This is a genomic window from Kitasatospora sp. CB02891 (assembly GCF_002803145.1).
In the GTDB taxonomy this organism is placed as follows: domain Bacteria; phylum Actinomycetota; class Actinomycetes; order Streptomycetales; family Streptomycetaceae; genus Kitasatospora; species Kitasatospora griseola.
The window spans coordinates 1-57671 of record NZ_NNBO01000022.1; the positions used below are offsets into that span (position 1 = coordinate 1).

A 57671-nucleotide genomic window follows, 5' to 3' on the forward strand; every position below is an offset into this window, starting at 1 on the left:
CAGACGGTCTTCGAGGACGGGGTCGACGGGTGAGGCGGCGGTGACGGGCTGGCCCAGGCGTGTCCACCACACCCGCCACAGGGCAGTGACTGCCTGCTGGAAGGCGGCTTCCAGCTCTTCCGGATCGTCGCGCTGCCCGTGCAGCAGCAGGCGTCCGGCCTCGTCCTGGCCGTAGGCGGCCCGGAGCAGGGGGGAGACCTCGCCGGGGCCGGGCCTTTCACCGCTGTCGGGCTGGATGCCGCTCATCGTGCCGTAGGGGGTGTAGCCGAGTGCGGTGGTGATGCGGGCCAGCAGTGGTGTGCCGCTGCCGCGCAGCGAGACGACGATCAGCTGGGGCACGGGCATGGGAGGTCTCCCGGAGAAGAGGAGGCGACGGGGTGGTGAAGGGTCAGCGGGCCGGCGAGACGGCCGGGGCGAGGAGGAGGTCCTCGTAGGTGTGGTGGCGGCGGGTGGTGACGCGTTCGTGCAGGAGGGCCGCCGCGCGCGCGTGTTCGCCGGTGTCGATGAGGGCGCGGGCCAGCGTGTCCTGGACGATCTCGCGTTCCACCCGTACGCCGCCGATGCGGTCGATCTGCCCGCGCAGGCGGGTCAGGAGATCGACGGCGGCCCGGGGGCGGTCCGCGGTCACGTGGGCGAGGGCCTGGACCACGGGGGCGAGGACTTCGCTGTAGTCGGGGCGTGTGTCACCGGCCGCCCGGCGGGCCAGGGCCTCAAGGTCGCCGGTGGCCGACTCGACGGCCAGGGCCAGGGCCAGGTTGAAGGTGTGGAAGACCTCCGCCATCCCACCCGGCCCGGTCAGCAGTCCGCGTACATGGTCGAGGTCGCAGCGGCCGGCGGGTTCCTGCCCGGCCAGCAGCAGACGCCAGTTCGTCGCCGACCGCATCCCCACGTCCGCCCGGCCCAGGACATCGTCGGCCCGGCGGCGCGCGTCCGCGAAGTCCCCGCAGGCCAGCGACTGCAGGGCAGCATGCCAGTTCAGGTGCTTGAACTGCGCCGCCTGCGGATCCTCGGCCAGCCACCGGTCTAGGAACGCGGTGGAGGCGGGGCCGGCTCCCCGTTCGTGCTCGGCGTGCGCGCGAGCGTGCGCGGCGAGTCCGGCGCGCGGAAACCGGGCCAGGGTGTGCCCGGCCAGTTCGAGGGCCTCCTCGGCGCGGCCCTGCTCGGCCCGCGTCCAGGCGAGCCTGCCCGTCCACGGCCAGCTGTCTGCACCGGCCAGGGCGTACTGCCGCTCGACCAGCGCATCACCGTCCGCGCGGTAGCCGGCGTCCCCGCAGGCGTGGAAGGCGTCCAGCATCAGCGAGGCCACTTCGTCCCCGGGCCACCGTGCGAAATGCGTCACCAGGTGATCGGCCGTGAGCCGGAACTGTCGGTGGGTGTAGAGGAAGATCCCGTACACCAGGCTCGCCGACCGCGCATCGGCCTCCTGCGCGTCCCGGTGGGCGACCACCAGCTCCTCCCGCAGCGCCTCATCGCTCAGGCCCCCGCCGGTCGCCAGCATCAGGAGGGCCCGCGCCACGCCCAGCCGCGGACACTCGCCGACCCATTCCCGCAACAACGGCACCGCGCGCCCGCTCAGGGCAGCCAACTCCCGTACAGCGGCGTCCTCCAGCGACACACCCGTCACCCCGACACCGGCCACGAGCCCACCCGTCCCGCACAACGTCCGTCCCACCGGATCAGACGCTGGACATGAAGACGGCCGTGCAGACGATCCCGCTGCTCCCGCAGTGGTTGCGGGGCAGGTCCAGTGGCAGACCGAGGTGGTTGCCGCTTGCCGTCCCGCTGTCGGAGACGGTGGTCCCGGTGGCCTGCGCGGCACCGTGGTTCGTACAGGAGTTGCCGAACACGGCGTTGCCCACTCCGACGATGTTGGCCTGGGCCGCGCCGGCCGGGACCACTGCCGCCCCCACGGCCGTACCCAGGACCGCCATCCGCCTGCCCACGGTGCGTGCACTGCTGCCCGCGGCCTGGTGCTCCTCACCCGTCAGCATGTTCATCGTTCCTTCCTCGCACGGGCCCGTCGAAATCCGGTGCCTGTGCAGACCATGCCCCGGGCAACTGCTCGGAGCCACGGCCTGGTCAACGACGGAAGTGCGTTCCGGATACGCACCTTCGAGGCATCAGGCCGGACCCGTGTGAAGCCCGACCTCTCTCCCGTCCGCCGCTTCCCGCCGGGTAGTGGAGTCGACGTCGGGTTCGGGCCCTGCTCCAGAGGCATCGGCCGGACCAGAGCCCGGCGTGCCGCCGTGGCCGCCCGCCCAAGTCGCAACTGCTTTGCACACCCATGCCCGACTGCGAGTCTCGCTGACTGGCAGTCCGTCGTGGAGCAGGCCGCTGCCGCCCTCCCCACCGCCCGGTCGCATAAGCCTGCCTCGCTGCGTACCGGTGCGACGGCGGCACCAGCCGACACCTCGTCCGCCTCGACGTCCCCAACGACAACCACCCGAAATGCCCCACCAACCTCCGTGGTCGGAACACCTCGCGCGCTGCGGTCACGAGCCTCCACCTGATGCCTCAAGAGTGATCGGCCCGTCAGGGATCCACCGTCGACGTAGCCCTCCATCAGGACACCGAGATCCCACGGGAACAGCGGAACCAAACCTGCGCGCAGTTCGGCGATCGGCCACCAGCGCGTCGACGGGATGATCCGTACGGCATCACGCGGGATGCCCAGCCTGAGGATGAACAGACGAAACTCCTCCCGCACGACGACCCTGGCCTCGGACGACTCCACACGGACGCGCCCGGTGACCGTCCAGTAGGGCCTGTTCGGCCAGAGCATCCAGATCGACGAGACCGCCAACGGTGTCACCCGCACGGCCACGATCACCCCCGATGCGGCCGGACGTCCGGTGACCACCACCCTCAGCGGAGGCCTCGGCACCGCTGTTCCGACAGTCACCACCACCTACGACCCGGTCACCGGCAAGGTCACCAAGCAGACCTCCACCGGCGGCGGAACCATCACCAAGGCGTACGACTTACTCGGCCGCCCGACCTCCTACACCGACGCCGACGGGGCCGTCACCACCACCGAGTGCGACGCCCTCGACCGACCCACCAAGGTCACCGACAGCGCCCCCTCCACCACCACTTACACCTACGACCTGGGCGTGTCGAAGCTGGGGTGCCCTGCGGGGGCCGACCGGCTCCGAGGGGGGATTGGATTACGGCCACTTCGTGGACTACTGGTACGACGGCGTCGCCGACCTCGACGTCCACTACTCCTCGGGCCCGGCCAACCACTTCTTCTACCTGCTGGCCGAGGGCAGCGGCCCGAAGACGATCAATGGCTACGCCTGCGACAGCCCCACCGTCGACGGCCGGACCGTCACCGGAATCGGCCGGATGGACGCCGAACTGATCCGGTACCGCGCGCTGACCGTCTACATGACCGCCACCACCGACTACTCCGGCGCCCGCACCGCCACCCTCCAGGCCGCCGCCGACCTCTTCGGACCCGACAGCACGGCCTCCGCCACCGTCGCCGTCACTTGGTCCGCGGTGAACGTCAACAGCTGACACCGCCGGCCTCGGGCGGACCATCCGTGTTGGAGCACGCCGCTCGTCACCGGTGGCCGACGAGCGGGTTGGGGGTCCATCCCCATACGTCGGTTCGGGCGTCGTCGGCCAGTCGCATCGTCGTGTAGGCCTTCAGGGGCAGGGCAGGGGTGAAGAAGAGGGCGCGGTGTTGGCGGTTCCAGCTGTCGGCGGGCAGTTCGGCGTAGGTGGCATCGATGGTGCGGGCCACGTGGTGCCACCGCGTCTCGTCCCCGGTGCGGTGGATGAGTTCCGCCAGGAGCATGACCAGCGAGCCGGCGAGCTTGGTGTGCAGGACGACCGGATCATCGGTCGCCAGACCGCCGCGGAGCGCGGGGCAGTTCCCGAAGCGGCCGGGGCTGATCCGGACGCCACCCAGGTCGCGGTAGAGGAGACGTAGTGGCCGGGCATCCTGGTCCAGGACCAGCAAGGTGTTCTGCCCGTGGGCTTCGAGGGCGACGCCGCGGTCGAGCATCCGCAGCAGCGGCGGCACCGTGACGGTCACCACCGCCGCGACGTCGGGGCCGACGCCGGCGAGGGCGGAGAAGGGGATCGCCACCTCACCGGGACGAAGATGGCGCTCCGGGGGCTCTCTGAGGACGGCGGACAGGTGGGAGTCGATCCCCGCGCTGTGCACCTCGCGCAGGAACGTCAGCCCGGGGAGATCCGGCAGCACTCGCGACAGAGCCGGCCCGTTGTCCACGGCGGCCCGGGACAAGCCGCGGACCGCCGCGGTCAGTTGCACGTCGATGGAGGTCTTGATCTGCCATCGTGCGGTGGCGAGCGATCGCAGCGACATCAGGGGCCGTGCCGGCCATGAGGTCGCGGGGGTCAGACCGTACCGCGGCAGGACATGGTCACGCTGCCAGGGATGGACAGGAAGAAGGAAGGCCTCGCCGTCGACCAGCGGCCAGTCGGGTGTGGCCCGCACGCGCTCGCGTGGAACCGCCACCAGGGGGAGGTCGATGACGGGGCGGTACTCGGGCGCGTACCTGATCAGCTCGGCGATGGAGAGGCCCGGCCGATTGCGACAGCACGGATGGAGCGGATGACTGTCGACGACGCTCTGCTCGTACCAGGAGCTGTCGCGTGTCCCCTCGTCCCCTGCCGGCCTGTGCGCGCGGGCGAGCGCGAGTCCGTCGACACTTCCCGAGACCTCCGAAGCGAGCCGGTCCCCGGCCGGTCCGTGCCACAGGGCGCGGACCAGGGCGGCCGGGTCGGTGACGGTTCGCCGGTCGAGCGTCAGTCCGGGCAGGGCCGGGGAGATGATCCCCGCGGCCGCCGCAGGACCGGTGACCCGGTATCCGTTCTCAAAGGCGACGGTCAGCGCGGAGGCGTCGCCCCTCCGCCACAGGAGCCCTGGCAGCGGCTCGCGGGCCAGCGCACCCCACAGCCGCCCCAGCACCGCCGCCCGCGCGGCCGGCCGGACGGCGTCGAATCGGGTGACGAGCTCGGGCAGAGTCGCCATCAGTTCGGCGCGGTATCCCACATTCGCTCCAACCTCGGTCCGTGCGTCCGTCGAGCAGCTTTCAGGATGACCGCCGCGGGCCCGCGGCCAAGCGCCACGCGGGAGGCACACGCGTGTCCCTCAACTGCCTGGTCACGGGTTCCCGGGGTCAGTGGCGGACGAGGCCGGTGAAGGGCGAGTGCAGGTCGGCGGGGGTGGTGCGGCGGCGGACCAGCTGGGCGGTGTCCTGGTGGCGGCGGCAGATCGTCAACTCCGGTGCGCCTTCGGGTCGGCCGCTTCGGCAGGCGCCGGCGTCGGGGACTTCGCCGGTGCCGGGCCGGGGCGAGCAGTGGTAGGCGGTGTGGAGGTGCTCGGCGGCCTGCCACAGGCGGGTGCGCGCGGCCCTCAGGTGGTCGCCCTCGGCCGGCAGCAGCGGGGCGGTGCGCCGGGTGTGGGCGTCGAGGAGGCCGTGCAGGGAGACGAGGTGGGCGTGCAGGGAGTCCAGCTCGGCGCGGGAGGCGACGAGCGGACCTGCGGGGATGTTGAGGGCGCGGTGGAAGTCGATCGCGGCGGTGGCGTACGGGACGAAGTCCTGCGCGGTGGCGGTGGTGGCCGGCATCGGGTGCTCTTTCGGCAGAGGTGGTGGCCGGCATCAGGCGGCGAGGGCGAACGGCAGGGCGGAGGCGGTGAACGCCTCGGCCTGCTGCCAGGTGAGCGGACGCAGGTCCAACTGGGCGCCGACGGCGGCCGTTTCGATCACCGCGCACGCGGAGCGCAGCTCCGGCTCGGTGTCGGCCGACACGGTGAGCAGGCCGGTCAGCGCGACATCGGCGTGCCCGGCGATCAGCTGCCGCTCGCGGGCCTGAATGTCCTGGTACTCCACCGAGTCCGCCTCACTGGCGACCTGGCCCTTGCGGGCGCGCTCGGCCGAGTCGGCGATCACGCTGGCCTTCTTCCGCTGGACGTCGCGCATCGCGGCGTCGAGGTCCTTCGGCTCGTAGGCCAGAGACGGTGCGGCGCACTCCGGAGGCGAACATCACCTGATGCAGGAAGCCCGGGTTGACCTGGGTACGGGGCCAGTTCTCCACCCAGTACGTGGTGTGGTGCGCGGAGTCGGTGGAGATGTGGTCGGCCTTCTCCAGCACGACCACCGGGCCTGCAGCTGCCGGGTCGGCGGCAGGGCGGCCGTCGGTGGACCATCGGTCCAGCGCGGCAAGGGACTGGGGTCGTACGCGGCCCGGGCGACGGCGGCGATCTCGGTGGCGGACAGCCATCCGGTCGGGTTGAGGCCGGCGGTGCGGGCGGACTGCTCGAAGGCCGAGGTCAGCTGGGCGAGGACCGAGAATCCGCCGGTGAGTCCGCCGCCGGCCTGGTTGATCAGCCGCCGGGCCGCCTTGAGGTCCAGCGCGATGGCGACGTAGGACTCGTGCGGGGCGGCGGCCGGGCCCGCGCCTCGGATCAGCTCGTCGTAGAGTGCGCCGGCCAGCGGGGCGTCGGGCTTGCCGTGCTCCTCCCAGTACCGGCGAAGGGCGTCGCCGGAGTCGGGGACGGTCCGCTCGATAACCTGGATCCGGGCGACGTGCCCGGTGCGGGCCAGCGCCGCCAGCGCGCGGCCCCAGCCGCCCACGTTGGAGTTCTGCGTGCCGGGGTCGAGCAGGGCGTACGCGCGGGAGGAGACCTTGACGATCGCGGTGAGGGTGCCGGCGTGCGGATCGTGGACCGCGCCGTATCGGCGGTCCGGGGCGGTGACCACCCGCAGGCTGGCCGCGCTGCCGGGCAGGTGCAGCAGGCCCTCGCGCACCGGCCTGCGGGACGGGCGGGCGAGCCAGACGAGCTGCCCGCGGAAGCGGCGCAGTGCGTACCGAACGGCGATCGGCGCCCAGTCGGCCAGGGCGCGACCCCGGTAGCGGACGAAGACGATCGCCGCGACGCCGGCCCACAGCGGGACGAGCTGGAGGGCGCCGACGACGCCCCGCGCGAGGAGTACGGCGAACAGGAGCAGACCAGTGGCCGAGGCGGCGACCAGCTGCGGGGCGCTGAGGCCGAGCAGGACACCGCGGCGGCTGCGGTGCGGGAATTTGACCGACGTCGGGGCGTCGGTCTCCGGGGTGGAGGACATCGAGGTTCCAGAGGGGGTGAGCGTGCGGGCGGCGGGCGGGGGCGCGGTGCTCTTCTGGAGGTCATGACCGGGCTCCTTCTCGGTGGTGGGGCCGGGGCGGGCCGAGGGTTTCGGCCCGCCCCGGGTGTGGTTCGGTCAGGAACCGGACGCCGGCGGCTGGTTCGGGTAGACGAACCGGAGCGGATCCGGCGAGGGCGGCCCGGCCGGGGACGGTCCTTCCGGAGCCGGAGCCGGAGCCGGAGCCGGAGCCGGGGCCGGAGCGGGTGCTGACGGGGAAGGTGCGGACGGGCTCGGGGAGGCAGCCGTACCCGCGGTGACGAAGCCCTGGGCGCTTGCAGGGACCGGGGTGTCCGGCATGTCACTGTCGGCCGCCTGCGGCTTCCCGCCGCTGTCGTCAGGAGAGCGGCGCGTGACCAGGGACGGGAGACCGGGCCGGGTGACCAGGGCACGTCCGCGGTCGCCGGGCACGTTCGGGTCCTCGCCGAAGCGGAACTTCGTCGCCTGCTGGGCGGGGCCGGCGTCGATGCCCTCCTTGCTGATGCGCCCGGTCGGGTCGATTCCGTCGGCGCCGTTCGCGCCGGGGACCTGGCCCGGCCCCTGCGGCGACGGGACGCCGGTGCCCGCCTGCATGGCGAGGCTGCCGGCGGTCTTCGCCGCTCCTGCCGCGACCGCCATGCCGGCGACGCCGGTGCGGTGGAGGTCGTCATGGCCGCCGCCGTCGGTCGCCCAGTGGACGAACTTGTAGACGGCGTACGGGCACAGCAGGACCAGCACCATGATCACGATGCCGGCCATGGCGTCGGACAGCGCGCCGAGTCCGTCCTTGGCGTCGGACTTGCCGATCGCCGAGACGCCCATGAGGAAGACCACCGTCATCAGCAGCTTGCTGACGACCAGGGTGGCGGTGGCCTCGATCCAGCCGCGCCGCCAGCGCTTGGCGACCTCCCAGCCGCCGCCGGCACCCGCGAACGCGGCGAGCGCGACCAGCACCAGGACACCGACCTTGCGGGCGACCATGACGCCCCAGTAGAGGAACGCGCCGATCGCACAGCCGACCGCGACGAGGGCGGGGATCGCCCAGCCCAACTGGAACATCGCTCCGAGTTCGCTGACCTTCACCAGCCGCCTGACCGCGTCCTCGACGCTGGTGTTCGCGGCTTTGAACAACCCGGCCGACAGCGCGTCCACGACCGTGACGGCGACGGCGGTGAAGCTGATCGCGCCGAACGAGAACAGGACACCGGTCATGGTGCCCCAGGCGGCCTGGGCGAGAGCGCGTTCGTCCCTGCGCCAGGCGGCCAGGATCAGCTGCGCGCAGAACGTGGCCACCGTCAGGATCAGGCCGATCGGCAGGATGAGCTGGTAGTTGTCCCTGAACCAGGGCGCCGACAGGTCGATCGCGGTGGTCTGGTCGACCGCCCGCGCGGCCAGGTCGGTGGCGCCGGCCGCCAACTCGCCCATGCTCTTGGCGATCCACGCGCCGATGCCGTCGGTGATGGACTTGCCGGGGTTGGCCACGAAGCTGACCGCGTCGACCACGGAGCAGACCTGGCTCATCAGGGGTATGTCGCAGACGCCCACGAAGGGCACCTCCTTCGTGGTGTCAGGGCGCGACGGACGGCATCACGCCGACCAGCGCGCAGGGACGGTCGGGCCGGCACTGCACGGCGAGGGTGGCCGAGCGGTCCTCGGCGCCGCCCTGGGGCGAGCCGGTCCACGAGATCGACTGCTTGCCGGAGACGGTGACGGCGTAGACGTACGCCTGGGCGATCGCCCCCGGATCGGCCTGCAGCGCGCGCGTGAAGGACTCGGGGAAGTGCGCCTCGGCCGCCGTCGCGGTCGCGAACTGTCCGGAGTCGGCCATCCGCCCCCACAGCAGCGGCGAGGGCACCTGGTGCTCGACCGAGTCGGCGTCGACGTACTGCCCCTCGGCGGTCAGCCACCGGTGCAGCGCGGCCACCAGTTCGGGCTGCGAGTACGAGCGGGTGTCGTACGACCAGAGCGCCACCGCCGCCGCCCTGCCGAACGCGATCGGATCGCGGGTGTCCGGCGGGACCGGCAGTGCCGCCGCGTCGCCGTTCGACGCGGGCGCCGTCGCCGCCGGGAAAGCGGCCGAAGGCGAACTCGGCGTCGCGGAGGGATGGTTGGCCGGTGTCCGGCCGTCGCGGGTGAGGAAGGAGAACAGGCCGGCCAGGGCGACGAGCGCCACCAGGACCACCGTGCCCAGCACCACCCGGCGGCGCACGAGGGCGCCGCCGGAGATGCCGCTGCGGGAAGCAGAACGGGAGAAACGTTTCTGCATGATCACTTGACCTGGGTGCCAAGGGTGCTGAAGAAGGCCACCACGCCGTTTGCCGCGCCGAGCAGCAGGGCCGCGCCCGCGCTGACCAGCACACCCTTCTTGCCGTTGGCCTCGGCCTGGTGGCCGCCGGAGTGGTGGCCCCAGGCCCACACGCCGGCGCTGACCGCGAGCGCGCCGACCACCGCGATGATGCCGAACAGATTGACGCTGCCCACGACCTGCTTGAGGACCGAGAGCCCGGGCAGGCCGCCCTCGTTCGGGCTGATGCCCGGGTCGTAGGCGAGCTGGGTGACCGCGTCGGCGAGGAACATGTCGAACTCCAGGAATCCGGGCACGCTGAGGTGCCCCGAAGAGAAAGGGGGGAGAGAGGGAGAGGAAGGCCGGTCAGACGACTCGGCGGGCAGCGAGGATCTCCGGCTGCCAGGAGGCGAGGGTCGACACCTTGACCACGTCGCCGGTCTTCGGCGCGTGAAGGACGAGGCCGCCGCCGATGAACATCCCGACGTGCTCCGGCACCGCGGCCGTCCCACGGGTGAACAGCAGGTCGCCCGGCTGCAGGGCGGTGGCGGAGACGGCCGTGCCCTCACCGACCTGCGTGTAGGTCGTGCGGGTCAGCGTGACCCCGGCCGCTTTGTAGGCCATCTGCATCAGCGACGAGCAGTCGCAGCGGCCCATCGGATCGCGGCCGTGCGGGTCGGTGCAGGTGCCGCCCCACTGGTAGGGCGTGCCGAGCTGGCCCAGCGCCCAACGGATCGCGGTCTGCACCTGCGGCGGCGCGTCGGCCGGGATCGCGTAGCCCTCGGGGAGGGTGCCGGGCGGGATCGGCCCGAAGCCGCTGCCGTCGCCGCCCGCGGTCGAACACCCGCCGCCAGCGGACGGGCCGGCAATGGAAGGCGCGGTCGGAGACGGTGACCCGGACGATCCCACGTCGGTGCCGGCCAGCAGCGGGGCGATGGCCTGCTGGAGCGCCGTCGCCAACGGCTCCCACTTGGCGTACGCGTCCGGATAGCCGGAGCGCTGCACCGCCTGGGCGGCCTGAGTGACCGTCATCGACTGCCAGCCCGACACCCGTTGGAGCGCCTCGTAGAACTTCGTCGAGGCGTACACCGGCTGCATGATCTGCTCAGGTGTGCCCCAGCCCTGCGACGGTCGCTGCTGGAACAACCCCAAGCTGTCCCGGTCGCCGTAGTTGAGGTTGCGAAGCCCGCTCTCCTGGAGCGCGGTCGCCAGCGCGACGACCTGCCCGCGAACGGGAATGTGCATCGCGACGCCGGTGGCCTGGATGACCTTCGCGTTGGGGATCTGCTCGGCCGGCTGCTCCAACCCGGCGACCGCCGGTGCGCTGGTCTGGCCGGAGCCGTCCAGGATCGCCTTCACCTGCTGGGCGACGGCGGCGGTGTCAACCGGCTGTGAATCGCCGTCGACGGTGCAGGCGGAGGCGCTCCCGGCGGCGACGACCACGATCGGCAGCGCCAGGGCGAGCGGGACGGCGGCGACGAGGCCGACCAGGGTGCCCGCCGACTTCCTCATCGGCGGCGCCGCCCGGTGAACCGGACGGGCGGGGACGGCGGGTGGAGACATGGCTGTGCCACGGCATGCTGCATCGCAGCGGCTCCTCGGGTTCGTAGGAGACGCGGTGCCGGCCTCTCGTGCGAAGAGGTCGCCGGCACCGCGCCGGTGGTGAAGCCGCCCTCAGGGCGGGCCCGGGTCAGGGGAGTTGGTAGCTCCCGGACGCCGGTCTCGGGTCGTGCGCGGCAGCCGGCCGCGCTCGTAATCTCAGCCCGAACACGAGGTCTCCTGGACGAAGGGGAAAGGGCGGGAAAGCAGGTTCGCGACGCGCCCCGCCGGACGGGACTCCACGGACCAACACGAGCCGTTCCGAGCCGAGTTGGCCCTGCGGCCCGGTTGGCATGGCGAGACAGTAGACGTGAAGTCCGGCCGCACCAAACGACCCCTCACCAGGCCCGACGACAACCCGGCCGCCGTTAGGCGCCGCCGTGCTTCCCGGCTAACGTCCCGCCCATCCCCACCCCCGACGGCAGCCGCCAGCACCCGCCGGGAACGAGCCCACCCTGCCCAGGAAGGCCACCATGAGCAGCAGCTTCACCCTCCACCGAGGCGACGCCCTCACCGTCCTGAAGTCCCTGCCCGACGAGTCAGTCAACGCCGTCATCACCGACCCCCCGTACAACAGCGGCGGCCGAACCAGCTCGGAGCGCACCAGCCGCGACGCCCGCGCCAAGTACGTGACGTCCAACTCCGCCCACGACCTCAAGACCTTTCCCGGCGAGAACCGCGACCAGCGCTCCTACCGCTCCTGGCTCACCGAACTGCTCACCGAGGCCTACCGGGCCAGCACCGAACACTCCGTCGCCGTGGTCTTCTCCGACTGGCGGCAGGAGCCGACCACCAGCGACGCGCTTCAGATGGCCGGCTGGACGTGGCAGGGCACCATCCCGTGGATCAAGCCCGCCAGCCGACCCCGCAAGGGTGGCTTCAAGCAGTCCGCCGAGTTCATCACCTGGGGCGTCAAGGGCACCCTCGACCACAGCCGCAACCTCTACCTGCCCGGCCACTTCATCGCGTCCCAGCCCCGCAAGGACCGCGTCCACATCACCCAGAAGCCGCTGGAGATCATGCAGGAGATCGTCCGGATCTGCCCCGAGGGCGGCACCGTCCTCGACCCCTTCACCGGCAGCGGCTCCACCGGCATCGCCGCCCTGCGCGAAGGCCGACACTTCGTCGGCGTCGAACTCTCCCCCCACTACGCCGACATCGCCGACCAGCGGCTGCGCGCCGAACTCACCCAGGACGACCTGGTGCTGGCCGGACCGGAGGCGTGACAGTGAGAACCATCGGCAGCCGCAGACGCGAAAGGGCGGTCGGAGCACCACGCTCCGACCGCCCTCGCCATTCTGCTGGTCAGACCTCCTGGACCGCCCGCTGAATCAGCGGCGCTGCCTTCTCCAGATCCTGCGCCGAAGCGATCCGCACCTCCAGATCGCCCGTGCCGTTGTGGTTGATCTTGCGCATGTCGCGGGTGAAGCCGTCCTCCAGTTCCACCGTGTCCGGGTCCAGCCGCAGGTACAGCAGGATCGCCCGGTGCGACGGCCGGAACAGCACGCTGGCGACGTTCCGCAGGCGGCGGTAGGCGATATAGTGCCGCAGTGGGACGGCCTCCACCTCACCGGACGCGGTGAGCACCTCATCAAGATCGTCGTACAGATCCCGCAGGCCCTCCGGAACGGTGAGCGCCGGTGCCTCGACCGCCTCGGTCTCGACGGTTTCAGCGTCAGCCGCCGGTGCTGCGGGCGCGCTCGATCTGCGCGCAGTCGTCCCCGTCTTGGACGGGGACGATATCGGCTCGACGAGATGGAGGTTCAGCAGGCCGCCGTCGAAGACCCGGTAGCGGATCAGCTCTATCCGACGGTCCCGACCGAGGTCACCGACCGCGACCCGGTCGTGCCACGAGTACCCGGCCGCGATGCACAGCGCCCGGGGAGCACGCCAGTCGATGGACTCGGCGACTTTGGCGCCGAGCTTCTCCCGGACGAGGGCCTCGAACTCGTGGCGGCTGCTCTTCAACCAGGCCAGGTAGGAGATGGCCTGCGAGACGACCCCGCTGTCGGTGCCCTTCTTGAACTCGACCACGACCGGCACGCCGTTCTCGTCCAGCCCCAGCGAGTCCACCCGCCCCCGGTACAACGACCCGGTCCAGTACTCCGACGCCAGGAACCGGATGCCGAGTATCTGCTCCATTCTGGCTTCCACCCGACGCTGCAGGTCAGCCTCCAGCGCCACCGTCGAGCCCCGCAGCTCCACATCCCGGCCGTCCGGCCCGAGCCGAAACACCTTCAGATCGCTCACCCTGCCCCCTTCGTATGCTGGTACGAAGAGAGAGTAATCCGGAAGAGGAACGTCATATTCCCCTCGGCTGTGGGTTTCGAGAGAGGACGGGAAGACGGCCTTCTGCGTGGACGATCGACTCGCGTGTGGTCCGGTTGCACGTCAACTCCGCAGAGAGCGCCCGGATCAGTCCTCCATTTCGCGGAGTTGGCGGCGTCGGCCGGAGTCGTTGCGCGCCGAATGTGAAGACCGTCGCTCGTCTCACTCGGACGAGTGGCGTGGGGCGTGGGCATCGTTACGGAGGATTCGTCCGAGCCGTTGGGGAGTTGGGGCGCCGGTCCGCGCCCTCCCCGGGGCGGTCGCAGTGGTGGCGGTCGGCGGAAAGCGCGCGACCGTTGTCGCGGGCCGTGGGGTCCATCGGATCGAGGAGTTGTCCGAGCATGTCCACAGTCACGACATCGGGAACCTGGGCCGCCGTCACCCCGACCCCGCCGAACGTTTCGGGGCTCAACACCGGTCACGTCTCCTGGGGCGTTCCCGTCGGGGGCGGCAAGAGCGGTTACTCGTTCTCCGGCGGCACTATCGAGGTGAAGACCGACGGTTCGGAGCAGACGCTGGGCACCTTCACCCACCAGAACTTCCCCATCGTGGGCGGTGGCGTCAACCAGTTCGACGTCGATCTCGTGGTGCGCATCCGGTTCCAGGAGGACGGCAGCGACCGCGACTTCAGCTTCAGGTTCCACCACTTCGAGACGCCCAACGACGGCCCCACGCCCGACGACGAGGTCGATCTGCCGACGCGGGTGTCCCCGGAGAGCGTGACCATCGACGGCGAGAAGTACGCCGCGGTGATCACCGGGTTCAAGCGGAACGGGGAGATCGTCAACAAGTTCTTCAGCCCCGAGAACGGTGCCAACAGCGCCGACGTCGTCGCGGTGCTCTCCCGTGTGGGCGTCCCGGAGGTGGTCATCGCCACCGTCTGCCACAAGGGCGAGGTCAAGTACACCCAGGCCGACGAGTACGTCGAGATCGTCAACCGGGGCACGGCGCACGCGGACATCTCCGGCTGGCTCCTCTACGCCGACGACCCCGGCCAGAACTTCACCTTCCCGCCCGGCAGCACGCTCAAGGCCGGCCAGCGGATCCGCGTCTACACCAACGAAGTCCACAACGAGTGGGGCGGCTACTCCTACGGCAGCGGACGCGCCATCTGGAACGACAAGGGCGACACCGCGCACCTCCACGACGCAGGCGGCGCACTGGTCTCCGACTTCGGCTACGGCACCGAGGCCCCCTGAAGCCATCGGCTCCCGGCCGGACACCTGCTGGGCGGCGGTGAGGGTTCCCGCCGGCTTCCCCTCCGCCCCCATCGGCCCGGCGAACCGGACTGATGGGGACGGAGGTGCGGGCACGGCCGTGCTACGACGTGCCGCATCGCCGCGGATCCTCGGGTTCGCGGGGGAGCGGTGCCGCTCCCGCGCGAAGAAGCGGCCGGCACCGCGCCGGTGGTGAATCCACCCTCGGAACGAAAGCCGGATCGATGTCTCCGGCCGTCCGCAGCCGGCGGGGCCCGCTGTGGACGGCCCTGATCGGGGGAGCCCAGGACAGGCGGCATAACCGACCCTCGCGCTCCCTCGTTTCCCCCTGTGGGCCCACAGGCCCTCGGCATCAGTCATCGAGTCGGATTGGAAGTTCACACGTGAGGCCTCAGGCCATCGACATGCGCCAGACCGCCGAACCACGTTGGACGGACGACCAGGGCAGAACCGGCCCTCCTGCCCACACCGCGCCGGCTTCCGTCCACGCCACCGCGGCGCGCCTTCCCGGCCAGACCGGGCACTCTGCCCTGCGCGACGCACTCGCCGCTGCCAGCGAGGACACTATCGTGTACGACCTGGACGGCATCGCCCGTCAGTACGCCGCACTGCGCGCCGAACTGCCCGGCGTCGCCGTCCGGTTCGCGATGAAGGCGTGCCCGGTCGACGAGGTGCTCGCGCGGCTCGCCCGGCTCGGGTCGGGCTTCGACGCGGCCAGCCCGCAGGAGATCGCCCAGGCGCTGCGCACCGGAGTGGACCCCGGGCTGATCCACTACGGCAACACCGTCAAGTCCGACCGCAACATTGCCGAAGCCCACCGGCTGGGCGTGCGCGACTTCGCCACCGACAGCCCGGAGGACGTCGCGGCGATCGCCGAACACGCCCCCGGGTCAAGGGTGTTCTGCCGGATCGCGACCACCGGCGAGGGCGCGCTGTGGGGCCTCAGCCGCAAGTTCGGCTGCTCGCCCGAGGACGCCCTGGGAGTGCTCGGCGCTGCCCGGGCCGCCGGGCTGGTGGCCTCCGGTCTGTCGGTGCACGTCGGCTCGCAGCAGATGACCACCGAGGCCTGGGGCGCGGCGATCGACTCGCTGGCGGCCCTGCTGGAGGCGTTGAACCGGCGCGGCATCGTGCTGGACCGGATCAACCTCGGCGGCGGGCTGCCCGCCCTGGGTGTCCTCGACCGGCGCGGCCGGCCGCTGGAACCGCCGCTGGACAAGATGTTCGTGGTGATCCGCGAAGGCATGGAGCGGCTGCGCGCCGTCAACGCCGGTCCGCTGGACTTCCTGCTGGAGCCCGGCCGCCACCTGGTCGCCGACCACGGCGCGATCCGTGCCCACGTCGCCCGGCTGACCTCCCGTCACCGGCTCGACGGCACCCGCGAGGACTGGCTCTACCTCAGCTGCGGAAAGTTCAACGGCCTGTACGAGATGGACCAGTTGCAGTACCGCCTGGAGTTCCCGACCCACCGGGGCGGGCCGTCGGTCGACGCCGTGGTGGCCGGCCCGACCTGTGACAGCGACGACGCGTACGCCCACGAGGACGGCCTGGTGGCGGTCCCGCGAGGAGTCGCCTCCGGCGACCCGGTGTGGGTGCACTCCTGCGGGGCGTACGCCACCGCCTACGCCACCCAGGGCTTCAACGGGGTGGCACCACTGCCGTACATCTGCGTCGGCGGTTCGACCTCGGACGGAGAACTCGCGTGATCGCCACCCGGATCCGGCTGCTGCAGGAGGACGACTGGGACGAGCTGGTCGCGCTGGAGGAACGTTCCTACAGCGCGAGCGGCCTGTCCGAGGGACGGGAGGCGCTGCGCTCCCGGCACCGCGCCTCGCCCTCCACCTGCTTCGTGCTGGAGCACCCCGGCGGCTTCGGCGGCTACCTGCTCGCCCTGCCGTACCCGCTGTTCCGCTGCCCGGACCTGAGCCTCGCCGAGCCGGGCGCGGTACCGGACGGCGACCGGGGCAGCAACCTGCACGTCCACGACGTGGCGATCACCGAGGAGTTGCGCGGCCGGGGTCTGGCCGGGCGGATGATGCGCCACGTGTACGACGTCGCGTCGGCGGCCGGCCATCGGACGGTCTCCGTGGTGGCCGTCCTCGGCGCACAGGCCGTGTGGGGCCCGCTGGGCTTCCGCGCCCGCCCCGAGATCGGGCTGCCCGCGAGCTACGGCGCCGAGGCGGTCTACATGGTGAAGCCGCTGGAACCGGCCGCCGCCGGTTCGACGCCCGGGTCCCTGACCGGGGCCGGTCCGGGCTGATGCCGATGTCCCCGGTGCCGGGCCCGGCACCGGGGACGACGCCCGGTCAGTACCGCCAGCGGACGGCCTCGATGACCTCCGCGTCCGTGCGCGCCGCGAACAGCTCCACCTCCGCCCGCCGGACGGCCAGCACGGCCTCGTACAGCTCGCGGCCGAGCGCCTGGCGCAGCACCGCGGACTTCTCGTACGCGTCGACCGCCTCCGGCAGGCTCGCGGGCAGGCGCTCGGCGCCGTCGAGCGCGGCGGGGTCGTTCGGGGTCTCCGGCGGGAGCGGGAGTCCGGCGTCCAGGCCCGCGAGTCCGGCGGCCAGCACGCTGCCGATCGCCAGGTACGGGTTGGCGGCGGCGTCGAAGCACTTGAGCTCGGCGTTGGCCTGCCCGGAGGCGGACCCGGCGATCAGCCGCAGCGCCGCCTCGCGGTTCTCCAGGCCCCAGCACCGGTACGCCCCGGCGAAGTGGGCGGGGACCAGTCGCAGATAGGAGGCGACGCCGGGCGCGCCGAGCGCGAGCAGGGCGGGCAGCTCGGTCAGGACGCCCGCGAGGAACTGCTCGGCCTCGGGGTGCAGCCCGTGGCGGCCCGGCCCGCCCTGCCCGAGGTTCTGGCCGTGCCGCCAGAGGCTGAGGTGCAGGTGGCCGCCGTTGCCGATCGCGCCCTCGGTGAAGACGGGGGCGTAGGAGACCCGCAGGCCGTGCCGGGCGGAGACGGCCCGGATGGTGTGGCGCACCAGCATCGTGGTGTCGGCGGCTCCGACCGGCCCCTCGGCGGCGATCGAGACCTCGAACTGACCGGTGGCGTACTCGGGGTGGAGCTGGAGCACGGACAGCCCCTGCTCGGTGAGGGCGCGCAGCACGTCCCGCAGGTAGTCGGAGAGCTCGACGAAGCTGGTCATTCCGTTCGCGGGCCCGTCCGTCGCGGGGGCCCCGGTGGCATCGGCCACCACCCATTCGACCTCGATCCCGGCGCGCACCGACAGCCCGCGCCGCTCGACGGCCTCGGCGGCCCGCCGGGCGAAGCCGCGCTGGCAGCCGGGATGCGGGGTGCCGTCCTGGGCGTAGCGGTCGGCGGGGGCCCAGGCCCAGCCGGGCTGGGCGGCGAGCGGGGTGAGCCGGTCGAGGTCGGGGACCAGCCGCAGGTCGCCCACCGGGCCGGTGCTCGAAGGCGAGGTGGTGACGGAGTCGTCCACCAGGACGAGGTCGTAGACGGGCACGGAGCCGACGCCGAACTCGGCGGCGTGTTCGAGCTGGGCGAGCGGGACGGACTTCACCCGGGTGAGCCCGGCGTTGTCGACCCAGCCGAACACCACCCCGTCGATTCCGTCGGTGGCGAGCTGGCGTCGGGCCGCACGGGCCCGGGCGGCCCGTTCGGCTGCGGGGGAGGTGGTGGTCATGCCGCTCATGCTGGCGTCCGCGGCGGCCGGGGGTGGGAGGACGGCGGGGAGTTCACCCGTCCGTGAACAGCCGGAGCCGCGGCGACCCGGGGTCGCCTGTCGTGCGCGGTGCGTCCTCGGGCGAGGCGCCGGAGTTGGGACAGGTCGGTGGCCGGACGGACACTGGCAGGGATCGTCTTTCGAACACCGTTGCGGAGGGCCGATGCGCCGGGGCGGACGGATCGCGAACTCCCTGCTCGCGCTGCTGAGCCGGGACTGGCTCGGGCTGCCCGTCGCGCTGGTGGCGGTGGCGGCGGGGATCGGGCTGGCCGGGGTAGGGGCGGCCTGGGCGGCGGCGCTCGGCGGCCTGGCTCTGGCCGTCGGCGTGCTGCTTGCCGCCGGGTCTGTCCGCCACCTGGTGCTGATGGCCCGCGCGCGGCGGGAGAATCCCCCGCCGGGGCGTTCGGTCGAGGTCGGCGGGCACCGGATGCACGTCCTTGCCGAGGGGAAGGCCGGGGGCGGACCGACAGTGGTCTGGATGCCCGGCGGACACGCTCCTGGTGAGGACTTCCGGGAACTGCACACCAGGATGTCGCACCGGAACCGATCGGTACTGGTCGACCGTTTCGGGACGGGCTGGAGCGACGTCGGGCCCTTCCCCCGGACGACGGCGGGCGAGGCGGAGGAACTGCTGGCGGCGCTGGACGGTGCGGGGGAGCGGGCGCCCTTCGTGCTCGTCGGCCACTCCTTCGGCGGGCTGCTGGTCGCCAACGCGGCGCGGCGGCGGCCGGACCTGGTGGCCGGGCTCGTGCTGCTGGACCCGACGCCCCCGGAGGTCGTCGCCTTCGCACCGTCCGGCGGTCAGGTCACGGCGATGCGCCGGGCGCTCCTGCGGGCGGCGGTGCGGCACCTGTTCGGCGCGCACCGGGGGCCCGGCGGCCGCACCGGGCAGGACTGCGCCGCGGCGTCTGCCTTCGCCGAGCTCACGCCGCGCGGCCTGGCCGAGGTGGCATGGCAGACCGTTGTGTACGACGGGGATCTCGGCGACCTGCCACTGGTGCTGGTGATCCCCCGGGATCTCACGGGCGGCGAGACCGTGCTGGCCGCCGGCCGTGACGCGGCCGAGACCGAGCGGATCAGCCGCTTCTACCTCCGGGCCAGGACCCGCTACCTGGCGGCGTCGACCGCGGCCCGGCTGGTCCACACACCGGAAGGCACCGGCCACGAATTCCCTTACGAGGTCCCCGGGTTCGTGGTGGACGTGGTCGGGGAACTGCTCCGGGAGCTGCGCGCGAACGGCCGTTGACCGTCCACGGGTCGGCGGACGTCAGTGCGCGGAGGAGCCCGGCGGGCCGGGCAGCCGGGGCGCGGCGGCGAGCAGCGCCCGGGTGTACGGGTGCCGGGGGTCGCGCAGCAGGGTCTCGGTGGGGGCGGTCTCGACGATCCGGCCGCTGCGCATCACCGCCACCACGTCGGAGACATGGCAGACGGCGGGCAGGTTGTGCCCGATGAACAGCATGGACAGGCCGAGCCGGTGCCGGAGTTCGCGGACCGTGTTGAGGACGGAGGCCTGCACCGAGACGTCGAGCGCCGACGTCATCTCGTCGGCGATCAGCAGGCCCGGCCCGACGGCCAGGGCGCGGGCGACGGCGACGCGTTGGCGCTGGCCGCCGGAGAGTTGACGCGGCAGACGGTCGGCGAAGGACGGGTCGAGTCCGACGAGTTGGAGCAGGTCGGTGACGCGTTCGGTGCGGGCGGGCCGGTCGAGCCGGTGGAAGACGGTGGCGGCCTCGGCAAGGGTCTGACGGACCGTCATTCGGGGATCGAGCGCGGTGTCGGGGTCCTGGAGGACGATCTGGACCAGGCGGGCGAGGCGGCGCCGGGAGCGGACGGTGCGGGTGTGGATCTCCCGGCCGTCGATCAGGACCCGGCCGCCGTGCACGGGGGCGAGTCCGACGACCGCCCGGGCCAGACTCGACTTGCCGGACCCGGACTCGCCGACCAGGCCGAGCGTGCTGCCGGACGGGACGGTCAGCGAGACGCCGTCCACCGCGGTGACCGGGCCGTGCGGCCCGTGGTGGCGGACGGTGAGGTCGACCAGGTGCAGGGCGGTCATGACGGTTCCTCGTTCGGTGGCGGTGGGGACCAGCAGGCGATCCGGTGGAACTCGTCGAGGTCGGCCAGTGGCGGAGCCTCCCGGGCGCAGCGGTCCTGCCGGTACGCGCAGCGGGGTGCGAACGGGCAGCCCGGGGCGGGGGCGAGCGGGTCGGGCGGTGCGCCGGGGACGGTCGGCAGGGGCCGGTCGCGGGGCGCGCCGAGGTGCGGCACCGACTCGACCAGGGCGCGGGTGTAGGGGTGCCGGGCCGCGGTGGCGAGCCGGCCGGCGGGCAGGGACTCGACGACGGTCCCCGCGTACATCACCAGCACCCGGTCGCACAACTCGCCCACCAGGGCGACGTCGTGACTGATGAACAGGACGGCGGTGGAGGTCTCCCGGCACAGCTCGGACAGCAGTTCGGTGACCTGCCGCTGCACGGTGGCGTCGAGGGCGGTGGTCGGTTCGTCGGCGATGACCAGGCCGGGGCGCACCATCAGGCCGGCGGCGATCATCACCCGTTGTCGCTGGCCGCCGGAGAGCTGGTGCGGACGGGCCCGCAGCACGGCCGGCGGGAGGGCGACCCGCGCCAGGGCGGCGGAGGCGTCCCGGAGTGCCTCGGCGCGGCTCGCGCTGCGGTGGGTCCGGACGGTCTCGGTGAGCTGGGTGGAGACCCGGAGCGACGGGTTGAGCGCGGTGGCCGGGTTCTGGAAGATCATCGCCAGGCCGGTCGCGAGGTGCCGCTCGCGCTGCTTCGGCGTCATCGCGGCGAGGTCGGCTCCGTGCAGGCGGAGGGTCCGGCGGGTCACCCGGGCCCGGTCCGGCAGCAGGTCGGCGATCGCGAGCGCGGTGAGCGACTTGCCGGAGCCGGACTCGCCGACCAGTCCGACAATCTCGCCCGGGCGCAGCGACAGGCTCACGCCGCGGACCGGCCTGATCAGGCCCGCCGGGGTGGGGAGTTCGACGCCGAGGTCCTCGACCTGGAGCACCAGGCCGTCCTCGGCGGGCCCGCTCGGGGCGAGCGGCCGTGCGGGTGGGCGGGGCGTCGGATCGCGCCGGGCGACGCCGCCGGCGAGGACTTCGCCGAGCAGCTGGAACGTCAGGGCGGCGTAGAGGACGGCCAGGCCCGGGGCGAGGGCGGGCACGGGATCGGCGTAGATGCGGTCGAGGCCCTGGTTGAGCAGCTGTCCCCAGTCGTAGCCGGGCGGTTGGATGCCCAGGCCGAGGAAGCTCAGCCCGGACAGCGCGACCAGTGCCGTGCCGGCCGCCGTGGTGGTGGTCAGCAGGAGCGGTTCGGCGATGTTCGGCAGGACGTGCCGCCACAGCAGCCGGTGCCGGCGCAGGCCGAGCACTCGGGCCGCCGCGAGATGGTCGGTGCCCGCCACGGCGGCGGCCAGCGTCTGGGCGAGCCGGGCGAAGCCGGGGACGCCCGCCACTGCCAGGGCGAGTACCGCGCCGACGGCGCCCGCACCGAACACCACCGCGAGGAAGAGCGCGACCAGCAGCGCGGGGAACGCGAGCAGCAGGTTGATCAGCGCGCCGATCGACCGACGGGCCCGGGGCCCGGCGACGGCCGTGGACGCGCCGAGCAGGATGCCCGCGCCCGCGCCGAGCAAGGTCGCCGCCAGGGCGAGCAGCAGGGAGAGCCGGGCGGCGGTGAGGATCCGGGCGAGCAGATCCCGTCCGAGGTTGTCGGTGCCCAACGGGTGCGCGCCGGACGGGCCTTGCAGCACGGCCGTGAGGTCCGGCCGGTCGGCGGACGGGCCCCAGACCAGCGGTCCGACCAGGGCGATCACGGCCAGCGACGCCAGCAGGGTGACCGCGACCCAGGCCATCGGCGAGCGCGGGTGCCTGACGGGACGGAACATCGGTGCCTCAACTCTCCCGGATCGCCGAGCGCGGATCGAGCACGGCCAGCAGCACGTCGACCAGGAGGCTGCCGAGCAGCACGGTGGTGCCCAGGACCAGCACCATCGCCTGGACCACCGGGTAGTCCTGCGCGATCACGGACTGGGCGAGCGCCGAACCGATGCCGGGCCAGGCGAACACCTTCTCGACCAGTACCGTGCCGGCGATCATGGCGGGCAGCAGGCCGCCGGCCACGGTGAGGGCGGCGGTGGCCATGTTCGGCGCCGCGTGCCGCAGGTAGCGGCGCGCGGGCGACAGCCGCTTGCTCCGGGCGGTGCGCGTCCAGTCCTCGGACAGCACCTTCAGCGCCTCGGCCCGGACGAGGCGCATCAGGACGGCGGTGGGGGCGAGGGAGAGCGCGAGGACCGGCAGGACGAAGGACGACGCGCCTGCCGCGCCGGCCACCGGGAGCAGCCGGAGGCCGACCGCCAGCAGCGCGGTGAGCCCGGCGGCCAGCACGAAGTCCGGCACGCCTGCCAGCGCGGCGGTCGTCGCGGTGAAGGCCAGTTCGGTGCGCGGACGCCAGCCGTCGCGCAGGTGGACGGCCGCCAGCAGACCGCAGGGCAGGGCGACGGCGAGCGTGACGAGAAAGGCCAGGCCGGCGATCTCCAGGGTGGCCGGCAGCCGGGTGCGGACGAGTTCGGCCACCGGCGTTCCGGTGACCAGCGAGATACCCAGGTCGCCGTGGACGAGGTCGCCGACCGCGTGCCGGTACTGCGTCAGGAAGGGCGTGTCCAGGCCGAGTTGATGCCGTCGCTCGGCGACCAGCGCGGGAGCGGCGTCGACGCCGAGGGCGGCGCGGACCGGGTCGCCGGGGACCAGGCGGATCATCGCGAACGACGCGGTGAGCACCACCCCGAGGGACAGCGCCAGCCGGGCGGCCCGGCGGGCGACGAACACCACCCACGGGCGTCCCGCCAGGTGGGGGAGCGACCCGGTCATCGGTGCAACCGGATGCTGGTGGGAACGAGTTGGCCGCCGAACGTGGTGGCGAAGGTGGTGCGGCGGCCGTACACGGTGCTCCGGTCGTCGGCGATCGGCAGCGCGTCGGCCGAGCGGAACAGTGCGGCGCCGGCCCGGTTCCAGGTGGCACAGCCGCTGGTGTCGGGTTCCTGGAGCGCCCGGGCGACCAGGGCGTCGTACGCGGGGTCGGTGACCCCCGCGAAGTTGAGCCCCTCGGCCGGGGGCGGTCCGGAGAAGAACGGGACCAGGCCGACGGGGAGTTCGTAGCCGGGGGTACTGCCGACCACGACGTCGAAGTCACCAGTTCGGTACATCGCGTTGACCAGGGCGGGCAGGCTCTCGGTGACCAGCGTGACGTCGGCGCCCAGCGCCGTCCAGGAGCGGGCCATCAGCTCGGCGACGGACGGCAGGGTCGGGCCGAGGTCCGCGCTGGTGAGCAGGCGCAGCCGCAGCGGGCGGCCGCTTCCGTCGAGCCGGCCGGAGGCTCCCTCGGCGGGGAGGTTGGCGGCGGCCAGGTCGGCGTGACAGAGGGAGCCCTGCGCGCCGAAGTCGGTCGCGGGCCTACCGGTGCCGCCGACGGCGACGTTGGCGAGCCCCTGCCGGTCCAGTGCCGCGACCAGGGTGCGGCGCAGCGCCGGGTCGGCGAGCGGTCTGCCGGGGCGCTGGTTGAAGAAGGTCAGCCCCACGACCGTCGCGACGTCCGCGCCAGCCAGGCCGTGGCCGGCGAGCCGGGCCCGGTCGGGTCCGTTCACCGCCGCGATGTCGATGCCGCCGGTGAGCAGCAGGTTCGCGGCGGTGGAGGCCTGGGGCACCACGGAGAGGACGATGCGGGCGGGTTGGCCCGGCGCCGCGGTGGTCGCTCCGCCGGGCCCCCAGGCGTAGCCGTCGCGGACGGTGAACTCGTAGGGCCCGCCGGGGTGGTAGCGGGTCAGCACGTACGGCCCGGTGCCCGCGGTGGCACGGTCCAGCGACTGGGGACGGGCGAGGCCGGCGGGGCAGACGATCGGCAGCTGCCCGAGGGTGCGGGTGAGGAACGGGAAGGGGGCGGCGGTGGTCGCCGACACGGTGCCGGTCGCGTCGTCGCCGGTCGCGGTGTACGGGACGTCGGGGAGCACGCTGCGCGCGCCGGCGAGCTGGTTGGCCGGGTCACCCGCGTAGGTCAGGGCGCGGGCCACCGCGCCGGCGGTGAGGGGGGTGCCGTCGGAGCAGCTGATTCCAGGGCGGAGGGTGAAGGTGGCGGTCGTGGTGGTGGCCTGCCAGGACGACGCCAGTCCGGAGACCAGGGCGCCGTCGGGAGAGACGTTGACCAGCGAGTCGTAGGCATAGCGGGCCGAGGCGGCACCGAAAGCCGTGTACGGGTTGAAGCTCGGGGTCTCGCTGGAAACCGCGATCCGGACGGTGCCGCCGTTCACCGCCGGGGTGCTCGTCGAGGAGCGGGCGGGGCCGCCGCAGCCGGCCAGCAGGACGGTGGCAGCGGCCAGGGCGGCTGCCGGGGGGAGCGGCAGGAGGCGGCGGAGCATGGCGTCATGGTGCCAGGGGGACGCGTCAACTCGGCTGCACGGCAAGCCTGTTCGAAAGGGTGGAACCGCCTCCCAGCTGGCCTGGAAGCAAGGGCTCGGCCACCCGAGGTTCACCCGTTCAGGGGAGGGCTGTATCTGGTTGGCGCCCTCACCCCTGCCATGCTGCGGCACTGGCGGCGGTGCTCCGCCGGGCGGCGAGTGGCGCGCAGACTCAGCCATTGCTAGGTAATCGGAAAATCAGATTGAAACTCGCAGGGGTGAAATCCACCGGCGTGATTTGGCCTCGCTGCGCACGGCGTGGCTAAGGTGAAACCGGTGCGGACGGTGCCCTCGTCGCCCGAGCTCCAGGATTCGGCTCGGTCGATGGCTGGAGAATTCCTGCCACGGGTGCGCTCGTCCGCTCAACTGCGTGCTGACCCAGTGTTCGCAGTGCCCGGGATTCCTGCCATACGTATGCGTGGAGAGGATGGAGCACCATGCCACCCGTAGTACCGCCCTTCCTGATCGGCCTCATCGTCGCGCCGCTGGCCAAGCGCCTCCTCAAGCCGGTCTTTCGCGGCGTCGTCAAGGCGTCCGTCGGCGTCGTCATGGAAGTGAAGAAGGCGGCCCAGGAGGCCGGGGAGAACATTCACGACCTGGCGGCCGAGGTGGCCGCCGAAGTGGTGGCCGCGCAGGTCGTCAGCGGTGACGTCGTGGCCCGCTCGGACAGCGGCCCGGTCGAGCAGGCCGAAGAGGAGGCCAAGAAGGCCGAGGCCGCCGACCATCACGAGGGCGAGACGAAGTCGCACCGGAGTCGGGCGCACGTCGGCGCCGGAAAGACGCACTGACGGTCCGATCGGCAGCCCGGGCCGCCCTGCGGACGCCGTCCGATTTCCTCGGAAGGCGATCCGCGCGGTGGTCGGCCGCCGGTGACACCGCGCCTCTCTCATCAGAATTCCACTCTGCCGCAGTGTTTCGTCGTTCTGGTGACAGCATCTGCAGCCTCTGCTAATCAGGTGATCGTACAAATGCCATCTCTGCTGGGTGCCGCAGCAGCCGGATATCGCTCCGCGGATTTCGAGGTGCGGCCGCGCTCGGTCATTTCCGGCCGTCAGCGCTGGGACGTCAAAGCTGTTCTCGGACGACCCCGGACAGCCGAAGTCCTCGCTGCAGCCCTGCGCCGAGTTCCCGGGATCACCGAAGCGCAGGCCAACCCCGTCACCGGCGGGGTGCTCGTCCGCCACGACGCCCGGGTGAGCGCCAAGGAGGTCGCCGGGATCGTCCGCCGGGCCGTGGCCCTGGTGCTGGCCCGCCCGGCCACGACCGCCCGGCCCGTGCCCGCGCCGCGGCCCGCCGACCGGCCGGCGCCGCGAGTGGACCGCGGCCTGGTGGTGCGGCCGGTGCTCGCCGTCGGCGGCGGTGTGGCGGCAGGCATCGCGCTGATCCGCGGCTCGGCGCTCAGCCGCCAACTGGTCGCGCTCGGCGGCGTGGTGGTGGCGACCGCGGCAGTCGCCCGGAAGGCCTGGCACCGCGCGGTCGACACCACCAGGGAGCTGTCCGGCGGCGGGGCCGCCCGCCATCCGCTCCTGGAGATCGTCGGACCGCACCGCAGGCGCCTCTACCGCGCAGCCGCCCTGTCGGTCGCCTGCCAGGTCTCGGAAATGGCGCTCGCCACCTTCCTCGGCTGGACCGCGCTGGTGCTGATCAAGGGCGAGGCCGCGCCGCTGGCCACCATCGGACTGACCACCGCCACCGCCCAACTCTGGGGCCTGGCAGGCCTGGTGGCGGTTTCCTGCGCCGCCGTGGCGACCCTCTCCTACACCTCGAACCTGATGTGGCGCCGGCTCGGCCAGGACATCGAACATGACTGGCGCAGCCGGACGTACGCGCATGTACAGCACCTCGAACTGCGGCACCTGGAGGGCGAGCGGACCACCCGGGTCGCCGGCGCGCTCACCGATGACACCCGGCAGCTGGGTGCGTTCTTCGCCACCTCCGCCAACGACCTGCTGCAGATGGGCACCAGCCTGGCCCTCCTGGTGCCGGCGTTCCTGCTGCTGGCGCCGCAGATCGCCTGGATCGCCTTCCTGCCCATTCCGGTCATCGCCTGGCTGTCCTTCCACTACCAGGACAAGGTCGCGGCCGACTACGCCGCCTCCGCCGAGGACCGGGCCAGACTGCACAGCCAGCTGGTGAACTCGCTGGAGGCCGGCGCCACCGTCAAGAGCTTCTGCACCGAGGACTACGAGGTCGAGCGGGTCGACGAGTTGAGCGAGGAGGTACAGCGCAGCAGTGGCCAGACCGACCGGAGCACGATCCGGCACGCCGAGATCGTCCGGGTCTGCACCACCACCTCGATGGCCGGAACCCTGCTGATCGGCGGCCGCTCGGTGCTCAACGGCAGCCTCCGGTTCGAGGTGTTCAGCCCGCTGATCGGGCTGCCCCAGATGGTGATGATGCGGATGGGCCGCCTCGGCGGCATCGTCGACCAGTACCAGCGCACCTTGGTCTCCTACGACCGGGTCCGGCGGCTCCGGGCCCTGCCCGTCGAGACCGACGGCGACAGCGGGCCGATCGACGTCGGGGCCGTCAAGGGCGAGATCGTCCTCGACGAGGTGACCTTCGCCTACCCGGGTCGGCCGCCGGCGCTCGAAGACCTCTCGCTGACCATCCCCGCCGGGCGGACCACTGCCATCGTCGGAGCCACCGGCTCCGGCAAGACGACGATCGCCAAGCTACTGATGCGCTTCCAGGACGCCGAGTCCGGCAGCGTGCTGCTCGACGGGCACGACGTCACGGGCCTGCGCCGCCGGGACCTGCGGGACGCGATCGGCTTCGTCGCCCAGGACCCGTTCCTGTTCGACGGCAGCATCGCCGACAACATCCGCTACGGCAGCTTCGACGCCCCGGACGAGGCCGTGATCGAGGCTGCTGCCATGGCCGAGGCGCACGCTTTCGTCTCGGCGCTGCCCGACGGCTACGACACCCTGATCGGCGAACGCGGCACCGCGCTGTCCGGCGGCCAGCGCCAGCGGATCGCGCTGGCCCGGGCGATCCTCAAGGACTCCCCAGTGGTGATCCTGGACGAGGCCACCTCCGCCGTGGACAACGAGACCGAGGCCGCCATCCAGCGCGCCCTGCGCGGCTTCGCGGCAGACCGGACGATGATCGTCATCGCCCACCGGCTCTCCACCGTCCGCCACGCCGACCGAATCTTCGTCATGGACAAGGGCGGCATCGTCGCCGAACAGGGAACCCACGACGAACTCGTTGCCCGGCACGGCCTCTACGCATCCCTCTGGCAGCTCCAGGCCGGCGAACTCACCGCCTGCTGACCGCCGTTCGTCCCACCCCCATTCCCGTCCCTGCTCGCCGACCGCGTGACGCCAACCGCGGATCGGCAGCCGGGGCGTGCCCTGCGACGACGCCCTGACCACACCTCCGGAGGTACCCCCATGTCTCGTCGCGACGGCGACGTCCTTCCCCTGACGGCTGCCCAGCGCGAGATCTGGCTCGCCGAGCAACGCTCCCGCACGGCGATTCCCGGCTACCGCGTCGGCGAGTGCCTGGAGATCCACGGACCGGTTGACCCGAAGCTGTTCGAGACCGCGCTGCGCCGGGTCGTCGACGAGGTCGACGCCCTGCACGTGACCTTCGTCGACGACGGGGACGGCCCGCAGCAGATCCTCCGCCGGACCTGGGACTGGGCGCCCACGCACCTGGACCTCGGCGCGGAACCCGAGCCCCGTGCAGCGGCCATGGAATGGATGGAACGGGACCTGCTGCGCCCGCTGGACCTCGCCAGTGACCCGCTGTTCGGGCACGCGCTGATCCGCCTGTCGCCGACCGAGTTCCTCTGGTACCTGAACTACCACCACGTGGTGCTGGACGCGATCAGCAGCGCCCTGGTCCGCCAGCGGGTCGCCGACGTGTACTCGGCCCTGGCCGACGGCGGGCCGGTGCCGCCCACCCCGTTCGGCCCGCTGCGCGACCTGGTCGACAGCGACACCGCCTACCGCGCATCGGCGGACTTCACCGCCGACCGCGCCTACTGGACGGAACGTTTCGCGGACCGGCCTGCTCCCACCCGGCTCGCCGACAAGGCCCCGGCCGACCCGCACCGTGCGCTGCGCCTGGCCGAGGAGCGCGAACTGCGCCGCCCGGACGCGCTGCGGGCGGCGGCGGGGAGGACGGGCGTCCGGTGGTCCCGCCTGGTGATCGCGGCGGCGGCGCTCTACGCGCACCGACTGACCGGCACCCAGGACGTGGTCCTCGCCCTCCCCGTGACGGCCCGCCGGTCCGCCGACCGCGACCTGATGACGGTGCCGGGCACGATGTCCAACGTGGTGCCACTGCGCCTGACCGTGCGACCCGACATGCGCTGGCGCGACCTGGTCTCCCAGGTCGCGGAGGAGGTCAAGTCGGCCGTCACACACGAGCGTTACCGCAGCGAGGACCTGCTGCGCGACCTCGGCGCGCCCGGCAGCATCGGGACGGAATTCCCGCTGATCGTCAACATCATGGCCTTCAACTCCAGGCCGAGTTTCGCCGGACACCCCGCCTCCGTGCACCATTTCGTGTCCGGCTCGACTACCGACCTCGCCGTCTGGGTCTTCGACTACCGCGACGGCAACCCCCCGCTGCTGCGGCTGCACGGCGCCCCGGAGGCGTACGGCGACGGCGACCTCGCCGTCCACCAGCAGCGGCTGCTCGACCTGCTCGACGCCGTCGCGGACTGCGACCCCGACGAGGCGGTCGGCCGGATCGAGCTGCTCACCGCCGAGGAGCGCCGCGAGGTGGCGGCCCTCGGCGCCGGGCGGGCGGCGGCGGCCCCGGCCGCGAGTCTGCCGGAGCTGTTCCGGGAGCAGGTGCGGGCGAATCCGGACGCGGTGGCCCTGGTAGGGCCGGAAGTGTCGTTGACGTACCGGGAGTTGGAGGCGCGGGCGAATCGGTTGGCGCATGCGCTGATCGCGCGGGGTGCGGGGCCGGAGCGGTTGGTGGCGGTGGCGCTGCCGAGGTCGGCCGCGCTGGTAGTGGCGATCCTCGCGGTGCTGAAGACGGGTGCGGCGTACGTGCCGGTCGACCCGGAGTACCCGGCTGCGCGGATCGGCTATCTGCTCGACGACGCACAGCCCGAACTGGTGATCACGGACTCCCGCAGTGCGGACCGGCTGCCCGTCGGCGGTCCGGTCGAGCGGCTGGTGCTCGACGACCCGGAGACCGCCGCGCTGGTGGCAGGCGGCCCGGCGACCGACCCGGCGGTGGCGATCGACCCGGCGCATCCGGCGTACGTGATCTACACCTCCGGCTCCACCGGCCGGCCCAAGGGCGTGACGCCGACCCACGGCGGCCTGCTCAACCTGCTCACCGACCTGCGCGAGGTGCAGTTCGCCCAACTCCCGCAGAAAGAACGGAGGTTGCGGGTGGCGCTGACCACGTCGGTGTCCTTCGACGCCTCCTGGAACCAGCTGCTCGCCCTGTTCGCCGGTCACGAACTGCACGTCCTGGACCACGCGACCTTCACCGACCCGGACGCCTTCGTCGGCTACGCCAGGCGGTGCGGGCTGGACTTCGTCGAGGCCACCCCGTCCTATCTCCGGATCCTCGTCGACCACGGGCTGCTGGACGATCCGCAGGCACGCCCGGCGCTGGTCGCGGCGGGCGGCGAGGCCGTTCCCGAGCGGCTGTGGGAACGGTTGCGGGCGGCCGACGGGGTGTCCTGCCTCAACTTCTACGGACCGTCCGAGTGCACCGTCAACTCGGTGGTTGCGCCGCTGGGTTCGAGCCCGCGCCCGGTCATCGGGCGGCCGGTGACCAACGCGCGGCTGCATGTCCTCGACGGCGCCCTGCGGCCACTGCCGGCCGGTGTGCCGGGCGAGCTGTACATCACCGGCGCGGGACTGGCGCGCGGCTACCTGAACCGGCCGGGCCTGACCGCCGGGCGCTTCGTCGCCGACCCGTTCGGTCCGGCCGGCTCGCGCATGTACCGCACCGGCGACCTGGTGCGCTGGGGCGCGGACGGGAACCTGGAGTTCCTCGGCCGCACCGACGACCAGATCAAGATCCGCGGCTTCCGGGTCGAACTCGGCGAGATCGAGTCCGTCCTCGCCGAACACCCGCAGGTCGCCCGGGCCGCCGTCGTGGTGCGCACCGAGGAGGAGCCCCGGCTGGTCGCCTACGCGGTCGCCGAGCCCGGCACCACGCCGACCGACACCACCCTGCGCGAGCACCTGCGGGAGCGGCTGCCCAAGCACATGGTGCCCGCCGCGTACGTGGTGCTGGACGCGCTGCCGCTGACCCCGAACGGCAAACTCGACCGGCAGGCGCTGCCCGCCCCCGACCGGCAGGCCGTCGACCCGGGTCGCGCTCCGCGCACCGCCACCGAGCACCTGCTCGCCGGACTGTTCGCCGAGGTGCTCGGCGTGCCGGAAGTCGGCGCCGACGACGACTTCTTCGACCTCGGCGGCCACTCCCTGCTGGCCACCCGCCTGGTCTCCCGGGCGCGGACGGTACTGGGCGTGGAGCTGCGGCTGCGCGACCTGTTCGACGCGCCGAGCGTGGCCGAGCTGGCGGCGGCCGTGGACCTCGCGGGCCGGGCGCGGCCCGCGCTCGCGGCGCGGGAGCGGCCCGAGACGGTCCCGCTGTCGTTCGCGCAGCGCCGCCTGTGGTTCCTGCACCGGATGGACGGCCCGAGTGCCACCTACAACATCCCGCTGACGCTCCGGCTGTCCGGACAGCTGGACCAGCGGGCCCTGGAAGCCGCGCTGGCGGACGTGGTCGAGCGGCACGAGAGCCTGCGCACCGTCTTCCCGGTGGCCGACGGAGTGCCGAGCCAGCACGTGCTGGACATCGACGCCGCCCGCCCGCGGCTGCGGATGACCGAGGTCGGCCGGCGCGAGCTGCCGGAGCGGCTGGCCGAAGCGGCCCGGCACGGCTTCGAACTCGCGCAGGAACCGCCGCTGCACGCCGAGCTGTTCCGGCTCGGCGACGAGGAACACGTCCTGCTGATGGTGGTGCACCACATCGCCGGTGACGGCTGGTCGATGGGCCCGCTCTCGCAGGACCTGACGACCGCCTACGCGGCCCGCGCCGAGGGGGCGAAGCCGCAGTGGTCGCCACTGCCGGTCCAGTACGCCGACTACGCCCTCTGGCAGCGCGAACTGCTCGGCGACGGCGCCGACCCGGACAGCCTGCTGAGCCGTCAACTCGACTACTGGAAGCACCAGTTGGCCGGGCTTCCGGAACAGTTGGAGCTGCCTTTCGACCGTCCCCGCCCGGAGGTGATGTCCTACCGGGGCGCCCACCTGCCGGTCCGGATCGACGCCGAACTGCACCGCGGCCTGCGCGGGCTGGCCCGCGACGGCGGCACCAGCCTGTTCATGGTGCTCCAGGCCGGCCTGGCCGCCCTGCTGGGCAAGCTCGGCGCCGGCGCCGACATCCCGATCGGCACACCGATCGCCGGCCGCACCGACGAGGCCCTGGACGACCTGGTCGGCTTCTTCGTCAACACCCTGGTGCTGCGCACCGACCTGTCCGGCGACCCGTCGTTCACCGAACTGCTGGGCCGGGTCCGCTCCGACGCGCTGGCCGCCTACGCGCACCAGGAGGTGCCGTTCGAGCACCTGGTGGAGGCGTTGAACCCGACCCGGACGCTGGCCCACCACCCGCTGTTCCAGACCATGCTCGCCCTGCAGAACGCGCCGCTCGGCGCCTTCGACCTGCCGCGGCTGCGGGTCGCGACCGATCTGGTCCACACCGGGACGGCCAAGTGCGACCTGACCTTCATCCTGGCCGAACAGCCCGGCGCGGAGGGCCTGTCGGGTCTGGTCGAGTACAGCACCGACCTGTTCGACGAGGCCACCGTGACGGGCATCGTCGACCGGTGGCTGCGGCTGCTGCGCGCCGTCGTCGCCGACCCCGGCCGGCGGATCGGCCAGGTCGACGTGCTGTCCGCCGACGAGCTCCGCGCACTGGCGGCCCCGGCCGGGGGAACCGCCGTCGAGGAAACGCCCGGGAGCAGCCTGGCCGTCCTGTTCGAGCGGCAGGTGGCGGCGAACCCGGCGGCGATCGCGCTCACCGACGGCGAAATCGCCTTTACCTACGCCGAGTTGAACGCCCGGTCGAACCGGCTGGCACACCTCCTGATCGCCCGCGGTGCAGGCCCCGAGCGGCTGGTGGCGCTCGCCCTGCCGCGCTCGGCGGACCTGGTCGTGGCGGTCCTGGCCGTGCTCAAGTCCGGCGCCGCCTACGTGCCGGTGGACCCGCGCTACCCGGCCGCCCGGATCGCCTACCTGCTCCAGGACACCCGCCCGTCCCTGCTGGTGACGACACGTCAGGCAGGCGACCTGCCGGGCGCGGACGGCGTGGACCGGCTGCTGCTGGACGCCGCCGACCTCGACGGGCAGCCCGACACCGACCCGGGCGTCGCGGTCGACCCGGCCCACCCCGCCTACGTCATCCACACCTCCGGCTCCACCGGCGACCCCAAGGGCGTGGTGGTCCCGCACCGCAACGTGGTGCGCCTGTTCGACACCACCCGGGAGGTGTTCAGCTTCTCCGCCGACGACGTCTGGACGCTGTTCCACTCCTACTCCTTCGACTTCTCGGTCTGGGAGCTGTGGGGCGCCCTGCTGCACGGCGGCCGCCTGGTGGTCGTCGACCACGAGACCAGCCGCGCGCCCGGCCGGTTCCTGGAACTCCTGGCCCGCGAACGGGTGACGGTGCTCAACCAGACACCGTCCGCCTTCTACCAGCTGATGCAGGCGGACGCGGAGGCCCCCGAGACCGGCCGCCGACTTGCTCTGCGCACCGTGGTGTTCGGCGGCGAGGCACTCGAACACGCCCGGCTGGCGGCCTGGTACGAGCGCCACCCGCAGGACGCGCCGCGCCTGGTCAACATGTACGGCATCACCGAGACCACCGTGCACGTCACGTACGCGGTACTCGACCGCTCCGGTGCCACCGCCGGCCAGGTCGGCGCCGCCCTCCCCGACCTGCGGACGTACGTGCTCGACGCCGGCCTGCGCCCGGTGGCCCCGGGCGTCGCGGGCGAGCTGTACGTCGCGGGCGCCAGCCTGGCACGCGGCTACCTGAACCGGCCGGGCCTGACCGCCGGGCGCTTCGTCGCCGACCCGTACGGGCCGTCGGGAACGCGGATGTACCGCAGCGGCGACGTGGTGCGCCGCGCCGCGGACGGCAGCCTGCGGTACGTCGGCCGGGCCGACCAGCAGGTGAAGGTGCGCGGCTTCCGGATCGAACTCGGCGAGATCGAGGCGGCGCTCGCCGCGCACCCCGCTGTCGCCCAGGTCGCCGTCCTGGCCCGCCAGGACCGTGCCGACGACACCCGGCTGGTCGCGTACCTGGTGCCGGCGGCGCTCGCCGCGCCGAGGCCCGAGGATCTGCGGGCGCACCTGCGGGAGCGGCTGCCGGAGTACATGGTGCCGTCGGCGTTCGTCGTGCTCGACGCGCTGCCGCTGACCGCCAACGGCAAGCTGGACCACCGGGCGCTGCCCGCGCCCGACCTCACCCCGGCGGCCACCGCCCGCGCACCGCGCACCGCGCAGGAGCAGATCCTCTGCGAGCTGTTCGCCGAGGTCCTGGGCGTGGCGTCGGCCGGCGTCGAGGACGGCTTCTTCGACCTCGGCGGGCATTCCCTGCTGGCCACCCGCCTGGCCGCCCGGATCCGAGCCACCCTGGGCGTGGAAATGCCGCTGCGCACCCTGTTCGAGGCACCGACCCCGGCCGGCCTGGCCGCCGCCCTGGTGGCGGCCGGACCGGCCCAGACCGCCCTGACCCGGCGGGAGCGCCCCGGGACGGTCCCGCTGTCGTTCGCGCAGCGGCGGCTGTGGTTCCTGCACCAGCTGGAGGGCACCGGCGCCAACTACCACATCTCGCTGGCCTGGCGGCTGTCCGGGGCGCTGGACCGCCGGGCCCTGGAAGCCGCCGTGGCGGACGTGGTCGAGCGGCACGAGAGTCTGCGCACCGTGTTCCCGGCGGTCGACGGCGTGCCGTCGCAGCAGGTGCTGGACGTCGTGGCGGCCCGCCCCCGGCTGCTGACGGTCCGGACCACCGAGACCGAGCTGCCGACCGCCCTGGAGGCGGCGAAGGCCCGTCCGTTCGACCTGGCGGTCGAGGTGCCGCTGCGGGCCGAGCTGCTCGAACTGGCAGCGGACGAGCACGTGTTCCACCTGGTGCTGCACCACATCGCGGGCGACGGCTGGTCGCTGGCCCCGCTCGCGCGGGACCTGACCGCCGCCTACGCGGCGCGCCGCCGGGGTGAGGAACCGCAGTGGGCGCCGCTGCCGGTCCAGTACGCCGACTACACGCTGTGGCAGCACGACCTGCTCGGCGACGCGGCCGAACAGGACAGCCCATTCGCCCGTCAGGCGGCCTACTGGAAGCGGCAGTTGGCCGACCTTCCGGAGCGGATCGAGCTGCCCGCCGACCGGCCCCGTCCGGCGGTCGCCTCGCACCGGGGCGGCTCCGTCGGCGCCGGGCTGGACGCAGAGCTGCACCGCGGACTGCGCGAGCTCGCCCGCGCACACGGGACCAGTCTGTTCATGGTGCTCCAGGCCGCGCTGGCGGCGCTGCTGAGCAAGCTCGGCGCGGGCGATGACATCCCGGTCGGCAGCCCCGTCGCGGGCCGCACCGACCAGGCGCAGGACGAGCTGGTCGGCTACTTCGTCAACACCCTGGTGTTCCGCACCGACACCTCGGGTGATCCGACCTTCGCCGAGCTGCTGGGCCGGGTCCGGGACACCGCGCTGGCCGGATACGCCCACCAGGACCTGCCGTTCGAGTACCTGGTCGAGGCCCTCAACCCGGTGCGCTCGCTGGCGCACCACCCGCTGTTCCAGGTCATGCTGGTCCTCCAGAACGCGCCCCGGGCCGACTTCGCGCCGCCCGGGCTGCGTGTGGCGGACGTGCCGTCGACGTCGACCACCGCCAAGCTCGACCTGATCTTCACCATGTCCGAGCGGCTGGCGCAGGACGGTTCCCCGGACGGGATCGACGGGTCCGTCGAGTACACCGGCGACCTGTACGACCCGGCCACCGTCGCGACGATCGTCGGACGATGGGAGCGGCTGCTCCGCGCCGCGGTCGCCGACCCGCACCGGCGGCTCAGCCGGGTCGGCCTGCTCACGGCGGAGGAACGCGCCGAGCTGACCGCGCTGGGCACCGGCCCGGCGGCCCAGGACGTCACCGCGAGTCTGCCGGAGCTGTTCCGGGAGCACGCGCGCCGGACTCCGGACGCGGTGGCCCTGGTGGGGCCGGAAGTGTCGCTGACGTACCGGGAGTTGGAGGCGCGGGCGAATCGGTTGGCGCATGCGCTGATCGCGCGGGGAGCGGGGCCGGAGCGGTTGGTGGCGGTGGCGCTGCCGAGGTCGGCCGCGCTGGTAGTGGCGATCCTCGCGGTGCTGAAGACCGGCGCGGCCTACCTCCCGCTCGACGCGGAGTATCCGGCCGCGCGGCTCGGGTACATGCTCGACGATGCCCGGCCCGCGCTGGTGGTCACGGACTCCCTCGGCGCGGACCGGCTGCCCACCGGCGGTCCGGCTGAGCGGCTGGTGCTCGACGCCCCGGAGACCGCCGCGCTGGTGGCGGGCCACCCGGCGACCGACCCGGCGGTGGCGATCGACCCGGCGCATCCGGCGTACGTGATCTACACCTCCGGTTCCACCGGCCGGCCCAAGGGCGTGGTGGCGACCCACGGCGGCCTGCTCAACCTGTTCGCCGACCAGTGCCCGCTGGTCTTCCGGACGGGGAAGCGGATGCGGGTCGGGCTGACTACGTCCGTGTCCTTTGACGCCTCCTGCGACCAACTGTTCGCGCTGTTCGCCGGCCACGAACTGCACGTCCTGGACGAGGCGACCTGGACCGACCCGGACGCCTACCTCGACCACGCCGCTCGGGTCGGACTGGACACCGTCGGCGGCACCCCGTCCTACCTGCAAGTCCTCGTCGACCACGGCCTGCTGGACCACCCGACCTGGCGTCCGGTGATGGTCGGCCTGGGCGGGGAGGCCGTTCCGGAGCAGCTCTGGGAGCGGCTGCGGGCCGCCGACGGGGTGTTCTCCGTGAACTACTACGGGCCGTCCGAGTGCACGGTGGACTCGGTCTTCGCGCCGCTGGAGTCGAGTCCGCACCAGGTGATCGGCCGACCGCTCGGCGGGGTTCGGCTGCAGGTGCTCGACGCCGCGCTCCAGCCGGTTCCCGCCGGTGTGCCGGGCGAGCTGTACCTCGCCGGTGCGGGCCTGGCCCGCGGCTACCTGAACCGGCTGGGCCTGACCGCCGGGCGCTTCGTCGCCGACCCGTACGGGTCGGCGGGCACCCGGATGTACCGCACCGGCGACCTGGTGCGGTGGAACCCGGACGGCAACCTGGAGTTCCTCGGCCGCACCGACGACCAGGTCAAGGTCCGGGGACACCGGATCGAACTCGGCGAGATCGAGACGGCGCTGACGGGCCATCCGCTGGTCGCCCGGGCCGCCGTCATCGTTCGGAAGGACCGGCTGGTCGCGTACCCGGTTCCCATCACTGGTGCGGGACTCCGCTCGGAGGATCTGCGGGCGCACCTGCGCGAGCGGCTGCCGGAGTACATGGTGCCGTCGGCCTTCGTCGTGCTCGACGCGCTGCCGCTGACCGCCAGCGGCAAGCTGGACCGGCGCGCCCTGCCCGAACCCGAGACCACCGCCACCCCGGGCGGCCGGGCCCCGCACACCCCGCAGGAACACGTGCTGGCCGGGCTGTTCGCCGAGGTGCTGGGCCTGACCCGGGTCGGTGCCGACGACGACTTCTTCGAGCTCGGCGGACACTCGCTGCTGGCCACCCGTCTGGTGGCCCGGATCCGCTCGACGCTCGGCGTGGAGCTGGCCCTGCACACGCTGTTCCGCACCCCGACCGTGGCCGGGCTGGCCGCCGGGCTGGACGGCGCGGACCGGGCCCGGCTCGCCCTGGAACGGGCGGAGCGGCCCGACCTCGTGCCGCTGTCGTCCGCCCAGCGCCGGCTGTGGTTCCTGCGTCAACTGGAGAGTGCCGACTCGGTCTACAACATGCCGCTCGCGTGGCGGCTGGCAGGACCGCTCGACCCGGCGGCCCTGGAAGCGGCGCTGGGTGACCTCGCCGACCGGCACGAAACCCTGCGCACGGTCTTCCCGTCCACGGACGGCGTACCCCACCAGCAGGTGCTGGCCGCCGGGCAGGCGCGCCCCGGTCTGTCGGTCACCCCGGCCGACGAATCCGCCCTGACGGACCTGCTGACGGCGGCCGCGGCACGCGGATTCGACCTCGCGACGGAACCGCCGCTGCGCGCCGAGCTGTTCGCGCTCGCGCCGGACGAGCACGTGCTGCTGCTGGTGATGCATCACATCGCCGGCGACGGCTGGTCGTTGGGCCCGCTCGCCGCCGACCTGGCCACCGCGTATGCGGCCCGCCGCCGGGGCGAGGAGCCGCAGTGGACGCCGCTGCCCGTGCAGTACGCCGACTACACGCTGTGGCAGAACCGGCTGCTCGGCGACCCGGCCGACCCCGACAGCCTCGCATCCCGGCAGACCGCCTACTGGGCACGGCAGTTGGCCGACCTGCCGGAGCAGATCCCGCTCCCCGCCGACCGCCACCGCCCCGCGACCCCCTCCCACTCGGGCGGTCACCTGCCGATCGAGCTGGACGCCGATCTGCACGCCGGCCTGGTCCGGCTGGGCCGAGAGCACGGCGCCAGCGTGTACATGGTGCTCCAGGCCGCGCTGGCCTCGCTGCTGGACAAGCTCGGCGCGGGCACGGACATCCCGGTCGGCAGCCTGATCGCGGGCCGGACGGACGAGGCGCTGGACGACCTGGTCGGGTTCTTCGTCAACACCCTGGTGCTGCGCACCGACACCAGCGGCGACCCGTCCTTCGCCGACCTGCTGGTCCGGGTCCGGGAGGCCGCGCTCGGCGCGTACGCGCACCAGGACCTGCCGTTCGAGCACGTAGTCGAGGCACTCAACCCGTCCCGGTCGCCGGCCCGGCAGCCGCTGTTCCAGGTGCTGCTCGCGCTGCAGAACGTGCCCCGCAGCGAGTTCGCCCTGGACGGGCTGGACGCCGGGATCGTCCTGGTGCGGACGCCGACGACGATGTTCGACCTCGGCTTCCACCTGCTGGAGCGCGGCGGCACCGCCGGGGCGGCCGAGGGAATCGTCGGCCGGGTCGAGTACAGCACCGACCTGTTCGACCCCGCCACGGTCGAGACCCTGGTCGGCCGGTGGCTGCGGCTGCTGGCCGCGGTGGTCGCCGAACCGGACCGGCCGCTGAGCCGGATCGACGTCCTCACCGCCGAGGAACGGCACGAGCTGCTGGTCGCCCGCAACGACACCGCCCACCCGGTCCCCGACGTCGGCCTGCCCGCCCTGTTCGAGGCGCAGGTCCGGGCGACCCCGGACGCCCCGGCGGTGCTGCACGAGGGCGCCGAGCTGACCTACCGCGAGCTGAACCGCCGGGCCAACCGCCTCGCCCACGCGCTGATCGCCCGCGGCGTGGGCCCGGAGCGCACCGTCGCCCTGCGGCTGCCGCGCTCGCCCGAGTTGGTGGTCGCCGTCCTCGCGGTGCTCAAGACCGGCGCGGCGTACCTGCCCGTCGACCCGGACTACCCGGCCGCCCGCATCGCCTACATGCTGGACGACGCCCGCCCGGCCGTGGTGCTCGACGACTCCACCACGGGGGCTGAGGGGGACTGGCCGGACACCGAACCGGAGGTCGCGTTCGACGCCCGGCACCCGGCCTACGTCATCTACACCTCCGGCTCCACCGGCCGCCCCAAGGCCGTGGTGATGCCCGCCGCCGGACTGCTGAACCTGCTGGAGTGGCACCACCGCGCCGTCGGCGGCGAACCCGGCACGCGCACCGCGCAGTTCACCGCGATCAGCTTCGACGTCTCGGTGCAGGAGATGCTGTCCGCGCTGTTGTACGGCAAGACCCTGGTGGTGCCGACCGAGGAACAGCGCCGCAGCGCCGAACTGTTCGCGCACTGGCTGGACCGCCACCGGGTCGCCGAGCTGTTCGCGCCCAACCTGGTGGTCGAGGCGGTGGCCGAGGCCGCCGAGGAGGCCGGACTGGACCTGCCGCACCTGCGGCTGATCGCCCAGGCCGGCGAGGCGATGCGGCTGGGCGGCGCACTGCGCCGCCTCCAGGCCCGGCCGGGCCGGGAACTGCACAACCACTACGGGCCCGCCGAGACCCACGTCATCACCGCCTACCCGCTGCCGGCCGACCCCGCCGACTGCCCGACGCCGGTGCCGATCGGCCGACCGATCGCCAACTGCCGGGCATACGTGCTGGATTCGGCCCTGCGACCGGTCGCACCCGGCGTGCTCGGCGAGCTGTACCTCGCCGGGACGGGGCTCGCCCGCGGCTACCTGAACCGGCCCGCGCTGACCGCCGGGCGATTCGTCGCCGACCCGTACGGCCCGGCGGGTGCGCGGATGTACCGCACCGGCGACCTGGTGCGCTGGCGCGCCGACGGCGAGTTGGAGTTCGCCGGCCGGGTCGACCACCAGCTGAAGGTCCGCGGATTCCGGATCGAGCCGGGCGAGATCGAGGCCGAGCTGACCGCGCACCCGGGCGTCGCCCAGGTCGTGGTGCTCGCCCGGGAGGACCGGATCGTCGCCTACGTCGTCCCGCCGGCCGGTGCCGGAACGACCGCCGCGGCCCTGGCGGCCCACCTGCGGGAGCGGCTGCCGGAGCACCTGGTGCCGTCCGCGTTCGTGCTGCTGGACGCGCTGCCGGTGACGCCGAACGGCAAGCTGGACCGGGCCGCGCTGCCCGCTCCCGAGGCCGGTCCCGCCGTGAGCGGCCGGGCGCCGCGCACGCCGCAGGAGCAGATCCTGTGCGAGCTGTTCGCTGAGGTGCTGGGCCTCGCCCGGGTCGGCGTCGAGGAGGACTTCTTCGCGCTCGGCGGGCACTCCCTGCTCGCCACCCGCCTGGTCTCCCGGGTCCGGGCGACCCTCGGCGTCGAGCTGGAACTGCGCACCCTGTTCCGCACACCGACACCCGCCGGGCTGGCAGGCGCCCTGCACGGCGCCGACGCCGCGCGGCCGGCCCTGACACCCCGGCCCCGCCGCGACCCGATGCCGCTGTCGTTCGCGCAACACCGGCTCTGGTTCCTCCAGGAGCTCGGGACCCCGAGCGCCACGTACCACATGCCGCTGGCGCTGCGGCTCTCCGGCGGCCTCGACCGGGACGCGCTGAGCACCGCACTCGGGGACGTGGCGGGCCGGCACGAGACCCTGCGCACCGTCTTCCCGCACACCGCCGGAGTTCCGCACCAGCAGGTGCTCGACCCCGCCGAGGCCGTCGTTCCGCTTGCCGTACGCACCGCCGACGAGGCGGAACTACCCGCCCTGTTGCGCGAAGCGGCGGTGCGCGGCTTCGACCTGACCTCCCAAGTGCCGCTGCGCGCCGAGCTGTTCGCGCTCGCGCCGGACGAGCACGTGCTGCTGCTGGTGATGCACCACATCGCCGGCGACGGCTGGTCCATGGGCCCGCTGGCCCGGGACCTGGCCACCGCCTACACCGCCCGCCGGGACGGCCGGGCACCGGCCTGGCCGCCGCTGCCGGTGACGTACGGCGACTACACCCTGTGGCAGCACGACATCCTGGGCGACGAACACGACGCCGACAGCGTGTTCGCCCGTCAGGTCACCCACTGGACGCAGGCACTGGCCGGGCTGCCCGAGCAGCTCCGGCTGCCGGCCGACCGGCCGCGCCCGGCCGTCCTGACCTACGGCGGCGACCTGCTGGAACTCCGGATCGGCGCCGAACTGCACGCCGCGCTCGCCGAGTTGGCGCGCCGCTCGGGCACGACCCTGTTCATGGTGCTCCAGGCGGCGCTCGCCGCGCTGTACACCAGGCTGGGTGCGGGCACGGACATTCCGATCGGCAGCCCGATCGCGGGCCGGACGGACGAGGCGCTGGACGAGCTGGTCGGTTTCTTCGTCAACACCCTGGTGCTGCGCACCGACACCGGCGGCGACCCGACCTTCGCGGAGCTGCTGGGCCGGGTGCGGGAGACGGCGCTGTCCGCGTACGCGCACCAGGACGTGCCGTTCGAGCACCTGGTCGAGGCGCTGAACCCGACCCGCTCGCTCTCCCACCACCCGCTCTACCAGACCGGGTTGGTGGTGCAGAACGCACCCGGCGGCGACTTCGAACTGCCCGGCCTCCAGGTCTCCGGCATGGCGGTGCTCACCGGGACGGCGCGGCTCGACCTGACTTTCGGGTTCGCCGAGGAGCACGGGCCCGACGGCGCGCCGGCCGGGCTCGGCGGTGCGGTCGAGTACAGCACCGACCTGTTCGACCGCTCGACGGTCGAAACCCTGGTCGCCCGCCTCACCAGGCTGCTCGCGGCCGTCGCCGCCGCGCCCGACCTGCCGATCGGCCGGATCGACCTGCTATCCGCCGAGGAGCGCGCCGAACTGCTGCCCGCCGTCGACGGCGTGGAGGCCGCGGCCTGCCTGCCGGAGCTGTTCGCGGCTCGGGTCGCGGCGGTGCCGGACGCGGTGGCGCTGGTCTGCGGCGACGCGGAGTTGACGTACCGCCAGGTGAACGCCCGGGCGAATCGGTTCGCGCATGCGCTGATCGCGCGGGGTGTGCGGCCGGAGCAAGTGGTGGCGGTGGCCCTGCCGCGCTCGGTGGAGTCGGTGGTGGCCGTCCTGGGCATTCTGAAGGCCGGGGCCGGGTACCTGCCGGTGGATCCCGCGTACCCCGAAGCGCGGATCGCCTACATGCTGGCGGACGCCCGCCCGGCACTGGTGGTCGACGACCCCGCCACGGTGGCCGAGGGAGACTGGCCGGACACCGACCCGGAGATCGCGCTCGACGCCCGGCACCCGGCGTACGTGATCTACACCTCCGGTTCGACCGGCCGCCCCAAGGGCGTCGTGGTCAGCCACGCCGGCGTGCCCGGCCTGGTGGCGGCGCAGACCGAGCGGCTCGGCGTGGCACCGGGCAGCCGGGTGCTCCAGTTCGCCTCGCCCAGCTTCGACGCGTCCTTCTGGGACCTGTGCAGTGCGCTGCTCAGCGGAGCCGCCCTCGTCCTGGCCCCGGCCGAAGCTCCGCTGGAAGCCCTGACGGACCGCCGGCTCGACGTCACCCACGTGACGCTGCCGCCCTCGGCCCTGGCCGCGCTGGAGAGCGCCGAACTCACCGCCACCACCCTGGTGGTGGCGGGCGAGGCCTGCCCGCCCGAGCTGGTCGCCCGGTGGGCTCCCGGCCGGCGGATGATCAACGCGTACGGCCCGACCGAGACCACGGTCTGCGCGACCATGAGCGACCCGCTCGCTCCGGGCTCCGGCGTGCCACCGATCGGCCGACCGGTCGCGGGCTTCCGGGCGTACGTCCTCGATGAGCGGCTGCGTCTCCTGCCGCCGGGCGTGGCAGGGGAGTTGTACGTCGCCGGGCCCGGCCTGGCGCGCGGCTACCTGAACCGGCCCGGGCTGACGGCCGGGAGGTTCGTCGCCAGTCCGTTCGGAGTCGGTGAGCGTATGTACCGCACCGGCGACGTGGTGCGCCGCCGGGCCGATGGCGAGCTGGAGTACGTCGGCCGCGCCGACGACCAGGTGAAGGTGCGCGGCTTCCGGGTCGAACTCGGCGAGGTCGAGGCCGCGTTGACCGAACACCCCGCCGTCGCCCAGGCCGCCGTGCTGGCCCAGGACGACCGGCTGATCGGCTATGCGGCGGCCCGCCCCGACACGGCCGTCCGCCCCGCCGAACTGGCCGCGTACCTGCGGGAACGGCTGCCGGACTACCTGGTGCCGTCCGCCTTTGTCGTGCTGGACGCGCTACCGGTGACGCCGAACGGCAAGCTGGACCGGGCCGCGCTGCCCGCTCCCGAGGCCGGTCCCGCCGTGAGCGGCCGGGCACCGCGCACGCCCCAGGAGCAGATCCTGTGCGGGCTGTTCGCCGAGGTGCTGGGCCGGCCGCAGGTCGGCGTCGACGAGGACTTCTTCGACCTGGGCGGGCACTCGCTGCTCGCCACCCGGCTGGCCGCCCGGGTGCGTTCGGTACTCGGCGTGGAACTCGGGCTGCGCGCGCTCTTCCGGGCACCCACCGTGGCCGGCCTGGCCGAGGCACTGGCCGAGGCCGGGAACGCCCGCCCCGCCGTGACCAGGCACCAGCGGCCCGAGACGGTGCCGCTGTCCTTCGCGCAGCGCCGGCTCTGGTTCCTGCACCGGATGGACGGCGCCGCCGCGACCTACCACATCCCGCTGGCCCTCCGGTTGACCGGAACGCTCGACCGGGCCGCGCTGGACGAGGCACTCGCCGACGTGGTGGCCCGGCACGAGAGCCTGCGGACGGTGTTCCCGGAGACCGGCGGCGTGCCGCGCCAGCACGTCCTGGACCCGGCTGCCGTCCGGCTCCAGGCCCGGACCACCGAGGTATCGCAGGACGAACTCCCGGAGCAGCTCGCCGAGTTCGCCCGGCAGCCGTTCGACCTGGCGGCGGAACCGCCGCTGCGCGCCGAGCTGTTCGCGCTCGCACCGGACGAGCACGTGCTGCTGCTGGTGATGCACCACATCGCCGGCGACGGCTGGTCCACCGGCCCGCTGGCCCGGGACCTGGCCGAGGCGTACGCCGCCCGCAGTCAGGGCCGGGCGCCGGACCTGCCGGACCTGCCGGTGCAGTACGTCGACTACACCCTGTGGCAGCGCGACCTGCTCGGCGACGCCGCCGACCCCGGGAGCCGGTTCGCCGAGCAACTCGACTACTGGCAGCGCCAACTGTCCGACCTGCCGGAGCTGCTCCAGCTGCCGACCGACCAGCCGAGGCCCGCCGTGGCCGGCTGGCGGGGCGACCACGTCGGCCTGGAACTGAACGCCGAACTGCACGCCGCCCTCACCGAGTTGGCGCGCCGCACCGGCACCAGCCTGTTCATGGTGCTGCAGGCGGCGCTGGCCGCGCTGTACACCAGGCTGGGTGCGGGTACTGACATCCCGATCGGCAGCCCGATCGCGGGCCGGACGGACGAGGCGCTGGACGACCTGGTCGGGTTCTTCGTCAACACCCTGGTGCTGCGCACCGACACCGGCGGCGACCCGTCCTTCGCGGAGCTGCTGGGCCGGGTGCGGGAGACGGCGCTGTCCGCGTACGCACACCAGGACGTCCCGTTCGAGCATCTGGTGGAGGCGCTGAACCCGTCCCGCTCGCTGTCCCACCACCCGCTGTTCCAGACCGTCCTGGCCGTGCAGAACGCTCCGATGGGGCGGTTCTCGCTGCCGGGCCTGGACGTCGCCACCTACGCCGTGGGCACCGGAACCGCCAAGTTCGACCTCGGGGTGAGCCTCGCCGAGCAGTTCGGCCCGGACGGCAGCCCCGCCGGGATCGTCGGCGGCGTCGAGTACGCCACCGACCTGTTCGACCGCTCCACGGTCCTGGCGCTCACCAGGCGCTGGATGCTCCTCCTGGAGGCCGTCACCGCCGACCCGGATCGGCCGATCGGACGGATCGAGCTCCTCGACCCGGACGAGCGGCACCAGCTGCTGGAACGCGGCAACGCGACCGCCCGCGAAGTCGCGGCCGTCCCCGTCCCGCAGGCGTTCGCGGCACAGGTCGCGAGGACACCGGACGCGGTGGCGCTGGTGTGCGGCGATGCTGAGTTGACGTACCGTCAGCTGGGTGCCCGGGCGAACCGGTTCGCGCATGCGCTGATCGCGCAGGGTGTGCGGCCGGAGCAGGTGGTGGCGGTGGCCCTGCCGCGCTCGGTGGAGTCGGTGGTGGCCGTCCTCGGCGTCCTGAAGGCAGGGGCCGCGTACCTGCCGGTGGACCCGGCGTACCCCGAGGCCCGGATCGCGCTGATGCTCGATGACGCCCGCCCGTCGGTGGTGGTCGACGACCCCGCCATGGTGGCCGAGGGGGAATGGCCGGACACCGACCCGGACGTCCCGCTCGACGTCCGGCACCCCGCATACGTCATCTACACCTCCGGCTCGACCGGCCGCCCCAAGGGCGTCGTGGTCGCCCACGGCGGTGTGGCCAGCCTGGTCGCCGCCCAGATCGAGCGGTTCGCCATCGAACCCGACAGCCGGGTGCTCCAGTTCGCCTCGCCCAGCTTCGACGCCTCGGTGTCGGAGATCTTCACCGCGCTGCTGTGCGGCGCGGCCCTGGTGCTGCCCCCTGCGGCCGAGCCGCTCGCCGCGCTCACCGACCCCGGCCTGCGGGCCAGCCATGCGACCGTGCCGCCGTCCGTCCTGGCCGCCGTGCCGGAAAGCTCGGTGGCGGTACGGACGCTGGTGGTGGCCGGCGAGGCCTGCCCGCCCGAGCTGGTGGACCGGTGGGCTTCCGGCCGGCGGATGATCAACGCGTACGGTCCGACCGAGACCACGGTCTGCGCGACCATGAGCGACCCGCTGACCCCCGGCTCCGGCGTGCCACCGATCGGCCGGCCGATCGCCAATGCGCGGGTGTACGTGCTGGACGACCGGCTGCGCCCGGCGCCGCCCGGCGTGGTGGGAGAGCTGTACGTCGCCGGCGCCGGCCTGGCCCGCGGCTACCTGAACCGGCCGGGCCTGACGGCCGGACGGTTCGTCGCCTGCCCGTTCGGCGCAGGTGAGCGCATGTACCGCACCGGCGACCTGGTGCGCTGGCTGCGCGACGGCCAGCTGGAGTACCTCGGCCGCGCCGACGACCAGGCCAAGGTTCGCGGCTTCCGGGTCGAGCCCGGCGAGATCGAGGCCGCACTGGCCGAACACCCCGCCGTCGCCCGGGCCGCCGTCCTCGCCCAGGACGACCGGCTCATCGGCTACGTCGTCCCGCGCCAGGACACCGCCCGCGACAGCGGCCTGGAAGCCGACCACGTCGGCGAGTGGCAGGACATCTACGACGCCCTGCCCATCGCCCCCGAGGAAACCGACTTCGGCCAGAACTTCGTGGGCTGGAACAGCAGTTACGACGCCAGCCCGATCCCCGTCGAACAGATGCGGGAGTGGCGGGACGCCACCGTGGCCCGCATCCTCGCCCTGCGCCCGCGCCGGGTGCTCGAAGTCGGCGTCGGCACCGGCCTGCTGCTCTCGCAGATCGCACCGCACTGCGAGTCGTACTGGGCGACCGACTTCTCCGCCACCGCGATCGACGCACTGACCGCCCAGGTCGCGCGGCAGGAGAACCTCGCCGACCGAGTGGTGCTGGAGACCCGACCGGCGCACCACACCGACGGGCTGCCGACCGGGCAGTTCGACACCATCGTGATCAACTCGGTGGTGCAGTACTTCCCGTCCGCCGACTACCTCGCGGACGTGATCGACCGGTTGACGGGCCTGCTCGCCCCCGGCGGCGCCCTGTTCGTCGGCGACGTCCGCAACCTGCGACTGCTGCGCCCGCTGACCACCGCCGTCCAGCTCCACCGGGCCGGCGACGACAGCGACCTCGCCGCAGTGCGCCGCGCCGTCGAGCAGGCCGTCCGGGTGGAGAAGGAACTCCTGGTCGACCCGGACTTCTTCACCGCCCTGCGGGAGCGCGGCACCGGCATCGGCGCGGTGGCCGTGGAGCTCAAGCGCGGCCGCCACCACAACGAACTGACCCGCTACCGCTACGACGTGACGCTGCACAAGGCCCCGGCTGCCCCGGCGGCGCCGGGCCGGAGCGTCGACCTGGAATGGGGACGGCAGCTCACCGGGCTGGACGAGCTGCGCGAGCTGCTCGCCCGGCCGAGCGCGGACCTGCTGCGGATCACCGGGGTGCCGAACCGGCGCGTGGCGCGGGAGGCCGACCTCGCCCGGGCGGTGCAGACCGGGGACGGCCCGCTCGCCGAACTGCTGGAGCGGCTGCATGCACCGGAGCAGGACGGAGTCCCCGACCCGGAGGACTTCCACGCCCTCGGGCGGGAGTTCGGCCGCCGGGTGGGCGTCACCTGGTCGGCCACCGCGGCCGACGCCGTGGACGTCATCTTCGCCGACCCGCAGGCACTTCGCGGCGGGCCCGTCGAACCCCACCGGCCCGCCGGAACCGTCCGCAGGCCGCTGTCCGCGCTGACCAACCGCCCGACCGGCGGCCGCGGCACCGGCGCCCTCCTCGGCGAACTCCGCGACTGGCTGCGCGGACGGCTGCCCGACTACCTCGTCCCGTCGGCGTTCGTGGCACTGGAGGCCCTGCCGCTGACCGCCAGCGGCAAGCTCGACCGCCGCGCCCTGCCCGCGCCCGACCTCGGCCCGATCACGGCCGGGCGGGCCCCGCGCACCCCGCAGGAACAGCTCCTCGCCGAACTGTTCGCCGAAGTGCTCGGCCTGGCCCAGGTCGGGGTCGACGACAGCTTCTTCGACCTCGGCGGGCACTCCCTGCTCGCGACCCGCCTGGCCTCCCGGGTCCGGGCGACCCTCGGCGCGGAACTGGAGGTCCGCACCCTGTTCGAGACCCCGACCGTGGCCGCGCTCGCCGCCCGCCTCGACGGCTCCGGCACGGCGCGACCCGCGCTCACCGCCCGCCCGCGGCCCGAACGCGTCGAACTGTCCTTCGCCCAACGGCGACTGTGGTTCCTGCACCGGATGGACGGGCCGAGCGCCACCTACAACATGCCGCTCGCGCTCAGCCTCACCGGCGACCTCGACCGGCCGGCCCTGCACGCCGCGCTCGCCGACGTGATCGCCCGTCACGAAAGCCTGCGGACGGTCTTCCACGAGACCGACGGCGCCCCGCACCAGGTCGTGCTGAGCGCCGCCCAGGCCCACCCGGCGCTGCCGGTCGTCGACCTCGACGAGAGCCGACTGGCCGAACGGCTGGCGGAGACCGCCCGGCGCGGCTTCGACCTGGACGCCGAACCGCCGGTGCGGGCCGAGCTGTACACGCTCGCACCCGACCGGCACGTGCTGCTGGTCGTCGTCCACCACATCGCCGCCGACGGCTGGTCGATGGGACCGCTCTCCGGCGACCTCGCCACGGCCTACGCCGCGCGCTGCCGGGGCGAGGAACCGCAGTGGTCCCCGCTGCCCGTGCAGTACGCCGACTACAGCCTGTGGCAACGCGACCTGCTCGGCGACACAGACGACCCGGACAGCCTGTTCGCTCGCCAACTCGCCTACTGGAAGGACGAACTGGCGGGCATCCCGCAGCAGGTGCAGCTGCCCGCCGACCGGCCCCGGCCACCGGTGGCCTCCCAGCGGGGTGAACGCGTCGGCGTCCGGATCGACCCCGAACTGCACGCCGCCCTGCGGGAACTGGCCGCCGAACGCGGCGCCAGCATGTTCATGGTGCTGCAGGCCGGCCTCGCCGCCCTGCTCACCCGGCTCGGCGCCGGCACCGACCTCGCGATCGGCAGCCCCATCGCCGGCCGCACCGACCAGGCGCTCGACGACCTCGTCGGATTCTTCGTCAACACCCTGGTGCTGCGCACCGACACCGGCGGCGACCCCGGCTTCGCCGAACTGGTCGGCCGGGTGCGGCAGAAGGCACTCGCCGCGTACGACCACCAGGACGTGCCGTTCGAGTACCTGGTCGAGGTGGTCAACCCGGTCCGCTCGCTGGCGCACCACCCGCTGTTCCAGATCATGCTGGCCCTGCAGAACGCGCCCGTCGGCGACTTCGCGCTGCCCGGACTGGAGACAGGCCACCTGGAGGCGCCGACCGGCACCGCCCGGGTCGACCTGACCTTCAGCCTCGCCGAGCAGTTCCGCCCCGACGGTGGCCCGGACGGCCTGGTCGGCGCGGTGGAGTACGCCACCGACCTGTTCGACGCGGCCACCGTGGAGCTGCTGTTCGAACGCTGGGCCCGCCTGCTGCGTACGGCGGTCGCCGACCCCGACCGGCCGATCGGCGGGATCGACATCCTGTCCGCCGAGGAACACCGCCGCCTGCTGGCCGACTCCCACGGCGCCCCGGCCGACCTGCCCGAGGCCGCCGTGCCCGAGCTGTTCGCCCGTCAGGTGAGGGCCACCCCCGACGCGGTCGCCGTGGTCGCGGGCGGCGTCGAACTTACCTACACCGAGCTCGACCGGCGGGCCGACCGGCTGGCCCGGGCCCTGATCCGCCACGGCGTCCGGCCGGAGACACCCGTCGGGGTGCTGATGGACCGGTCGGCGGACCTCGTGGTGGCGATCCTGGCCGTCCTCAAGGCCGGCGGCGCCTACGTGCCGCTGGACTCGCGCTTCCCCGCCTCCCGGATCGAGCTGATCATGCGCGAGAGCGGCGCCGCCCTGGTGCTCACCCCGGAGACGCTGACCGCGCTGGAACAGGCCGAGACCGACCCGTCCGGCATCGAAGTCCCGTGCGAACCCGGACAGTTGGCGTACATCATGTACACCTCCGGCTCGACCGGCCGACCCAAGGGCGTGGCCGTCACCCACCGCGACGTGGTCGGCCTCGCACTCACCCCCGAATGGCGCGGCGGCGGACACGAACGGGTGCTGATGCACTCCCCGACGGCCTTCGACCTCTCCACCTACGAGCTGTGGGTCCCGCTGCTCAACGGCGGCCGGATCGTCGTCGCGCCGCCCGAGCAGCTCGACCTCGACCTGCTCCAGCACACCCTCGCCACCCACGCCGTGACCGGACTCTGGCTCACCGCCGGCCTGTTCCGCCTGGTCGCCGAGGAACGCCCGGCGCTGCTCGCCGGCGTGCGCGAGGTGTGGACCGGCGGCGACGTGGTCTCCCCGGCCGCCGTCGCCCGCGTGCTGGAGGCCTGCCCCGGCATCGAGGTGGTCAACGGCTACGGGCCCACCGAAGCCACCACCCTGGCCACCTGCCACTCCGTGCGCACGCTCCCCGAGAACGTCGCGACCGTGCCGATCGGCGGGCCGATGGCCAACATGCGCACCTACGTCCTCGACGCCCGGCTGCGCCCCCTGCCCACCGGCATGGTCGGCGAGCTGTACCTCGCCGGGACGGGCGTGGCCCGCGGCTACCTCGGCCGGCCCGACCTGACGGCGGAGCGCTTCACCGCCGACCCGTACGGCCCGCCCGGAAGCCGGATGTACCGCACCGGCGACCTGGCCTGGTGGCGTCCCGACGGCACCCTGGAGTTCGCCGGACGCGCCGACCACCAGGTCAAACTGCGCGGCCTGCGGATCGAGCCCGGCGAGATCGAAGCGGTCCTCGCGGGCTGCCCCGGCATCGCCCAGGCCGCCGTCGTCGTCCGCGAGGACCGGCCCGGCGACAAGCGGCTGGTCGCCTACCTGGTCCCCGCCCCCGGGGCCGCGCCCGAGAAGAGCGAAATCTCCGGCCGGCTGCGCCGGGACCTGCCCGACTACATGGTGCCGGCGGCGTTCGTCACCGTGGACGCGCTGCCGCTGACCGCCAACGGCAAGCTCGACCGGGCCGCCCTGCCCGCCCCCGACTACGGGGCGTCGGACACCGGCCGCGGCCCCCGGACCCCGCAGGAGCAACTGCTGTGCGGCCTGTTCGCCGAGGTCCTCGGCCGGGAGCAGGTACGGATCGACGACAACTTCTTCGACCTCGGCGGACACTCGCTGCTGGCCGCCCGGCTGGCCTCCCGGGTCCGCGAGACCCTCGGCCTGGAACTGGGCCTGCGGATGCTGTTCGAGGCGCCGACCGTGGCCGGACTCACCGAACGCCTGGTCATGAACGACCCCGCCGACGCCCTGGACGTCGTGCTGCCGCTGCGCTCCACCGGGACCGCCACCCCGCTGTTCTGCATCCACCCCGGCGGCGGCATCAGCTGGTCGTACAGCGGCCTGCTGAACCACGTCGGCCGCGAGCACCCGGTCTATGCGATCCAGGCCCGCGGCCTCGGCCGGCCCGAACCCCTGCCCGCGTCCTACGAGGAGATGGCCGCCGACTACGCCGACCAGATCCGGAAGATCCAGCCCGAGGGCCCGTACCTGCTGCTCGGCTGGTCCGCCGGCGGGCTGATCGCCCACGCGCTCGCCTGCGAACTCCAGGCGCGCGGCGAGCGGACCGAGCTGCTGGCGATCCTCGACGCCTACCCGGTGAAGGACGTGCAGTTCGACGAGATGCCGGTGCCCACCGAACGGGACGTGCTCGTCGGCGTGCTCGACGTCGACCCGGACGAACTCGGCGACCGGGAGGTGACCTACGCCGAGGTCGCCGAGGTGCTGAACCGGCGGGGCAGTGCGCTCCAGGGCCTGACCGAGCGTCAGATCGAGGTCATCGTCCAGATCATGATCAACAACTCGAAGCTGGCCGTCGACTTCGTCCCCGGCCGCTTCGACGGCGACCTGCTGCTCTTCAACTCCACCATCGACCGGACCGAGGACAACGCCGGGCCCCACACCTGGCGCCCCTACGTCACCGGCCGGATCGAATCCCACGACATCACCACCCGGCACAACCGGATGACCGAAGCCGGCTCACTGGCCCAGATCGGACCGGTCCTGGCCGCCAGGCTCGCCGGCACCGCCGACGACAACACCCGTTCCCACCAGGAGGACTGACCCATGACCAACCCGTTCGACGACCAGGACGGCACCTTCCTCGTGCTCGTCAACGACGAGAACCAGCACTCGCTCTGGCCGCAGTTCGCGGACATCCCCGACGGCTGGACCGTCACCCACGGCCCCGACACCCACGCCGCCTGCCTGGAGCACGTCGAGCGGGCCTGGACCGACATGCGGCCCAAGAGCCTCGCCGACGCCATGGACTCCCAGCGGTAGCGCGGCCGACATGACCACCACCGAGACCCTCGACGGGGCCCGCGACGCCGCGGGCCCCGCCCGGCCCGAGGACTTCGCGGCCGCCCTGCTCACCCCCGAAGCCCGGCGCGACCCGTACCCCCTCTACGCCCGGATGCGCCGCGAGAGCCCCGTCCACAAAAGCGACCAGGGCATCTGGTACCTCACCCGGTACGCCGACGTCGAGACGGCGCTGGGCGACCTGAGGCTGTCCAACGACCGCGACCGGATGACCCGCGCCTACGAAGCGCTCGGCGGCAACCTGAAAGCCTTCAGCCGGCTCACCGACCGGCTCGGCCGGGTGATGACCAACACCGACCCGCCGGACCACGCGAGGCTCCGCAAACTCGCCAACCGGGCCTTCACCGCCCGGCGGGTCGAAGCCCTCCGCGACAGCATCCAGCGGATCGTCGACCGGCTCGTCGACGAGGCGATCGCCGCCGGACCGGCCATGGACCTGATCGAGGCGGTCGCCGTCCCGATGCCGATGTCCGTCACCTGCGAGCTCTTCGGCATCCCGCCCGAGGACCGCCCGCAGGTCGAGACCTGGTTCCAGCGCTTCGGCCGGCTCGGCGAGGACATCGACAAGTCCGAGGAAGCGATCGACCAGTACGAGGACTACCTGTCCGGGCTCATCCGGCAACGCCGGACCGAACCCGGCGACGACCTGATCAGCGCGCTGGTCGCCACCCAGGAGCACGACGACCGGCTCACCGACTCCGAACTGCTCTCCACCTGCTTCGTCCTGATCACCGCCGGCACCGAGACGACCACTCACCTGGTCGGCAACGCCGTCCTCGCCCTGCTCCGCCACCCCGACCAACTCGCCCGGCTGCGTGCCGACCCGGGCCTGATCCGCGGCGCCGTCGACGAACTCGCCCGCTACGACACGGTGACCCAGGCGATCGTCCGGGTCGTCGCCGAGGACCTCGACATCGGCGGACGGACGCTGCGGGAAGGCGAGTTGGTGTACCTGTTCCTCGGCTCGACCAACCGCGACCCGGAGCGCTTCGAGGACCCCGACCGGCTCGACCTGTCCCGCCCCGGCAACCGCCACCTGAGCTTCGGCCACGGCCCGCACTTCTGCCTCGGCGGCCCGCTGGCCAAGCTCCAGGCGGAGGTCGCCATCGGCACCCTGGCCCGCCGCCTGCCGCACCTGCGGCTGGCCGACGAGGCAGCGCTGGACTGGCGGCCCAACCCGCTGCAACGGCGGCTGACCGCGCTCCCGCTGACCTTTCACCCATGAACGACGAAGGAGTACTTACCATGGCCAGAGAGTTCGAGGTCCGTCGGGAGCAGGACCTGCCCGGCACCCCCGAGCAGGTCTGGGACGCGGTCGCCACCGGCGCCGGAAACCGCGGCTGGCTCTACCCGATGGAGGTCGAGCCGCGCGTCGGCGGAAAGGCCACCCGGGGCGACTCCACCGTCACCGCCTGGGAACCGCCGCACCACTTCGCCGTCCGGGCGACCCAGGAGGGCGGATTCTCCAACACGCTCAGCTACCGCATCGAGCCCGCAGCTGGCGGAACGAGCCACCTGCGGATGGGAATCCACTGGGTGCACACCGGCACCGTCGATGAAGCCTGGGCCTGGGATGCCAAGTCGGACGCCGCCGAGAAGCACGTCGACTTCTACCAGCACTCCCTCGCCGAATACCTCCGGCACTTCGCCGGCCGCCCCGCCGTCTACGTCCGGGCCCAGCATCCCCGACCCACCGCCGACCCGGCCGACTTCGCCGCCCTGCGCCGACGCCTCGGCCTCGCCGACGACGCGGCCGTCGGCGACCGCTTCGCGCTCCTCGGCCCCGGTCCCGCCGACGGCTCTGTCGAGGTGGTCGTCGACTGGCTCAGCACCGACTTCGTCGGCCTGCGCGGCCCCGATGCCCTCTACCGCTTCTTCAACGGCAGCACCTGGAACGTGCCGATCTGGCTGGGCCACCACCTGTTCGCCGAGGACACCGCCGAGCAGCAGGCCGTCAAGGAGTGGGACGCCTGGCTCAACGACACCCGCACCCAAGCCTAGGACCCCCGATGGAAACACTGCTCTACGCCGCCGAACTCGTCGAGGAGAACGGCGTCTACACCCTCGTCCTCCAGGACATCAGGAAGGGAACCGTCCAGACCACCCCTGTCCCCAAGGCCATGGTCGACAAGCTCCCGACCTTCATCTCGGCCCTCGCCGCCAAACTCAACCCCGTCCCCGCACGCCGCCGCTGATGGCCCGCCCCGGCCGCCGGCCTGCGCGCCACCGCGCGCGGGTCGGCGGCCGGGGTGTCCGCCGTAGATCCTCGGCCGATACGAGGTCTTTACGCCGACGATGCAGTTCCCCCACGCTTGATCGAGCACCGCCTGACATGTGCCACCGGTCGTGAAGGGGGACGGATGTCGAACGGCACCTCGGGGGAGTACTGGCACGCGCCCGCTCTGCCAAGCGTGTTCAAGCACTCGCTGCTCAGCCGCTACATACCCAAGTTCGGGGGAATGACGGGGTCGAAGAGCGGTGGCGAGGTCGTGTACTTGGACGGCTACGCGGGCGAAGGCCGGTACGAGAACGGCGAGTCCGGATCGGTCGACACAGTCCTGAGGATCGCCGCGGACCACCAGGCCAGGGCCGCGGTCCGCTGGACGTGCTTCTTCGCCGAGCGGTCGGCCTCCTCCTTCGCCCGGCTCGAAGCGCTCGTCGGCGAGTACCGAAGCCGGGGCGTCGACGCCCGCGCCTTCCACGGCGACGTCCTCGGACTGCTGGACGAGGTCCTGAAAACCGCGACCGGGCGGCCGCTCTTCCTCTTCCTCGACCCCTGCGGGCTGGGACTGCCGTTCACCACCCTCGTCGACGTCCTGGCGCGGCGTCGAAAGGAGACCTGGCCGCCGACCGAACTGCTGCTCAACTTCAGCATGGTGGCGGTGCGCCGCATCGGTGGGAACTCCACCTCCGACAAGGGAAACGAACGCACCAACGAACGCCTGGACGAAGTCTGCGGCGGGCGCTGGTGGCGGGAGCACTTCGCCGCCGGTTACAGCCGGGACGCCGACGACAGGGTCGCCGCCGAATACTGCGAACGCCTCGGAGCGGCCACGGGCATGCACACCGTCTCCGTCCCGGTCACCAAGGCCCCCGGCCAGAAAGCGGTCTACAACCTCGTGTTCGGAACCCGGAGCAACCACGGGCTGTGGGCCTTCGGCGACGCGCACTCCCGTGCCCGCGACAGCTGGTGGGAAGGACTGGAGCTCAGGGAGGAGGAGGACGCGCTGTTCTCCACGTCGAGCCTGCAACGCCCCGACCCGACGGAGATCCACCAACAGGCGATCCCGGCGATGGCCGAGAACATCGCCGAACTGCTGCGCCCGGGACGGCCCTTCAAACTCGTCGAACACACGGCAGCGGTCTTCGGGGAGTTCTACGGCCAGGTACCCGAGACGGTGGCCCGCAAAGCGGTCAAGCATCTGCGGACGGCGGGCGGGACGCCGAGCGACGGCACCGGCTCACCGGTCCACAACCTTCGGGTGCTCCCGCCGATCAGACCGTGAGCGGCAGCGGCATCTGATCCCACGTCCGGCCGTCCAGCAGCCGGCCGCCGGCCTTGGGTGTGCGCCCGCCCCACTGCTTGAAGAAGAACGCCACGTCCTCCCGCAGGCAGGCGTCGCGCACGCCCAGGGCCCACTCCTCCTGCATCGGCCGATGGCCCGGCCCCGACTCCCCGCCGACGATCACCCAGTCGATGCCCGCCAGGTTCAGATCCTCCAGCGGGCCGAGCAGCGGCTCGCAGGACAGGAACCGCACGGCCGCGGGAACGGCGCGCAGATCGTCGACCCGATCCAGCTCCGCCGCGCTCTCCACGGAGACTCCGACCCACACGTTCGGCGGCCACTCCAGCCGGTCCGCCACGCGGCGCAGGCGACGGGCCCGCTTGGTCAGCACCTGATAGGTGTGCTGCGGGGTGTCGGCCATCACCGCGAAGACCCGACGTGCGAAATCGAGCGGCACCTTCGCATGGAACAGGTCCGACATCGAGTTCACGAACACGGTGCGCGGTCCCCGCCACCCGTACGGCACGGACAGCGCGTCCGGATGGAGCGTCAGGCCGAACCCGGGGCCGGACGTCCGAGGGTCACCGTCCACCTGGTACTTCGCCGTGCCCATCGCCTTGAGCCGCTTCGCCAGCGTCAGTGCATAGCAGTTGTCGCAGCCGGCCGAGACACGGTCGCATCCGGTGGTCGGATTCCATGTCGCCTCCGTCCACTCGATCCCGCTCCGATCGCCCACCGCCCGCTCCCTTGCCCCGCTGCCCCTGACCGACGCCGCGGACAGTCACCCGACGTCGCCTACCTTCCTCCGCGGGCGCACCCGATGTCGAACCAGCAGGCCAGAGTGCCGCTTGCCGGTCGGCTCCGGCGCCCGCTGCCGCGGCACCACCATCCAGGAGCGCGAGGGCAGAGCCCGGGCGATGGCCCGCCGACGGTCCTGCCGAAGGCCGGCTGCGAGGGGCGAAAGGCCGCCGAACGGGGCGAGCCGCCGTGCCGACCCGGCCGCCGGCGCCGGCGGGCTCACGTCCGCCACCTGCGGGTTGTGGCGGCTGATGGTCCGTCAGAAAAGTCAGCAAAAGGTCAGCATTCATCCACCCGAACCCTGCAAAACGGGCCCACAGATGGGAATCGACGAGGCGGTGACGGTCCTCGGTGAGACCTCCGCCGGAGCCGGTCGCGGGCCTCCCGGAGCTGCCGCCGGGGCTGGCCGCAGGTGCCTCCCAGCGCCTACGGCCAGGGCTGCGCCGAGGGGGAGTTATCGCAGGTCAGAGGCGGTTTCCGCGCGCCTTCAAGGCCACGTTCGGAAGCTCCGGGGCGGGCAGTCGGTCGCCCGGGTAACCCTGGACTTCGCCGAAGCGAACCCCCTTCTCCCAGTCGATTCGTGCTTGTACGATCTCCTCACTGGATCGGCCGATAAAGTTCCACCACATGACGATCTCCTCCTCGAAGGGGGTGCCGCCGAGGAGGACGAGGCGGGCGGGGGTGGGGGAGGGGTTGGTGAGGGTGAGGGTGGTGGGGCCGGCGGGGAGGAAGCCGAGGTCGGCGGGGTGCAGGGGGGTGCCGGCGAAGGTGATGTCGCCCTGGTCGACGAGGAGGCCGTGTTCGAAGGCGGGGTCGACGTCGAGGGTGAGGGTGGCGCCCGGGGCGAGGGTGATTTCGGCGCCGAGGAGCGGGCTGAAGGTGGGGACGGGGGAGGTGTCGCCGGCCAGGGTGCCGAGGAAGACGCGGGCCTCGCCGCCGTCGAAGGTGACGGCAGTCGGGACGTGGTGGTGGAAGTCCCGGGCGGTGTGGCGGTGTTCGTCGGGGAGGGCGACCCAGAGCTGGACACCGTGCAGGATGCTGGTGGCGGCCGTGGAGGTCTCGGAGTGGGCGATGCCGTGACCG

30 protein-coding genes and 3 pseudogenes (1 of these 33 running past the window's edge) are annotated in these 57671 nt (G+C 73.1%); 15 read left to right on the forward strand and 18 right to left on the reverse strand.

Translation table 11 applies throughout. The features are described 5' to 3' along the window. The 3 genes from CG736_RS33250 to CG736_RS33260 all read right to left on the reverse strand — a co-directional run. Positions 1 to 345, reverse strand: a 345-nt coding sequence (locus tag CG736_RS33250) for a hypothetical protein (RefSeq protein ID WP_157815827.1), incomplete at its 3' end; no start/stop codon positions are given. Between the two features lie 43 nt (positions 346 to 388). Continuing rightward, positions 389 to 1639: a hypothetical protein gene (locus tag CG736_RS33255; protein WP_100589847.1), complete on the reverse strand. Its 1251-nt coding sequence runs from the start codon at positions 1637 to 1639 to the stop codon at positions 389 to 391. 37 nt (positions 1640 to 1676) lie between these two features. Then, positions 1677 to 1997 carry a chaplin family protein gene (locus CG736_RS33260; protein WP_232734351.1) on the reverse strand — a complete coding sequence of 107 codons (321 nt, stop codon included), beginning with the start codon at positions 1995 to 1997 and terminating at the stop codon, positions 1677 to 1679. An 855-nt stretch (positions 1998 to 2852) separates the two neighbouring features. On the opposite strand from CG736_RS33260, the pseudogene CG736_RS33265 reads away from it, so the two are divergent. Both CG736_RS33265 and CG736_RS33270 read left to right on the forward strand, forming a co-directional pair. Continuing rightward, positions 2853 to 3089, forward strand: a pseudogene (locus tag CG736_RS33265) (RHS repeat domain-containing protein); the annotation flags it as partial. An 82-nt stretch (positions 3090 to 3171) separates the two neighbouring features. Next, positions 3172 to 3522 (forward strand): annotated as a pseudogene (locus CG736_RS33270) (M4 family metallopeptidase); the annotation flags it as partial. Between the two features lie 46 nt (positions 3523 to 3568). Here CG736_RS33270 and CG736_RS33275 read toward each other — a convergent pair. The 7 genes and pseudogenes from CG736_RS33275 to CG736_RS33305 all read right to left on the reverse strand — a co-directional run bounded on the left by CG736_RS33275 (position 3569) and on the right by CG736_RS33305 (position 10938). Next, positions 3569 to 5029 (reverse strand): IucA/IucC family protein, encoded by a 1461-nt coding sequence (locus CG736_RS33275; RefSeq protein WP_100589849.1) that lies wholly within the window; start codon positions 5027 to 5029, stop codon positions 3569 to 3571. A gap of 127 nt (positions 5030 to 5156) precedes the next feature. Further along, entirely contained in the window at positions 5157 to 5606 is a 450-nt protein-coding gene (locus CG736_RS33280; RefSeq protein ID WP_100589850.1) for a DUF6238 family protein, read from the reverse strand. A 33-nt stretch (positions 5607 to 5639) separates the two neighbouring features. Beyond that, positions 5640 to 7106: pseudogene (locus CG736_RS33285) on the reverse strand (SCO6880 family protein). A 135-nt stretch (positions 7107 to 7241) separates the two neighbouring features. Next, on the reverse strand, positions 7242 to 8663 hold the full coding sequence (locus tag CG736_RS33290) for an ATP-binding protein (RefSeq protein WP_369880802.1): 1422 nt from the start codon (positions 8661 to 8663) through the stop codon (positions 7242 to 7244). A gap of 46 nt (positions 8664 to 8709) precedes the next feature. Beyond that, on the reverse strand, positions 8710 to 9408 hold the full coding sequence (locus tag CG736_RS33295) for a hypothetical protein (RefSeq protein WP_100589852.1): 699 nt from the start codon (positions 9406 to 9408) through the stop codon (positions 8710 to 8712). A 2-nt stretch (positions 9409 to 9410) separates the two neighbouring features. Then, the gene (locus tag CG736_RS33300) at positions 9411 to 9719 is read right to left on the reverse strand and encodes a DUF6112 family protein (RefSeq protein WP_100589853.1); all 309 of its coding nucleotides are present in this window, start codon (positions 9717 to 9719) and stop codon (positions 9411 to 9413) included. A 73-nt stretch (positions 9720 to 9792) separates the two neighbouring features. Further along, positions 9793 to 10938 carry a C40 family peptidase gene (locus tag CG736_RS33305; RefSeq protein ID WP_100589854.1) on the reverse strand — a complete coding sequence of 382 codons (1146 nt, stop codon included), beginning with the start codon at positions 10936 to 10938 and terminating at the stop codon, positions 9793 to 9795. A gap of 560 nt (positions 10939 to 11498) precedes the next feature. Here CG736_RS33305 and CG736_RS33310 point away from each other — a divergent pair. Next, on the forward strand, positions 11499 to 12251 hold the full coding sequence (locus CG736_RS33310; protein WP_100589855.1) for a site-specific DNA-methyltransferase: 753 nt from the start codon (positions 11499 to 11501) through the stop codon (positions 12249 to 12251). Between the two features lie 79 nt (positions 12252 to 12330). On the opposite strand, the gene CG736_RS33315 is transcribed toward CG736_RS33310, so the two are convergent. Further along, complete coding sequence (locus CG736_RS33315) at positions 12331 to 13275, reverse strand: DUF5655 domain-containing protein (RefSeq protein WP_100589856.1); 945 nt, start codon at positions 13273 to 13275, stop codon at positions 12331 to 12333. 419 nt (positions 13276 to 13694) lie between these two features. On the opposite strand from CG736_RS33315, the gene CG736_RS33320 reads away from it, so the two are divergent. The 3 genes from CG736_RS33320 (at position 13695) to CG736_RS33330 (ending at position 16827) form a co-directional block, all read left to right on the forward strand. Further along, complete coding sequence (locus tag CG736_RS33320; protein ID WP_100589857.1) at positions 13695 to 14552, forward strand: lamin tail domain-containing protein; 858 nt, start codon at positions 13695 to 13697, stop codon at positions 14550 to 14552. Between the two features lie 587 nt (positions 14553 to 15139). Next, positions 15140 to 16273, forward strand: a complete 1134-nt coding sequence (locus CG736_RS33325) for a type III PLP-dependent enzyme (protein ID WP_369880800.1) — start codon at positions 15140 to 15142, stop codon at positions 16271 to 16273. Next, positions 16270 to 16827 (forward strand): GNAT family N-acetyltransferase, encoded by a 558-nt coding sequence (locus tag CG736_RS33330; protein WP_100589859.1) that lies wholly within the window; start codon positions 16270 to 16272, stop codon positions 16825 to 16827. Before CG736_RS33325 ends, CG736_RS33330 begins: the two co-directional genes overlap by 4 nt. A gap of 46 nt (positions 16828 to 16873) precedes the next feature. Here the strand turns inward: CG736_RS33330 and CG736_RS33335 are convergent, their stop codons facing one another. Next, complete coding sequence (locus tag CG736_RS33335) at positions 16874 to 18214, reverse strand: glutamine synthetase family protein (protein WP_100589860.1); 1341 nt, start codon at positions 18212 to 18214, stop codon at positions 16874 to 16876. A gap of 202 nt (positions 18215 to 18416) precedes the next feature. Here CG736_RS33335 and CG736_RS33340 point away from each other — a divergent pair, with 202 nt between their 5' ends. Next, positions 18417 to 19499: an alpha/beta fold hydrolase gene (locus tag CG736_RS33340; RefSeq protein ID WP_157815828.1), complete on the forward strand. Its 1083-nt coding sequence runs from the start codon at positions 18417 to 18419 to the stop codon at positions 19497 to 19499. Between the two features lie 21 nt (positions 19500 to 19520). Here CG736_RS33340 and CG736_RS33345 read toward each other — a convergent pair whose 3' ends face one another. From CG736_RS33345 to CG736_RS33360, 4 genes are read right to left on the reverse strand one after another with little or no spacing between them, the layout of a single operon-like run. After that, entirely contained in the window at positions 19521 to 20309 is a 789-nt protein-coding gene (locus CG736_RS33345; protein WP_100589862.1) for an ABC transporter ATP-binding protein, read from the reverse strand. Then, the gene (locus CG736_RS33350) at positions 20306 to 22156 is read right to left on the reverse strand and encodes a dipeptide/oligopeptide/nickel ABC transporter permease/ATP-binding protein (RefSeq protein ID WP_232734352.1); all 1851 of its coding nucleotides are present in this window, start codon (positions 22154 to 22156) and stop codon (positions 20306 to 20308) included. Before CG736_RS33350 ends, CG736_RS33345 begins: the two co-directional genes overlap by 4 nt. Positions 22157 to 22163: 7 nt before the next feature. After that, a complete protein-coding gene (locus tag CG736_RS33355) occupies positions 22164 to 23138 on the reverse strand; it encodes an ABC transporter permease (protein WP_100589863.1) in 975 nt (324 codons plus the stop codon). Beyond that, complete coding sequence (locus CG736_RS33360; RefSeq protein ID WP_100589864.1) at positions 23135 to 24679, reverse strand: ABC transporter substrate-binding protein; 1545 nt, start codon at positions 24677 to 24679, stop codon at positions 23135 to 23137. The genes CG736_RS33355 and CG736_RS33360 overlap by 4 nt, the downstream gene beginning before the upstream one ends. A gap of 476 nt (positions 24680 to 25155) precedes the next feature. Between CG736_RS33360 and CG736_RS33365 the strand changes: the two genes are divergently transcribed. The 8 genes from CG736_RS33365 (at position 25156) to tcmP (ending at position 55790) form a co-directional block, all read left to right on the forward strand. After that, complete coding sequence (locus tag CG736_RS33365; protein ID WP_100589865.1) at positions 25156 to 25506, forward strand: DUF5132 domain-containing protein; 351 nt, start codon at positions 25156 to 25158, stop codon at positions 25504 to 25506. A gap of 405 nt (positions 25507 to 25911) precedes the next feature. Next, positions 25912 to 27993 carry an ABC transporter ATP-binding protein gene (locus CG736_RS33370; protein ID WP_232734353.1) on the forward strand — a complete coding sequence of 694 codons (2082 nt, stop codon included), beginning with the start codon at positions 25912 to 25914 and terminating at the stop codon, positions 27991 to 27993. A gap of 120 nt (positions 27994 to 28113) precedes the next feature. After that, entirely contained in the window at positions 28114 to 52026 is a 23913-nt protein-coding gene (locus tag CG736_RS33375; protein WP_100589867.1) for a non-ribosomal peptide synthetase, read from the forward strand. A 3-nt stretch (positions 52027 to 52029) separates the two neighbouring features. Beyond that, positions 52030 to 52245: an MbtH family protein gene (locus tag CG736_RS33380; RefSeq protein WP_100589868.1), complete on the forward strand. Its 216-nt coding sequence runs from the start codon at positions 52030 to 52032 to the stop codon at positions 52243 to 52245. 10 nt (positions 52246 to 52255) lie between these two features. Next, entirely contained in the window at positions 52256 to 53509 is a 1254-nt protein-coding gene (locus CG736_RS33385) for a cytochrome P450 (protein ID WP_100589869.1), read from the forward strand. A 20-nt stretch (positions 53510 to 53529) separates the two neighbouring features. Continuing rightward, complete coding sequence (locus CG736_RS33390) at positions 53530 to 54285, forward strand: SRPBCC family protein (RefSeq protein WP_100589870.1); 756 nt, start codon at positions 53530 to 53532, stop codon at positions 54283 to 54285. Positions 54286 to 54293: 8 nt separating this feature from the next. After that, the gene (locus tag CG736_RS33395) at positions 54294 to 54479 is read left to right on the forward strand and encodes a hypothetical protein (RefSeq protein WP_100589871.1); all 186 of its coding nucleotides are present in this window, start codon (positions 54294 to 54296) and stop codon (positions 54477 to 54479) included. Between the two features lie 117 nt (positions 54480 to 54596). Continuing rightward, on the forward strand, positions 54597 to 55790 hold the full coding sequence (gene tcmP, locus CG736_RS33400; protein ID WP_157815829.1) for a three-Cys-motif partner protein TcmP: 1194 nt from the start codon (positions 54597 to 54599) through the stop codon (positions 55788 to 55790). Here tcmP and CG736_RS33405 read toward each other — a convergent pair. Continuing rightward, positions 55780 to 56526, reverse strand: a complete 747-nt coding sequence (locus tag CG736_RS33405; RefSeq protein WP_100589873.1) for a DUF5131 family protein — start codon at positions 56524 to 56526, stop codon at positions 55780 to 55782. The genes tcmP and CG736_RS33405 overlap by 11 nt on opposite strands. A gap of 526 nt (positions 56527 to 57052) precedes the next feature. Then, on the reverse strand, positions 57053 to 57671 hold the 3' portion of the coding sequence (locus CG736_RS33410; protein WP_100589874.1) for a pirin family protein. Its footprint extends 317 nt past the window's final position; only the last 619 of its 936 coding nucleotides appear in the window; its start codon lies beyond the right edge, outside the window — the gene reads right to left on this strand; it ends in the stop codon at positions 57053 to 57055.

Excerpts from the sequence above, each read along its gene's own strand:
- CG736_RS33380 (WP_100589868.1), top strand. The coding sequence starts at position 52,030 with ATGACCAACCCGTTCGACGACCAGGACGGCACCTTCCTCGTGCTCGTC.
- CG736_RS33310 (WP_100589855.1), top strand. The coding sequence starts at position 11,499 with ATGAGCAGCAGCTTCACCCTCCACCGAGGCGACGCCCTCACCGTCCTG.
- CG736_RS33335 (WP_100589860.1), bottom strand. The coding sequence starts at position 18,214 with ATGACCACCACCTCCCCCGCAGCCGAACGGGCCGCCCGGGCCCGTGCG.
- CG736_RS33375 (WP_100589867.1), top strand. The coding sequence starts at position 28,114 with ATGTCTCGTCGCGACGGCGACGTCCTTCCCCTGACGGCTGCCCAGCGC.
- CG736_RS33340 (WP_157815828.1), top strand. The coding sequence starts at position 18,417 with ATGCGCCGGGGCGGACGGATCGCGAACTCCCTGCTCGCGCTGCTGAGC.
- CG736_RS33345 (WP_100589862.1), bottom strand. The coding sequence starts at position 20,309 with ATGACCGCCCTGCACCTGGTCGACCTCACCGTCCGCCACCACGGGCCG.
- CG736_RS33320 (WP_100589857.1), top strand. The coding sequence starts at position 13,695 with ATGTCCACAGTCACGACATCGGGAACCTGGGCCGCCGTCACCCCGACC.
- CG736_RS33350 (WP_232734352.1), bottom strand. The coding sequence starts at position 22,156 with ATGTTCCGTCCCGTCAGGCACCCGCGCTCGCCGATGGCCTGGGTCGCG.
- CG736_RS33300 (WP_100589853.1), bottom strand. The coding sequence starts at position 9,719 with ATGTTCCTCGCCGACGCGGTCACCCAGCTCGCCTACGACCCGGGCATC.
- CG736_RS33280 (WP_100589850.1), bottom strand. The coding sequence starts at position 5,606 with ATGCCGGCCACCACCGCCACCGCGCAGGACTTCGTCCCGTACGCCACC.
- CG736_RS33355 (WP_100589863.1), bottom strand. The coding sequence starts at position 23,138 with ATGACCGGGTCGCTCCCCCACCTGGCGGGACGCCCGTGGGTGGTGTTC.
- CG736_RS33390 (WP_100589870.1), top strand. The coding sequence starts at position 53,530 with ATGGCCAGAGAGTTCGAGGTCCGTCGGGAGCAGGACCTGCCCGGCACC.
- CG736_RS33260 (WP_232734351.1), bottom strand. The coding sequence starts at position 1,997 with ATGAACATGCTGACGGGTGAGGAGCACCAGGCCGCGGGCAGCAGTGCA.
- CG736_RS33305 (WP_100589854.1), bottom strand. The coding sequence starts at position 10,938 with ATGAGGAAGTCGGCGGGCACCCTGGTCGGCCTCGTCGCCGCCGTCCCG.
- CG736_RS33360 (WP_100589864.1), bottom strand. The coding sequence starts at position 24,679 with ATGCTCCGCCGCCTCCTGCCGCTCCCCCCGGCAGCCGCCCTGGCCGCT.
- CG736_RS33295 (WP_100589852.1), bottom strand. The coding sequence starts at position 9,408 with ATGCAGAAACGTTTCTCCCGTTCTGCTTCCCGCAGCGGCATCTCCGGC.
- CG736_RS33395 (WP_100589871.1), top strand. The coding sequence starts at position 54,294 with ATGGAAACACTGCTCTACGCCGCCGAACTCGTCGAGGAGAACGGCGTC.
- CG736_RS33365 (WP_100589865.1), top strand. The coding sequence starts at position 25,156 with ATGCCACCCGTAGTACCGCCCTTCCTGATCGGCCTCATCGTCGCGCCG.
- CG736_RS33290 (WP_369880802.1), bottom strand. The coding sequence starts at position 8,663 with ATGAGCCAGGTCTGCTCCGTGGTCGACGCGGTCAGCTTCGTGGCCAAC.
- CG736_RS33385 (WP_100589869.1), top strand. The coding sequence starts at position 52,256 with ATGACCACCACCGAGACCCTCGACGGGGCCCGCGACGCCGCGGGCCCC.